Source organism: Polaromonas sp. AER18D-145 (genome assembly GCF_002379095.1).
Classification (GTDB): Bacteria; Pseudomonadota; Gammaproteobacteria; order Burkholderiales; family Burkholderiaceae_C; genus Polaromonas.
Window position 1 is genome coordinate 1 of sequence record NZ_NBZV01000027.1, and the last position, 53,796, is coordinate 53,796.

A 53,796-nucleotide genomic window follows, 5' to 3' on the forward strand; every position below is an offset into this window, starting at 1 on the left:
GGCCGCAGGGGTCTGTGGCGACAGGAAGACGTGGGGCGTCCGCATTGCGCTCAGAGGGCCAGTTTTTCCTTGAGGAAAGTGAAGGCGTCGGCAACGTCGATCTTGCTCGATGCGGCGTCGCGGCGGTGCTGGTATTCCAGCTGGCCGTCTTTCAGGCCGCGGTCGCCGATGGTGACGCGGTGCGGCACCCCGATGAGCTCCCAGTCGGCAAACATGGCACCGGGCCGCTCGCCCCGGTCGTCCAGGATCACGTCCACGCCGGCCGCGACCAGCTCGTCATGAAGCTTTTCCGCCGCCGCTTTCACCTCGGGAAAGCGGTCCGGGCTGATGGGGCAGAGCACCACGGTAAAGGGTGCAATCGCGTCCGGCCAGATGATGCCGCGCTCGTCATGGTTCTGCTCGATGGCGGCGGCCGGGAGGCGTGTGATGCCGATGCCGTAGCAGCCCATTTCGAGGAATTGCGGCTTGCCGTTTTCGTCGAGAAAGGTTGCGTTCATCGCCTGGCTGTATTTGGTGCCGAGGTAGAACACATGGCCGACTTCGATGCCGCGTTCAATCGCCAGCACGCCTTGGCCGTCGGGCGAGGCGTCACCGGCCACCACATTGCGGATGTCGGCGATCAGGTCGGGCTCGGGCAGGTCCCGGCCCCAGTTCACGCCGGTGATGTGGACGTCTGCTTCGTTGGCGCCGCAGATCCAGTCGCTCATCACCGCCACCTCCCGGTCGGCCACGATGTGGAGCGGCTTCTTCAAGCCAACCGGTCCGAGGTAACCCGGCTTGCAGCCAAAGTGCGCGTCAATCTCTTCCCCGGTGGCAAAACGGAAGCCTGCACTGAGTCCCGGCAACTTGCCAAGCTTGACCTCGTTCATGTCGTGGTCGCCGCGCAGCAGCAGCAGCCAGACCTGGGTCTTGACCACTTCATCGTAGTCGTTGAGTTCATCGGTGGCCAGCACCAGCGACTTGACGGTACGTGCCAGCGGCAGCCCCAGCAACTCGGCCACGTCGGCGCAGGTGGCCTTGCCCGGCGTGGGTGTCCGGGTCATGTCCTGCGCCGGATCGGGGCGCGCCGCCTGGGGTGCCAGCGCCTCGGCTTTTTCCATGTTGGCGGCGTACTCGCTCTCCGGGCAGTAGACGATGGCGTCTTCGCCGGTCGCGGCAATCACCTGGAACTCTTCACTGAGGTCGCCGCCAATCGCGCCGCTGTCGGCCGCGACGGCACGGTAGGTCAGGCCGAAGCGGTCAAAAATCCGGCGGTAGGCCTGCGCCATCACCTGGTAGCTGGCTTTGGCGGCAGTCTGGTCGCGGTCGAAGCTGTAGGCGTCCTTCATGATGAACTCACGCCCGCGCATCAGGCCAAAGCGCGGCCGGCGTTCGTCGCGGAATTTGGTCTGGATCTGGTACAGGTTTTTCGGCAGCTGCTTGTAGCTCTTGATGTCCTGGCGCATCACGTCGGTCACGACTTCCTCGCTGGTCGGCTGCACCACAAAGTCGCGGCCATGGCGGTCCTTGATGCGCAGCAGTTCCGGCCCCATGGAGGCAAACCGGCCGGTTTCCTGCCAAAGCTCGGCCGGCTGGATCACTGGCATGCTCATTTCAACGGCGCCGGCGCGGTTCATCTCCTCGCGCACGATGGCTTCCACCTTGCGGATGACGCGCAGGCCCATGGGCATGTAGTTGTAGATGCCGGCGCCCAGTTTCTTGATCATGCCGGCGCGCATCATCAGCTGGTGGCTCACCACCTCGGCGTCGGCGGGCGCTTCCTTGAGGGTGGAAATGAAGAACTGGGAGGCTTTCATGGACGGTTTTTCCGGGCTTCGTGAGGTTTTTGGGACTGCCGCCCCGGCGTGCGCTTGGCTCTGAGCATTCTGCTGTGCATAATGGACTCAGTTTAAAAAATTGAGGTTTGATTATGCTTGACCGGGACGGCTTTCGGCCCAACGTCGGCATCATCTTGCTCAACCAGAGAAGTCAGGTATTTTGGGGCAAGCGTATCCGTACCCACTCGTGGCAGTTTCCGCAGGGTGGCATTGATCGGGGCGAAAATCCCGAGCAGGCCATGTTCCGCGAACTGCACGAAGAAGTGGGGCTGATGCCGCAACATGTGCAGTTGCTTGCCCGGACCCGGGACTGGTTGCGCTATGAGGTGCCTGACCGGTTTATCCGCCGCGATGCGCGCGGACATTACAAAGGCCAGAAACAGATCTGGTTTCTCCTGCAACTGGTCGGTTACGACTGGGACCTGAACCTGCGCGCGACCGACCATCCGGAGTTCGACGCCTGGCGCTGGAACGACTACTGGGTCCCGCTGGACGTCGTCGTGGAATTCAAGCGAGGCGTCTATGAAATGGCGCTGACCGAACTGTCGCGTTTTGTACCGCGTTTTGACAACCGCTTCGAGCCGCGGCCCGACCACCGGAACCGCTATTTGCGTGGCGGCATGCGTCACCGCGATCCAGCCGATGCCGGTCCGGGCGATCCAGGGCTGCAGGGGCTACGCGGTGCCGGCTTGCCCGGCGCATCGTTCGAATTGCCTCCCGGCGCAACGTTCGAGCCCGATCCCCAAACCAGCTTCACGGCCGCTTCCAGAAAAGACAAGCATGACATTTAAATCCTGGGGGGCTGCATGTTTGCTGGGCCTTTCCCTAACGGCCTGGGCGCAGCCCCATGTCAATACCGATCCCCTCGATTGGAAAGAAGGCGAGGTGCCAGCGCCACCAGCTTTCGACACGCGAAAACTTCTGACTTTTGAAGTGGCGGGTTCCTCGCTGGTTTTTGGCGTGGATCCGGCCACCTTGCGCATATCGGACGACGGGATTGTCCGCTACGTGATGGTTGCCAGCAGTGCCAGTGGCGCGCGCAATGTGTTTTATGAAGGCCTGCGCTGCGTCAGCGGGGAGCTCAAGACCTATGCCCGCTACACCCCGGAAGGCGCCTGGGTCAAGGTGGAGCAGCCGCAGTGGCGCTCGCTTTTCGGCAGCCCATCGACGCGGCACGCGCTGCAACTGGCCAGGGCAGGGGCCTGCAACAACTCGGCGCCCCCGGCCTCGGTCGAGGAAATGGTCCGCCTGCTCAAAACCCAGGGGCTCAGGCCGTAAGCACCAGGTTGGTCCGGTGAATCATTTCGGCTTCACCGGTGTAACCAAGCAGCTTTTCAAATTCTGAAGAGGGTTTGCGGCATATCAGCCGGGCCTCCGCGCTGGAGTAGTTGGCCAGCCCCCGGGCGACTTCGGTGCCGTCGCCGTCGCGGATGGCAATCACATCCCCCCGGGAAAACTCGCCCTGCACGGTGGTCATGCCGATGGGCAGCAGGCTTTTGCCCTCGTCGCGCACCTTGACGGCCGCGCCAGCGTCTACTGTCACAGCACCACGCAGTTGCAGATGGTCGGCGATCCATTGCTTGCGGGCCTGGTTCTTCCCCGTCTGGGCAACAAGCAGCGTGCCGATGGCCTCGCCTTGCGTCAGGCGGATCAGGGCATTCGGTTCACGGCCCCAGGCAATCACGGTGGAGGCGCCGGAGCCAGCTGCACGTTTGGCCGCCAGGATTTTCGTGATCATGCCGCCCTTGCCGATGCTGGAGCCGGCGCCGCCCGCCATGGCTTCCAGCGCCGGGTCACCGGCATGGGCCTCATGGACAAACCGCGCCGAAGCATCCTTGCGCGGGTCGGCGGTGTACAGGCCCTTCTGGTCCGTCAGAATGACCAGCACGTCCGCATCCACCAGGTTGGCCACCAGCGCGCCCAGGGTATCGTTGTCGCCGAACTTGATCTCGTCGTTGACCACGGTGTCGTTTTCATTGATCACCGGCACCACACCGAGCTGCAGCAAGGTCAGCAGGGTGGAGCGGGCATTGAGATACCGCTCGCGATCGGCCAGGTCGGCATGGGTGAGCAGCACCTGCGCACTGCCGACGCCGTTTTCGCGCAGCTGGCTTTCGTAGACCTGCACCAGACCCATCTGGCCGACCGCGGCAGCGGCCTGCAGTTCATGGATGGCCTTGGGGCGCGTCGCCCAGCCCAGCCGTTTCATGCCCTCGGCGATGGCGCCGCTGCTGACCATGATGACTTCACGGCCGCTTTTGACCAGCACGGCGAGCTGCTGGCACCACTGCCCGATGGCCTGCGCATCCAGCCCCCGGCCTTCGTCGGTGACCAGGCTGGAGCCGACCTTGACGACGATGCGTCTGGCGTTGAGAAGGACGGTGGACGCTGTTTTTTCCTGCATGTTCAGGGTATTTTAGTGCTCCAGCCCAAGGTGGCTGGACGCGAGTAGCTACTGTTTATGTAGCACGGCAAAGGACGGCTGCGGGCGTTTCAGCCAGCCGCCGGTGGCTCTGCCGGCAACTCCGCAAAACGCGGGTCGACCTCTTCCGGCTCCTGCTCGCTTTTCTGCACCGACTTGACATGCTGGTAAATCGTCTTGACCAGCTGCTCGCAGCCTTCGCGCGTCAGGGCCGAGATCTCGAAGACCGGGCCCTTGAACTTGAAGCGCTTGACAAAGTCCTTGACCAGCGCGGCACGCTTGTCCGCATCCACCATGTCGAGCTTGTTGAGCACGAGCCAGCGCGGCTTGTCATACAGCGCCGCATCGTACTTTTTGAGCTCGCCGACAATCGCCTTGGCCTGAGCAACCGGGTCGACGCTGTCGTCAAACGGCGCCATGTCCACAATGTGCAGCAGCAGACGGGTGCGTTGCAGGTGGCGCAAAAACAGGTGGCCCAGGCCGGCGCCTTCGGACGCGCCCTCGATCAGGCCGGGCAGGTCGGCGACCACAAAACTCTGCTCCGGCCCCACACGTACCACGCCCAGGTTGGGGTGCAGGGTGGTAAAGGGGTAGTCGGCAATACGCGGTCTGGCGTTGGAGATGGCCGAAATGAAGGTGGACTTGCCGGCATTGGGCATGCCCAGTAGGCCGACGTCGGCCAGGACTTTCAATTCGAGCTTGAGGCTTTTGTGTTCACCGGGCCAGCCTGGCGTCTTGCTGCGTGGCGCGCGGTTGGTCGAACTCTTGAAGCGCAGGTTGCCGAAGCCGCCGTCGCCGCCCTTGGCGATCAGCACTTCCTCGCCGGGGACCAGCAGTTCATACAGAACCTCGCCGGTTTCGGCGTCGGTCAGGATGGTGCCCACCGGCATCTTGAGGATGATGTCGTCGCCCTTGGCGCCAAACATGTCCGAGCCCATGCCATGCTCGCCGTTGCGCGCATGGTGGCGGCGCGAAAACCGGAAATCCACCAAGGTGTTCAGGTTCACGTCCGCCAGGGCATACACATGCCCGCCGCGGCCGCCGTCACCCCCGTTGGGGCCACCGAACTCCTTGTACTTTTCATGGCGGAAGGAGACGCAGCCACTCCCGCCATCGCCAGCGGCGATGTCAATATAGGCTTCGTCGACAAATTTCATGATTTTGAAGGGGGGCCGGCAGCAGGGGCTGCCTGTATCCTGAAGATAGTTTACAAAGATTGGAAAACAAGAGGAGCCAAAACAAAAAAGCCCCGACCAAGCGGGGCTTCGATGCCATCGAAGTGATCAGCTTACGCTGGAGTCACGTTGACGGTGTGCTTGTTCAGCGAGCCCTTGACAGCAAACGATACTGAACCGTCCACCAGTGCAAACAGGGTGTGGTCCTTGCCGATGCCGACATTGACGCCCGGATGGAACTTGGTGCCACGCTGGCGCACGATGATGCTGCCTGCGTTGATCACTTCGCCGCCAAACTTCTTGACGCCCAACATCTTGGGCTTGGAATCGCGCCCGTTTCGCGTAGAGCCGCCGCCTTTTTTCTGTGCCATTTTTCAATACTCCTTGGTGCGTCGCTGCTTAACCGGCGATGGCGCCGATTTGCAGTTCCGTGAAGTTCTGACGGTGACCTTGACGTTTTTGGTAGTGCTTGCGACGACGCATTTTGAAAATGCGCACTTTGTCGCCCCTGCCGTGAGACAGGACAGTTACCGTAACAGTAGCGCCGGACACCAAGGGCGTACCAACCGTGATTGTGCTGCCGCTTCCGACAGCCAATACCTGGTCAATAACGATCTCTTGGCCTACGTCCGCAGCAATCTGTTCTACTTTAATTTTTTCACCAGTGGCAACTTTGTATTGTTTGCCGCCGGTTTTTATGACCGCGTACATGTGAGACCTCGTATGTGAGTTCTGCGGACGGATTTCCACAGAGCCCTAGATTCTAGCACGGCGCCATTATTTGTCGCAGGACCTTCGATTCGGCGCCGCTGGATGTGCCGGCTGGGGTGCTTGCTTTCTATAATTCCTGAAATCTCATGTCTGGACCGTTTTGTCTGTAAATTCTTCTAGCACCGCCGCCGCACTGGCCCTGATTGCCGACGACATGCAGGCCATGGACGCCGTGATTGCACGCCGCCTGAGCACCGAGGTGCCCTTGGTCAGCCAGGTATCGCAGTACATCATCGCCGCCGGTGGCAAGCGCCTGCGCCCTGCGCTGCTGCTGCTGATGTGCGGCGCTTTGGGTTATCGGGGCGAGCAGCGTTTCAATCTGGCCGCTGTGGTGGAATTCATACATACGGCGACCTTGCTCCATGATGATGTGGTGGACGAGTCCGCCCTGCGCCGGGGCCGGGCCACCGCCAATGCTGCATTTGGTAACCCGGCCAGTGTTCTGGTGGGGGATTTTCTGTATTCCAGGGCCTTCCAGATGATGGTCGATGCTGGCGACATGCGCATCATGCAAACCCTGGCCGAGGCGACCAACATCATTGCCGAAGGCGAAGTGCTGCAATTGATGAACATGCACGATGCCGGCCTGTCCGAAGAGGGCTATCTGCGCGTGATCCGCTCCAAAACCGCCAAGCTGTTCGAGGCGAGCGCCCGGCTGGCTGCATTGCTGGCGCAGGCACCGGCTGACATAGAGCTTGCCTGCGCCGATTACGGGCAGGCACTGGGAACCGCCTTCCAGGTGATTGACGATGTGCTGGACTATGACGGTGATGCCGAGGAAATGGGGAAAAACCTCGGGGACGACCTGCGCGAGGGCAAGGCGACCCTGCCGCTGATCATCGCCATGCAGCGCGGCACCGCGGATGAGCGGGCCACCATCCGGCGGGCCATCGAGACCGGCGGGACGGGGCAGCTGGCCGAGATCGTGGCCATTGTCCGAAAGACCGGTGCCCTGCAGGCGACCCGGGATGCCGCCGCGGTGGAGGCTCAACGCGCTGTCCAGGCACTCACGGCGCTTGGGGACAACCCCTACAGCGGGGCCTTGCTACAATTGGCTTCTCAGCTGCTGCAGCGTCGTTCCTGACGCCTGGTTCGGCACTTTTCGGGGTGTAGCTTAGCCTGGTAGAGCGCTACGTTCGGGACGTAGAGGCCGGAGGTTCGAATCCTCTCACCCCGACCATTCATGGTCCGCTCCCGCTCCTCCCCTATTCCGTCCGCGAATGTCTGATCTTTGCTTTGTTCCAACACAGGGTCAGAGGCAGAACGCTTTTAGATTTACACCACCAGATCTATCGGCGATGATGTCAATTTTGTCAATTCTGGCTGGATTCTAAAAACCATGGCAGCTGTCGATTCTGTAAGCAATGCACCCGCCGCGCTGGCATTGCCCGGCTTGGGCAGGGCGTTGGTCATTGCTGGCAAGCTGGGGCAGAAGGCCGCGGAGGACATCTTTCGCAAGGCCCAAAGCGGGCGTACCAGCTTTATTGCTGAATTGACGGGTTCCGGCGCGGTATCCCCGTCGGACCTCGCGCACACCATGTCCACCGCGTTTGCGGCCCCCCTTCTTGACCTGAACGCGATAGACACACAGCGCCTGCCCAAGGGTTTGCTGGACGCCAAAATCTGTCAGGCATACCGGATTGTGGTTCTCAGCAAGCGCAGCAACCGCCTGATCGTCGCGACGGCGGACCCGTCCGATCAGGAAGCTGCAGAAAAGATCAAGTTTTCCACCCAAATGGGGGTGGACTGGGTCATCGCCGAATACGACAAGCTGTCCAAGATGGTGGAGGCGTCTGCCACCACCGCGTCCGAAGCCATGGACAGCATCATTGGCGATGATTTTGAATTTGATGAATCCACCGCCGAGGCGGCCAGCGCGGACAGCAACGACACCGGAGTTTCGGAGGTTGAGGACGCGCCGGTCGTCAAGTTCCTGCACAAAATGCTGCTCGATGCATTCAGCATGCGGGCCTCGGATCTGCATTTCGAACCTTACGAGCACACCTACCGGGTGCGCTTCCGCATCGACGGCGAGTTGCGCGAGATTGCCTCGCCGCCTGTGGCCATCAAGGAGAAGCTGGCCTCGCGGATCAAGGTCATCTCGAAAATGGACATTTCGGAAAAGCGGGTTCCTCAAGACGGGAAGATGAAGCTGAAAATCGGCCCCGACCGCGTGATCGATTTCCGGGTCAGCACCCTGCCCACCATGTTCGGTGAAAAGATCGTGATCCGTATCCTGGATCCGAGCAGCGCCAAACTCGGCATTGATGCGCTGGGTTACGAGCCCATTGAAAAGGAGCGCCTGCTCAAGGCTGTGCAGCGTCCCTACGGCATGGTGCTGGTGACCGGTCCGACCGGCTCCGGCAAAACCGTGTCCTTGTACACCTGCCTGAATATCCTGAACAAGCCGGGCGTGAACATCGCCACGGCCGAGGACCCGGCCGAGATCAACCTGCCTGGCGTCAACCAGGTCAGCATGAACGACAAGGCTGGCCTGACATTTTCCGTGGCCCTGAAAGCCTTTTTGCGGCAGGATCCGGACATCATCATGGTCGGCGAGATCCGTGATCTGGAAACCGCCGAAATTTCCATCAAGGCGGCCCAGACCGGCCACCTGGTGCTGTCCACCCTGCATACCAACGATGCGCCGGCCACGTTGACGCGCCTGCGCAACATGGGCATTGCTCCCTTCAACATTGCCTCGAGCGTCATCCTGATCACGGCCCAGCGTCTGGCGCGGCGTCTTTGCCCGAACTGCAAGGCACCCGCCGATATTCCGCGCGAGACCTTGCTGGATGCGGGCTTCAAGGAAGAGGATGTGGATGGCACATGGACGCCTTACCGACCGGTCGGCTGCTCCTTGTGCAACAACGGTTACAAGGGCCGGGTCGGGGTTTACCAGGTCATGCCCATCACCGAGGAACTCCAGCGCATCATCCTGCGCGATGGCAGCGCGCTCGAAATCGCTGCGCAGGCAGAGAGCGAAGGTGTCAAAAGTCTGCGCGGAGCGGGTCTGCATAAAGTCAAACTCGGCATGACCTCGCTCGAGGAAGTCCTGGCCTGCACCAATGTGTAGGCACTTGCTGTTCAACAGGCTGGTCGGTCGCGTCGCTGGACATTTCGAGTCCCCATCATCACTTCCTTACTGAAGAAGGCACCATGGCAACTGCAGCATCCAGAGACATCAAGGAATTTGTCTTCGAGTGGGAAGGCAAGGATCGCAATGGCAAGCAGGTGCGGGGTGAAACCCGGGCTGTGGGGGAAAACCAGGTCAAGGCCTCCTTGCGCCGGCAGGGCGTACTGGCGACCAAGATCAAGAAGCGCAGCATGCGTTCGGGCAAGTCCATCAAGCCCCGGGATATCGCCATTTTCACGCGTCAGCTGGCCACCATGATGAAGGCCGGCGTTCCGCTGCTGCAGGCTTTCGACATTGTCGGGCGCGGCAACCCCAATGCCAGCGTGACCAAACTGCTCAATGATGTGCGCACCGATGTGGAAACCGGTACGTCCCTGAGTGCCGCCTTCCGCAAGTACCCGCTGTACTTCAATGCGCTGTATTGCAATCTGGTGGAAGCCGGCGAGGCGGCGGGTATTCTGGAGGCCTTGTTGGACCGCCTCGCGGTTTACATGGAAAAAACCGAGGCCATCAAGTCGAAAATCAAGTCGGCACTGATGTACCCGACCTCGGTGGTGGTGGTGGCGTTTGTGGTGGTCGCGGTGATCATGATTTTCGTGATCCCCGCGTTCAAGGAGGTGTTCTCCTCTTTCGGTGCGGATTTGCCGGCCCCGACGCTGTTTGTGATGGCGATCAGCGAGTTTTTTGTGGCTTACTGGTGGCTTATTTTTGGCAGCGTAGGCGGGGGAGTCTACTTTTTCATGCAGGCCTGGAAACGCAACGAAAAAGTGCAGCGATTCATGGACCGGCTCTTGCTGAAAGTGCCGGTGTTTGGCGCCCTGATTGAAAAGTCCTGCATCGCCCGCTGGACGCGCACGCTGTCGACCATGTTCGCCGCCGGCGTGCCGTTGGTGGAGGCACTGGACTCGGTCGGTGGCGCCTCCGGCAACTCCCTTTACGAGGACGCCACCCGGAAGATCCAGCAGGAAGTCTCGACGGGCACCAGCCTGACGGCGGCCATGGGCAACGTCAACCTGTTTCCGACCATGGTGCTGCAGATGTGCGCCATCGGCGAGGAGTCGGGTTCCGTGGATCACATGCTCGGAAAGGCGGCAGACTTTTATGAGGCCGAGGTGGATGAGATGGTGGCGGGCCTGTCCAGCCTGATGGAACCCATCATCATCGTGTTCCTTGGGGGCCTGATCGGCGGGATTGTGGTGTCCATGTACCTGCCGATCTTCAAACTGGGTCAAGTGGTCTGATGCCCGGGCTCGCGCTCGGTTTGCCGGCCGAATTCAATGCCGCGCTGGCCGGTATCCTGGGGCTGCTGGTCGGCAGTTTCCTCAATGTGGTCATTTACCGCTTGCCGAAAATGATGGAGCGGCAGTGGGCGGCGGAATGCGCCGAACTTGCCGGCAAGGTCGCAGACAGCGCCGAAAAATTCAATTTGATGGTGCCCCGTTCCCGCTGCTCAAGCTGCGGCCATGTGATTGCCTGGTACGAAAATATTCCCGTCCTGAGTTACCTTTTTCTGCGGGGGAAATGTTCTGTCTGTGGCACGAAATTCGGATGGCGCTATCCGCTGGTGGAGGCCGTCACGGGCGCCTTGTTCTTTTTTTGCGCCTGGCGCTGGGGCTTGACAGCCACCGGCTTGGCCTGGAGCGGTTTTGCCGCCACCTTGCTGGCACTGGCGCTGATTGACTGGGACACCACGCTGTTGCCGGACGACGTGACCCTGCCGCTGCTCTGGGCGGGGTTGATCGTCGCCGCGCTGGGCTGGAACCCGGCGGTGCAACTCATGGATGCCCTGTGGGGGACGGTGGCCGGATATCTGTCCTTGTGGCTGGTGTACTGGGCTTTCAAGCTGGTGACCGGCAAGGAAGGCATGGGTTACGGAGACTTCAAGCTTTTTGCGGCCCTGGGGGCCTGGTTCGGCTGGAGCGCGCTGGTGCCGATGATCTTGATGGCGTCGGTGATCGGTGCCCTGGTCGGCATCGCGTTGAAGTTCTCCAGCGGCTTGCGCGAAGGAGGGTATGTGCCCTTTGGTCCTTTCCTGGCAGGTGCGGGGCTGACGGCCATGGTGTTTGGTCCCCAGTCCATCCTGCGCTTCATCGGGTTGTAGCCTCGTGCGGGCGTTACGCGTGGGCTTGACGGGCGGCATTGGCAGCGGAAAAAGCACGGTTGCCGGAATGCTGGCCGACTGCGGTGCGGCGGTGATTGATTCCGACGCCATCGCGCGCCAGGTCACGGCGCCGGGGGGTGTTGCCATGGACAGGCTTGCCAGGCAATTTGGTGCCCGCTTCATCACGCCGGAAGGGGGCTTGAACCGCGACGCGATGCGCGAGCTGGTTTTTGCGGATGCCGGGGCAAAAAAACAGCTGGAAGCCATTGTGCATCCGCTGGTCGGCGAAGAAACCGCCCGCCAGGCAGCGCGAGCCGCCAGCGCCTGCATCGTGTTTGATGTTCCCCTGCTGGTCGAGTCAGGACGCTGGCGCCAGCGTGTGGACCAGGTGCTGGTGGTGGACTGCAGCGAGGCAACCCAGGTCAGCCGGGTGATGGCGCGCAACGGATGGACGCGTGAAGCGGTAGAACGTGTCATGGCCGGACAGGCCAGCCGCGACCAGCGGCTCGCCGCCGCCGACATCTGCATTTACAACGATGCGCCCCTGTCACTGGCCGCGCTGGCGGTGATGGTGCAGCAACTGTCGCAGCGCTTCGGGCTATGATGGACGGACAACCAACCCGCTGAAAAAGATATATCGCAGTGATCCTTTACGAGTATCCCTTCAACGAACGCATTCGTACCTATTTGCGACTTGAGCATCTGTTTCACCGCTTGGGTGAGCTGGCCGCGCGTGAACATCCGACCGACCACCATTACGCCATCACGACCATTTTCGAAATCATGGACGTGGCGGCCCGTGCCGACCTGAAGACCGATGTACTCAAGGACCTGGACCGGCAGAAACACACGCTCAACGGCTACCGCGGCAACCCGGCGATTTCCGAGGCGGTGCTGGATGAGGTCACCGGTCGGCTGGATGGGTGTTTTTCGGCCTTGAACAGCCTGCCCGGAAAAGCGGGGCAGTCCCTGACCGAAAACGACTGGCTGATGAGCATTCGCAGCCGCATCGGCATCCCCGGCGGAACCTGTGAATTCGATCTTCCCGCCTATTTCGCCTGGCAACACTTTGACGCACACCAGCGGCAGCGGGACTTGCAGCGCTGGATCGCCACGCTGGTGCCGCTGGCCGAGTCGGTCCGAATGTTGCTCAAGTTGCTGCGCGACTCCGGTCTGCCGCAAAAAGTCGTGGCGGCGGGCGGGCAGTACCAGCAAACCCTGCCGCAGGGACGTACCTTCCAGCTTCTGCGCCTGCTGATCGATCCGAGCCTGGGGCTGATTCCGGAGATCAGCGGCAACCGCCTGATGGTTTCCGTGCGCCTCATGCGCCATGAAAGTGACGACCGGCTGCACGCCTGCACCGACGACGCCGCGTTTGAACTGACGCTTTGTTCCTGAGACCGGCCTGTGGACGCAAGTCCTGACCCCTGATTTTCAGCTTGAATTCCCGATGATGAACCCAGACCAGCCCCCAACCAAAACAGTGGTCTGCCCCACCTGTGGCGGCCCCAGCATTTATGCGCAGGAAAACCGCTTCAGGCCTTTTTGCAGTGAGCGCTGCAAAAATATCGATCTGGGCGCCTGGGCCAGCGAGGGTTTTCGCATGCCGGCCGACGCACCGCCGGATGACCAGGTCTACGGCGACGCCCGATTGCAATAGGGCCTGTCATCGTGTAAAAACGGCAAGACGGCAAAACGGAAAAATGGCAGGCCGCCGGTCAACAGGGAGGAGCGGGACATGATTCAAACATCCTTGGCACGCCGCATGGCGGCCGTGTTGGCAGCGACCCTGCTGATTGGCTTTGCGGCTGGCCCCAGCCTGGCGGCCAGCAAGAAGGCCCAGAAAAAGGCCAGCGCCCCGCCGGGCAAAAGCGTCAAGTTCATGCCCGGCTCGCAGGAAACCGCCAGGGAGCGCTCTGCCAGGCTCAAGCGCGAATGCAAGGGCCGTGTCAACGCCGGGGCGTGTGAAGGTTATACCCAGTAAAGGCCGGCAGGCCTGAGGGTTCCACGACCTGCCGGTGACGGGCAGGCCTGCGGGAACGTCCTTACTCGGCGGGCGTGCCCAGCACCTGCTGCAACTCGCCGCTCTCGTACATCTCCATCATGATGTCCGAGCCGCCGACAAATTCGCCTTTCACATAAAGCTGGGGAATGGTCGGCCAGTTGCTGTATTCCTTGATGCCGTGGCGAATCTCTTCGTCCTCGAGCACATTCACGGTGGCGGGCTTGGTCACGCCGCAGGCTTTGAGCACCTGGATCGCGCGTCCGGAAAAACCGCACATGGGGAACTGGGCCGTGCCTTTCATGAAAAGCACAACCTCACTGGACTTGACGATCTGGTCAATGCGTTGCTGGGTATCGTTCATGAGGGGTCCTTTGGATGGGAGTGTTTGGCGGCCGAAGGAAAGCCGGCCTTTGCTTTACTCAAATAAATGGATGTCAGACGCGGTAAATCAATGGGTGATTATCCCGCCGTTTGGCTGTTGGTGGGCAGAACGGGGGCGGGCCGGCGCCCCCCCGAGCAGCGGGGTATGCCCGCCAGGTCGGCCCGGCTCTGCACGTCGGCAAAGCCCCGCTGCTGGAGCAGTTCGCACACCGCCCGGGCCTGGTCGTAGCCGTGCTCGAGCAGCAGCCAGCCTTGCGGCTGCAGGTGGGCCGGCGCCTGCTCGATGATGCGCCGAAGATCGTCCAGGCCGTCTTTCCCGGCCGTCAGTGCCTCCACGGGTTCATGGCGCAAGGCGGGCAAATGCGGATCGGCATCGGCCACATAGGGCGGATTGCTGACAATCAGGTGAAAGAGGCCGTTTACATTTTTGAACCAGTTGCTCTGCAGAAAATGGACCGGCAACTGGTGTTGTTGTGCGTTGGCAGCCGCGACCGCCAGCGCATCGCTGCTGGCATCGACCGCTGTGACGTCGAGCGCGGGCCGGGTTTTCTTCAGCGCCAGGGCAATCGCGCCGCTGCCGGTGCCCAGGTCGAGCACCCGGGCGGACGCCGGTATGCCCGCTTCTGCCAGTTGTTGCAGGGCCCATTCCACCAGGGTTTCCGTGTCCGGACGCGGCACCAGCACGCGGCCATCCACCTGCAGATCCAGGCCGAAGAACTCCTTGCTGCCGACCAGATAGGCCAGCGGCTCACCGGCGGCGCGGCGCAGGCTGAGTGTGTGGAAATACTGTGCTGCCTCTCCCGGCAAGGGAGTCGTGTCATGCGTGAGCAGCCAGGCGCGGTCCGCGCCGGGTTTGCCGAGTGCGTGCAGCAGCAGCAGCTGGGCGTCCAGCCGCTCCAGCCCGAGTGTCCGGGCGGCTGTCAATGCTTGCGCACAGGTGAGGGTGGTCACGGGGAGGGCGTCAGTCACGGTGAATTGCTATGAAAACAGGAGCTGATGGCGCTTGCCAATCAAAGGCTGGAGGCCAATTTGGCATTAAACACGCAGCCCTCAGCCGTTGGACGAGGTTTCCAGGTCCGCCAGCAGTTCGGCACCGCGGGCGACCTGCAGGGCGGTGACGACATCGTCCATGTCGCCTTCCATGATGGACAGCAGCTTGTACAGCGTCAGGTTGATGCGGTGGTCGGTCAGCCGCCCCTGCGGAAAGTTGTAGGTCCGTATCCGGTCGCTTCGATCACCACTTCCGATCAGGCCCTTGCGCATGGCCGCATCCTTGGCGGCGCGTTCGGAGCGGTCTTTTTCATGGATGCGGGCGGTCAGCACCTTCAGTGCCTGGGCCTTGTTGCCGTGCTGGCTGCGGCCCTCCTGGCACTCGGCCACGATGCCGGTCGGCAGGTGGGTGATGCGCACCGCCGAGTCAGTCTTGTTGATGTGCTGGCCGCCAGCACCACTGGCGCGGTAGGTGTCGATGCGCAGGTCGGCCGGGTTGATCTGGATGGCCACCGCCTCGTCGGGCTCGGGCAGCACCGCGACCGTGCAGGCGCTGGTGTGGATGCGCCCCTGGGTTTCGGTGGCCGGCACGCGCTGCACGCGGTGGCCGCCCGACTCGAAGCGCAGCTTGCCGTAAACGCCGACGCCCAGGGCATCGGGCGGGCCATCCAGGCGCAGCACCACTTCCTTGTAGCCGCCGAGCTCGCTGACCGACTCGCTGATGATCTCGACGGCCCAGCGCTTGCGCTCGGCGTAACGCGTGTACATGCGAAACAGGTCGGCCGCGAACAGTGCGGATTCATCGCCGCCGGCGCCGGCGCGGATTTCGATGAACGCCGGGCGCGCATCGTCCGGGTCCTTGGGGATCAGCATCAGCTGCAGGGCTTCGTCCAGGCGGGCGATGTCGGCCTGCGCGGCAGTGATCTCTTCTTCGGCCATGGCGGCCATCTCGGGGTCGTCCCTGGCTTCCGAGAGCATGGTCTGCGCGCTGGCCAGATCAGCCTCGCGCGCCGTCAGCTGCTGGTACTGCGTGACCACGATGCTGGCCTCGGCATGTTCGCGTGTCAGGTTGCGAAAACGCTCCATATTGCTGACCACGTCGGCGGCCGACAGCAGGGCGTCGAGCTCGTGCAGGCGGAAAATCTGGCGGTCAAGTGTCTGGCGGAGAAAGGGTTTCATTGAAAGGCCGGGAGCAAAAACGTTCAGGAGACAGGCGGCCGGTGACTCGGCCCCGCGTGCAGCCCGATGTACGGGCTGTGGTTCGCGCGATAGTGGCGCTAACGCTCTTTCTGTTCCCGGGGCAGGTTGCCGCGCAAAAACAGCCGGGAGACGGTTTGTGCCGTTGCTTCGCGGTTGTCCGCACTGCCGGCATGCAGCTCGGCAAGTGCGCCGTGCAGCATTTTCTGTGTCAGCCCGCGCGACAGCGCCTCGAGGACCGCATCCACGGGTTCACCTTTGGCCAGCAGTTTTTTGGCGCGGGCGATTTCCAGCGCACGCCATTCGTCGGTCTGGGCGTTGAGCTGCTGGATCAGCGGCACGGTGCGCCGCTGATCCAGCCAGTGCATGAAGTTCTGCACACCGGCGTCGATGATGACTTCGGCCTCGGCCACCGCTGCCTGCCGGCTGTCCTTGCCGGTCTGCACCACATGCGCCAGATCGTCGACGGTGTAGAGGTAGATGTCCGGCAGTTCCTTGACCTCCGGCTCGATGTCGCGCGGCACGGCCAGGTCCACCATGAACATCGGGCGGTGCTTGCGCAGCTTGACGGCGCGCTCGACCGCGCCAAGGCCGATGATGGGCAGGGTGCTGGCGGTGCAGCTGATCACCGCGTCGAACTCGTGCAGGCGGCTCGGCAGGTCGGCCAGGCGCATGACCTCGGCACCGAAGCGCCCGGCGAGTTTTTCGCCGCGCTCCAGGGTGCGGTTGGCCACGGTCATGGCCTTCGGGTTTTTGGCGGCAAAGTGGGTGGCGGCCAGGTCGATCATCTCGCCCGCGCCGACAAACAGCACCTTGATGTCGCTCAGATCCTCGAACAGCTGGCCGGCCAGGCGCACCGAGGCGGCCGCCAGGCTGATGCTGTGCGCGCCGATTTCAGTGCTGGTGCGGACTTCCTTGGCAACCGCGAACGAGCGCTGGAACAGCTGGTGCAGCGTCGTGCCCATGGCGCCGGCGTCTTCGGCGGCGCGCACCGCGTCCTTCATCTGGCCCAGGATTTGCGGTTCGCCCAAAACCATCGAATCGAGCCCGCTGGCGACGCGAAAGGCGTGGCGCGCGGCATGGTCGTTTTCCAGGGTGTAGGCGTGGGAGCGCAACAGGGCCGGCGAGACGCCGCCGTGGTGTGCCAGCCATTCGAGCGTGTGCTCGAGGTCGGACTTGTCACCGGCGCAATAGATCTCGGTGCGGTTGCAGGTGGACAGCAGCGTGGCTTCGGGCTGGCGCGCCAGCGACTCGCGCAAGCCCCTCAAGGTGGGCTCGATCTGGTCGATGGCGAACGCAAACCGGCCGCGCAAATCGAGCGGTGCGGTGGTATGGTTGATGCCCAAGGTCCAGACTGACATGGCCTGATTATAAAATTGAAGAGATGGCCAGACGCGGACATTCTTTCAATGCCCTTGATACAGGGCAAGCCCGGGTGCCGATGGCCCGCCTGCCTTTTCGAATGACTTCTTTCAATCCGCCACCGGCATGACTGCACTCAACCTGACCAACCAGCTGCTCAATTTCATGGCCCCGGCCGCTTTTGTGGCGCTGTTCGTGGTGCTGGTGGCCCGTGTCTTTGCCCGGTTTTTCAGATCAAAAAGGCCGCTACCTCTTTCTCCTGTTGTGCAGCTAGCTATTGTTTTTGTAGCATCTCTGGCCCTGCTGGTGGCCGGGCTGGTTATTTTTGGCCGCGACGGCAAGATGGCCAGTTATGCCTTGCTGGCCGTGGGCGCGGCGACCTGCCAGTGGGTGTTGCTGCGCGGCTGGAAGGCCTGAACGTCCGGCTCAGGCGTCGGGGGCGAACAGGTCGACCCGGTCGGTGATGATGCCGTCAGTGCCCAGGTCAAGCAGGCGCTGGGCCGCCCACTCGTCGTTGACGGTGTAACTCAGGCAGCGAAACCCGGCGCTTTTGGCCTGCAGCACGGTGGAGCTGTCCCACAGGGCCTGGTTGCAGACCAGCGCCGCGCAGTCCAGCGTCAGCGCTGTTTCCAGCCAGCCCTTCCACAAACTGTCGAGCAGCAGGCCACGCGGCAACTGCGGTTGCGCGGCTTTGGCGGCTTGCAGCGCCTCGGGCTGAAAAGAAGTCAGCAGCGGCGGGACGGCGGTGCCTTCCCAAAGGCGGGCCGCGGCGTTGGCCACCACCGTGCCCGTCCGGGCCTCGAGGCCGGGGGTGGGCTTGATCTCGATATTCAGGAAATACCCGTTGCGCAGGCAATAACGTGCCACGTTGTCCAGGCTGGCCAGCGGCTCGCCGGCATGGGCGCGCGAGTGCCAGCTGCCTGCGTCGAGCCGCGACAGCGCGCCCCAGGGCTGCTCGCCGCCGGTGCCCTGGCCGTTGGTCGTGCGTTCCAGCGTGGCGTCATGCATCAGGAAGGGTACGTCGTCGGCACTGAGCTTCACATCACATTCGAACATGCGGTAGCCGTGGCTGGCACCGAGCCGGAAGGCGGCCAGCGTGTTTTCCGGCGCCAGCTTGCCCGCACCGCGGTGGGCGATCCAGCGCGGATAGGGCCAGGGTGTCAAAGCCGTTTGCCCGTTTCGGCGTCAAACCAGTGCAGGCGGTCCACGCGGGGGGCCACATGGATGGTGGCGCCGATCTCGGGCGTGGCCTGGCTTTCATCGGTGCGGACAATCAGGAATTCGTCGCCGAAACGACAGTAAACCAGCCGCTCGGCACCCAGCATCTCCATCGTGTCGACCTGCACGGCCCAGCCGGCGGCACCGACCTGCAGGTGCTCAGGCCGGATGCCGAGGATGGTGCCGGGCCGGCCGCCGAAGTCGGCGTTGGGCGCGTGTTTGAGCAGGTTCATCGGTGGTGAGCCCATGAAGCTGGCGACAAAGGTGGTGGCCGGGCGGTTGTAAACCTCTTCGGGCGTACCGAACTGCTCCATGCGGCCGGCGTTCATGACGATCATGCGCTGCGCCAGCGTCATGGCCTCGACCTGGTCGTGGGTGACGAACAGCGAGGTGATGCCGAGTTCGCGGTGCAGCTTCTGGATCTCCAGCCGGGTTTGCACGCGCAGCTTGGCGTCCAGGTTGGACAGCGGCTCGTCGAACAAAAACACCTGCGGCTGGCGCACGATGGCGCGGCCCATGGCCACGCGCTGGCGCTGGCCGCCCGAAAGCTGGCGCGGCTTGCGGTCGAGCAGGTGGCCCAGCTCCAGGATGCCGGCGGCCTTGTCGACGCGCTGCTTGATCTCGGCAATCGGCATTTTCTTGATCTTCAGGCCGTAGGCCATGTTGTCGAACACGCTCATGTGCGGGTACAGCGCATAGTTCTGGAACACCATGGCGATGTCGCGTTCGGCCGGCTCCAGCTCGTTGACCACGCGCCCGCCGATGGAGATCTCGCCGCCGGAAATTTCTTCCAGGCCGGCCACCATGCGCAGCAGGGTGGACTTGCCGCAGCCCGACGGCCCGACGATGACGATGAACTCGTGGTCGGCTATTGTCGCGTTGACGCCGTGGATGACCTGCAGTTCCTGCTTGCCCTTGCCGTACTTCTTGACGACGTCCTTGAGTTGAATTGAAGCCATTATTTTTCCGTATCCACAAGACCCTTGACGAACCACTTCTGCATCAGCATCACGACGATGGCCGGCGGCAGCATGGCCAGGATGGCCGTCGCCATCACCACGTTCCATTCGATGTACACCTCGCCGAAGATCAGGCGCTTGATGCCCATCACGATGGGGTACATCCTTTCATCGGTGGTGACCAGCAGCGGCCACAGGTACTGGTTCCAGCCGTAGATGAACTGGATCACGAACAGCGCGGCGATCGAGGTTTTCGACAGCGGCAGCAACACGTCCTTGAAAAAGCGCATCGGGCCGGCGCCGTCCATGCGCGCGGCCTCCACCAGCTCATCGGGCACGGTCAGGAAAAACTGCCGGAACAGGAACGTGGCCGTGGCCGAGGCGATCAGTGGCACCGTCAGGCCCGCCATGCTGTTGAGCATGCCCAGGTTGGACACCACCTCGTAGGTCGGGCCGATGCGCACCTCGACCGGCAGCATCAGCGTGACGAAGACCATCCAGAACACCAGGTTCTTGAAGGGAAAGCGGAAGTACACGATGGCAAAGGCCGACAGCAGTGAAATCGCGATCTTGCCGATGGCGATGATCAGCGCGCTGGACAGGCTGATCAGCATCATCGGCCCGGCCGCACCGATGCTGGCGCCAGCTTCGGTCTTGCCACCGAACAGGGCCAGCCTGTAGCTTTCGATGAAGTTGTCGCCCGGCAGCAGCGAGATCGGGTTGCTGGTCATGATCTGCGCGGCGGTTTGCGTGGAACCGATGAATGTCACGTAGATCGGGAAAAACACGATCAGCACCCCGAGGATCAGGATCAGGTGCGAGAAGAAGTCGAGGATGGGGTTTTTCTGGATCATCGGTCAAGCCTCCGCAGGAGGGCCGCCCCAGGACAGGCTTGAGTCCCCTCGGGGGGCAGAAAACTGCACGAAGTGAGGAGTGTGGGGGCCATCAGTAATTCACCTTCTTCTCGACAAACTTGAACTGGATCACCGTCAGTGCAACAACGATCACCATCAGCACCACCGATTGCGCGGCAGAACCATTGATGTCGAGCGCCTTGAAGCCGTCGTAATAGACCTTGTAGACCAGGATGGAGGTGTCCTTGCCGGGCCCGCCGTGCGTGGCTGCATCAACGATGGCGAAGGTGTCGAAGAAGGCGTAGACGATGTTGATGACCAGCAGGAAGAAGGTGGTCGGTGACAGCAGCGGGAACACGATGCTCCAGAAACGTTTCCACGGGGATGCGCCGTCGATGGTTGCGGCCTCGATCAGCGAATGCGGAATCGACTGCAGGCCCGCCAGGAAGAACAGGAAGTTGTAGGAAATCTGCTTCCAGACGGCGGCCATGACAATCAGTGCCATCGCGTGGTTGCCGTTGAGCACATGGTCCCACTCGAAGCCGACTTCGCGCAGGGCATAGGCCAGCACGCCGTAGGGCGAGGCGAACATCATCAGCCAGAGCACGCCGGCCACGACGGGCGCGGTGGCATACGGCCAGATCAGCAGGGTCTTGTAGATGCCGGCGCCGCGCACGACGCGGTTGGCCATGACCGCCAGCAGCAGGGCGATGGTCAGTCCCGAGACCGCCACCAGGCCGGAGAAGATGGCGGTGGTGTAGAAGGACTCGAGGTAGGACGGATCGGCGAACAGGCGGCGGAAGTTTTCCAAGCCGACAAATTCGCTGGAGGAGCCGAAGGCATCTTCGAGCAGCAGGCTCTGGTAGAGCGCCTGACCGGCCGGCCAGAAAAAGAAAACCAGGATCACCGCCATCTGCGGTGCAATCAGCGCCCAGGGCAGCCAGACCGATTTGAAAAGAACCCGTTTTTCCATGAGATGCTATAAAAATAATAGCTGCCGAATCCCGTGATGCGGGGGGTCGGCAGCTATATTGGCTTGCAAAGGGCGGTGCGGACACCGCCCCGCCTGATCAGGACTTGTTGGCTTTCTGGAAGCGCTCGAGCTGCTCGTTGCCGCGCTTGACGGCCATGTCGAGCGCATCTTTCGGGGTTTTGCTGCCTTTCCAGACGCCTTCGAGTTCCTCGTCAATGATAGTGCGAATCTGCACGAAGTTGCCCAGACGCACGCCGCGCGACTTGTCCGTGGTTTTGCGGATCATCTGGGTGACCGACACATCGGTGCCCGGGTTTTTCTTGTAGAAGCCGGACTTGTCGGTCATCTCGAACGAAGCCTTGGTGACCGGCAGGTAGCCGGTACGCTGGTGGCTGGCCGCAGCCACTTCAGGCTTGGACAGGTAGTTGAAGAAGGAGGCGATGGCCTTGTATTCCTCGGGCTTCTTGCCGGACATGGCCCACAGGCTGGCGCCGCCGATCACGGTGTTCTGCGGTGCGCCCTGGACATCGGGGTAGTAGGGCAGGGTGCCGATGCCGTAACCGAACTTGCCGTTGCGCACCACGCTGCCGTAGAGCGCCGACGAGCCGGTCGCCATGGCGCATTCGCCCGAGACAAAGGTCGCGTCAGCCGCGTTGTTGCGGCCCTTGTAGACGAACAGGCCGGTTTTGGCCATGTTGGCCAGGTTCTCGATGTGGCGCACATGCAGCGGGGTGTTGAAGGCCAGACGTGTGTCCAGGCCGCCGAAACCGTTGTTCTTGGTTGCGTACAACACGTTGTGCCAGGCCGAGAAACTTTCCAGCTGCGTCCAGCTGATCCAGCTGGTGGTGAACGGACACTTGTGGCCGGAAGCCTTGAGCTTGGCGGCGGCCAGCGCCACTTCGGGCCAGGTGGTCGGTGGTTTCTCGGGGTCCAGGCCGGCGGCCTTGAACGCGTCCTTGTTGTAGTGGAAGACCGGGGTCGAGCTGTTGAAGGGGAAGCTCAGCATCTGGCCGTTGGGCGCCGTGTAGTAGCCGGCGACCGCCGGCACGTAGGCGCCCGGATCGAAAGGCAGGCCGGACTGCTTCATGACTTCGCCGACCGGCTTGATCGCGCCCTTGGAGGCCATCATGGTGGCGGTGCCGACCTCAAAGACCTGCAGGATGTGCGGTGCGTTGCCGGCACGGTAGGCGGCGATGGCGGCGGTCATGGACTCGTCGTAGCTGCCCTTGAAGGTCGGCGTGATCTTGTAGTCCTTCTGGCTGGCATTGAAGTCCTTGGCCAGGTCGTTGACCCACTCGCCGAGGGCGCCGCCCATGGAGTGCCACCACTGGACTTCGGTTTGTGCCTGGCTGGCAAGTGGAAGGCAAAAAGCGCAGGCAGCAAGGGCCGCCGCCGAAAAACGGTTCTTCATGAAAACTCCTGAGTTGGGGTAACGTTCAGTGTACGAACTGATTGTGACAAGTCATTTAAACGGCTCCATGGTGCCTTTAACAAGCGGGATTTCCATGAGGCCGGCGACGGTGTCAGGGTCTTGTTGCACTGCGGTAACATAGGCCCACAGCACGCAAGGCCGCTGAGCGCGGCGGAATTTCCCCCACGATGAACGCCCCCGACACCCTCCAAGACCTGAACGTTTTCGCTTCCGACGCGACACCCGACGCGGAGCATGGGCAAGCCCGCATCCGCGAGATTCCCTACAACTACACCTCGTTTTCCGACCGCGAAGTCGTGATCCGCCTGCTCGGCGAACGGGCCTGGGACCTGCTGAACCTGCTGCGCGACGAGCGCCGCACTGGCCGCTCGGCGCGCATGTTGTACGAGGTGCTGGGTGATGTCTGGGTGGTGCAGCGCAACCCCTATCTGCAGGATGACCTGCTGGACAATCCCAAGCGCCGCCGGATGCTGGTCGAGGCCCTGCAGCACCGTCTCTCCGAGGTCGAAAAACGTCGCACGCCCGAGGCGGACAGCCAGCGCGACGCCATCGTGGGCGAGTTGCTCGAAACCGCGCGCGCCGCAGTCAACCGTTTTTCCACCTCGTTCGAGGACATGGCCGAGCTGCGCCGTAAGACCGCGCGCCGGCTGGGCAAGTTCACGCTCAAGGACAACATCAAGTTCGACGGCCTGTCGCGTGTCTCGCATGTGACCGATGCCACCGACTGGCGCGTTGAATACCCGTTTGTGGTGTTGACGCCGGACACCGAAGTCGAGATGGCCGGCCTGGTCAAGGGCTGTATCGAACTCGGGCTGACCATCATTCCGCGCGGCGGCGGCACCGGCTACACCGGCGGCGCGATTCCGCTGAGCTGGAAGTCGGCCGTCATCAACACCGAAAAACTCGAGGCCATGACCGAGGTCGAGCAGGTGGCGCTGCCCGGGCTGGACCAGCCCGTGGCCACCGTCTGGACCGAAGCCGGTGTGGTCACGCAGCGCGTGGCCGATGCGGCCGAACGCGGTGGTTATGTCTTTGCGGTGGACCCGACCTCGGCCGAAGCCTCCTGCATAGGCGGCAACATCGCCATGAATGCGGGTGGCAAGAAGGCCGTGCTCTGGGGCACAGCGCTGGACAACCTCGCCTCCTGGCGCATGGTCACGCCCGAGGCGCAGTGGCTGGAAGTCACCCGCCTGAACCACAACCTCGGCAAGATCCACGACGCCGAGATGGCCAGCTTCGAGCTGAAATATTTCGAGGCCGACGGCAAGACGCCGGTGCGCACCGAGCGACTCGACATCCCCGGCAATACCTTCCGCAAGGAAGGCCTGGGCAAGGACGTGACCGACAAGTTCCTCAGCGGCCTGCCCGGCATCCAGAAAGAAGGCTGCGACGGCCTGATCACCAGCGCGCGCTGGATCGTGCACCGCATGCCGGCGCACACACGCACCGTCTGCCTGGAATTTTTCGGCAATGCCAGGGACGCGGTTCCCAGCATCGTCGAGATCAAGGACTTCATGTTCGCCGAGCAAAAGCGCGGCGGCGCCATCCTGGCCGGTTTGGAGCACCTGGACGACCGCTACCTGAAGGCGGTCGGTTATGCGACCAAGTCCAAGACCCATGGCGGCCTGCCCAAGATGGTGTTGTTCGGCGACATTGCCGGCGCCGACGCCGACGTGGTGGCGCGCGCGACCTCGGAAGTCGTGCGCATCGCCAATTCGCGCCGTGGCGAGGGTTTCATCGCCATCAGCCCGGACGCGCGCAAGAAATTCTGGCTGGACCGCAAGCGCACCGCCGCCATTTCGCGCCACACCAACGCCTTCAAGATCAACGAAGACGTGGTGATTCCGCTGCCGCGCATGGCCGAATACACCGATGGCATCGAACGCATCAACATCGAGCTGAGCCTGGCCAGCAAGGTCCGGCTGTGTGATGCGCTGGAGGCCTTTTTCCTCAAGGGCAAGCTCCCCCTGGGCAAGTCGGACGACGCCGGCGAGATCCCCTCGGCCGAGCTGCTGGAAGACCGCGTTGGCCAGGCCGTGGCGCTGATTGCCGATGTGCGCTCCTTGTGGTCGGGTTGGCTGCGTGATGTGGATGCGCTGTTTCCGCAACTGCAGGACCATTCGCTGCGTGCCAGCTGGAAAACCCAGCTGCGCGCGCCGCTGCAGGCGATTTTTTCGGGCGCGGCTTTTGCGCCCATCCTGGCGGAGTGCAGCGCCATCCACAAGCAGGTGCTCAAGGGCCGCGTCTGGGCCGCCCTGCACATGCATGCCGGCGACGGCAATGTGCACACCAACCTGCCGGTCAACAGCGACGACTACGAGATGCTGCAGACCGCGCATGAGGCGGTGGCCCGCATCATGGTGCTGGCGCGTTCGCTCGACGGCGTGATCTCCGGTGAACACGGCATTGGCATCACCAAGCTGGAGTTCCTGACCGACGCCGAGCTCCAGCCTTTTGCCGACTACAAGACCCGGGTCGATCCCGAAGGGCGCTTCAACAAGGGCAAGTTGCTACGAAATCAGGAGCAGATTGCGCCCGTGAATATTGGGCAAAAGGCCAAAAAGACTGATGACTCCGCGCCGGAGAGCCTGTTGGCAGACCTGACCAACGCCTACACGCCCAGCTTCGGCCTGATGGGCCACGAGTCGCTGATCATGCAGCAGTCCGACATCGGCGGGATCGCCGACAGTGTCAAGGACTGCCTGCGCTGCGGCAAATGCAAGCCGGTGTGCGCCACCCACGTGCCACGCGCCAACCTGCTGTACAGCCCGCGCAACAAGATCCTGGCGACCTCGCTGCTGGTCGAGGCCTTCCTCTACGAAGAGCAGACGCGGCGCGGCATCAGCATCAAGCACTGGGAGGAGTTCGAGGACGTGGCCGACCACTGCACCGTCTGCCACAAGTGCCTGAGCCCTTGCCCGGTGGACATCGACTTCGGCGAGGTGTCCATGAACATGCGCAACCTGCTGCGCAAGATGGGGCAGAAGTCCTTCCGTCCCGGCAATGCCGCCGCCATGTTCTTCCTCAACGCCACCAGCCCGCAGACCATCAAGTTCATGCGCAGCGCGATGGTGGACGTCGGCTTCAAGGCCCAGCGCGTGGCCAACGAGCTGCTCAAGCGCCTGGCGCGCAAACAGACGGCCAGGCCGCGGGCGACGGTCGGTGCGGCGCCGGTCAAGGAACAGGTGATCCACTTCATCAACAAGAAGATGCCGGGCGGCCTGCCCAAGAAAACCGCGCGCGCGTTGCTGGACATCGAGGACAAGGACTACGTCCCCATCATCCGCAATCCGGCCCGCACGACGGCTGAAACCGAGGCGGTGTTTTATTTCCCCGGTTGCGGCTCGGAGCGCCTGTTTTCGCAGGTCGGCCTCGCGACCCAGGCCATGCTCTGGCATGCCGGCGTGCAGACCGTGCTGCCGCCCGGTTACCTGTGCTGCGGTTACCCGCAGCGTGGCAGCGGCCAGTTCGACAAGGTCGAGAAAATCATCACCGACAACCGGGTGCTGTTCCACCGCGTGGCCAACACGCTGAACTACCTCGACATCAAGACCGTGGTGGTCAGTTGCGGCACCTGCTACGACCAGCTGCAGGGTTATGAGTTCGACAAGATTTTCCCGGGTTGCCGCATCATCGACATCCACGAGTACCTGCTGGAAAAGGGCATTACCCTGCGCACCGACCAGCCGGGCCAAGGCTACCTGTACCACGACCCCTGCCACAGCCCGATGAAGCTGCAGGAGCCGATGAAAACCGTCAAGGCGCTGCTCGGCGACCAGGTGCTCAAGTCCGAACGCTGCTGCGGCGAGTCCGGCACGCTGGGCGTGTCACGCCCCGATATCTCTACCCAGATCCGCTTTCGCAAGGAAGAAGAGCTGCGCAAGGACGAAGCCAAACTGCGCGCCAGCGGCGCCGTGGCCGACACCGGCAACGTCAAGATCCTGACCAGCTGCCCGAGCTGCCTGCAGGGGCTGACCCGGTACGGCGACGACCTGCAAAACGGCTTGCTCGAGGCCGACTACATCGTGGTGGAAATGGCCAACCAGATCCTCGGCAAGGAATGGCTGCCCGGCTATGTCGAGGCGGCCAACAACGGCGGCATCGAACGCGTGCTGGTCTGATTCACCGAAGGAAAAGTTCATGGCAGGCCTGACCCCCGACACCCCCACCCCCACCGCGCTGACCGTGCACGCCCAGTCGCGGGTGCTCGAGATTGCATTTTCGGACGGCACCGAGTTCAAGATTCCGTTCGAACTGATGCGTGTTTATTCGCCCTCGGCCGAAGTCCAGGGCCACGGCCCTGGCCAGGAAGTGCTGCAGACCGGCAAACGCGAGGTCACGGTGGTCGAACTCGAACCCATCGGCAACTATGCGGTCAAGCCGGTGTTTTCCGACGGCCATGAGAGCGGCATTTTTTCCTGGAACTACCTTTATTTCCTGGGCTCGGAGCAGGCGCGTTTGTGGACCGATTACCTGCAGCGCCTGGAGGCGGCCGGCATGCAGCGCGATGCGCCCATGGTCGCAGCGGGCGGCCATGCCTGCGGCAGCCATTGATGGTTGATGCGGGCAAACCCTCGTTCGCTATATTTTTCATAGCTGATGGCGCCCGGCGTTTGGGCGCAGCTGTTGTTTTTCAACATAAATCCGCGGCAATGCCCCAATCGGGGGCAGGGTTGTCGCTTGAATTGCTGGCATTCACCCCTAGCATTGACGTATGAGCAGTACCCATTTCGGATTTGAGTCGGTTGACGAAAAGGACAAGGCACGCCGAGTGCGTGGCGTGTTCGATTCCGTGGCGCCGAAATACGATGTGATGAACGACCTGATGTCCATGGGGCTGCACCGGGTCTGGAAGGCCTACACTGTGATGGTGGCCGATGTCCGGGAGGGCCAGTATGTGCTGGACATTGCCGGCGGCACCGGCGACCTGGCCCTGGCGTTCGCCCCCAAGGTCGGCAGCACCGGCTGCGTGGTGCACACCGATATCAATGAAGCCATGCTGCGCGAAGGCCGCAACCGCATGCTGGACGCTGGCAAGGTGTTGCCGACCACCGTCTGTGATGCCGAGCACCTGCCTTTTGCCGATGCCCGTTTCGACTTGGTGACGGTGGCCTTCGGTTTGCGCAACATGACGCACAAGGACGAGGCGCTCAAGGAGATGAACCGCGTGCTCAAGCCGGGCGGCAAGCTGCTGGTGCTGGAGTTCTCCAAAATTGCCAAGCCGCTGGAAAAGGCCTACGACTGGTATTCCTTCAAGGTCTTGCCCCGTTTGGGCAAGCTGGTGGCCAACGACGACTCGAGTTACCGCTACCTGGCGGAGTCCATCCGCATGCATCCGAGCCAGGAAGAGCTAAAGGCCCTGATGCACAAAGGTGGTTTCGGCCATGTGGACTATCACAACCTCACCGGCGGGGTAGTGGCATTGCATGTTGGAATCAAGTGTTGAAATATTTAATCAGAGGAGACGGTATGAAACTTTGGTCTGCGATTCTGGCGGCTGTCCTGGCCACCACCATGCTCCTGGCGTATGCGCCTGCGGAAGCCAAACGCATGGGCGGCGGCGGCTCCGTCGGACGGCAATCGTCCAACGTGACGCAGCGCCAGGCGACACCGCCGGCCGCGCCGGCCAACACCGGGGCCGCTGCAGCAGCGCCCAAGAAGCCCTGGGGCGCGATGCTGGGCGGGCTGGCCGCGGGTCTGGGTCTGGCCTGGCTGGCTTCCTCGCTCGGTCTGGGCGGCGCTTTTGGGCAGATCATCATGTTTGCCTTGCTCGCCATGCTGGTGATGGTGGCCGTCGGCTTCATCATGCGCAGGCTCAAGGCCAACAGCGGCCAGGGCGCGACGCCTTATGCCATGCAGGGAGCAGGTAATGCGGCCACGCCGCGCAACTACAGTCCCGAAAATGTCGGCAACGACGCGTCGGCCCGGCCTTGGGAGCGCGGCAGCATGGCGTTTGAGGCCAACAAGGCCGGCGCGGGCGCCGCTGCCGGCGGCTCGATGATCGGTTCCTCCCTCGGCGGGTCGCAGTCCTGGGGTGTCCCCGCCGGCTTTGATGCCGAAGGTTTCCTCAAGGCCTGCAAGGCCAACTTCGTGACCCTGCAGGACGCCTGGGACCGTTCCGATGTCAACAGCCTGCGCGCCATGATGACCGACGAGATGCTTGAGCAGATCAAGGCGCAGCTGGCCGACCGGGAATCGCACACCGGTGGCGTGGTCAACAAGACCGACGTGGTCATGCTCGATGCCCAGCTGCTGGGCATTGAAGAGCTCAGCGATGTCTACATGGCCAGCGTGGAGTTCTCCGGCATGATCCGGGAAGACGCTTCGGCGGGCCCCAGCCCTTTCCGCGAAGTCTGGAACATGACCAAGCCGCGCAACGGTGGTGGCTGGCTTGTCGCCGGCGTCCAAGCCTTGCAATAAGCTGCGAGCGCAAAGGACTGTCTTTACAAGCAGGGGCCGCGGAACCGGCTTCGCCGGGCCGCAGGCGCAGCGGCCCCCTCGGGGGGCAGGGAGCTACACGAAGTGAGCGACCGTGGGGGCCATATTTATGCTGCAAAATCGGGGACGTATGAATAACACGTCCCCTTTTTCTTTTTTGCAGTCCCTGGCCACCCGTTTTCAGCCCCCCGCCTGGGCGGTTGATGAAGGGCAGCAGAAGCTGGTGCTGTTGCTCAACCATGTCCTGATGCAGGAAAAGGAGGCGCAGAACCGTCTTTTGCGCAAAAAAGGCAGTGTGGTCCATGTCCGCTGGGGTGTGTTTGCGCTGGATTTGCTGATCACGCCCGCCGGGCTGGTGGACCGCGCGCCGGCCGCGACCAGGCCGGATCTGTTGCTGGCGGTGGCGGCAGAATCACCGGGCGTGGTGCTGCAGTCCGTGCTGGCAGGCAAAGCGCCGCCGGTCAAGATTGAGGGCGATGTGCAGCTGGCCGCCGAACTCGGCTGGCTGGCGGACAACCTGCGCTGGGATGTGGAGGAAGACCTTTCGCGCCTGATCGGTGACGTGCCGGCCCATACGCTGGCCAGCGCGGCGCGCCAGGGCGTGGCGGGCTTGCGGCAGTTTCTGGCCCAGGCACCGCGACCGTCTTCGTCCGCCTCACCGGTGCAGCCCGGTGTTTCGCCGGTGACGGAGCCTCCGAAAGCTCCCGCATGAGCCGCCTGTTCAGGGGCGTTTTCATTGTCTGGACGGTGCTGCGCTTCGGCCTCGACGAGCTGGTGCTTTCCAGTTTCAGCAGGCCCTGGGTAAGGAGGCTGACGCGTATTGTGTCGCTGGGCCGGAACCTGAAAGCGCCCCGCGGCGAGCGCCTGCGCGAAGCCCTTGAAAGCCTGGGACCGATTTTTGTCAAGTTCGGCCAGGTCATGTCGACCCGCCGCGACCTGCTGCCGCTGGACATCGCCAACGAACTGGCCCGGCTGCAGGACCGGGTCCCGCCGTTCGACTCGGATGTGGCCATTGCCATCATTGAAAAGGCCTTCGGCCGGCCCATCAACCAGATTTTTGCGACCTTCGAGCGCCAGCCTGTCGCCAGCGCCTCGATTGCGCAGGTTCACTTCGCCACGCTGCCCGGTGGCCGTGAGGTGGCGGTCAAGGTGCTGCGTCCCAACATGCTGCCCGCCATCGAAAAAGACCTGGCGCTGATGCACATGATGGCCGGCTGGGTCGAAGGCCTGTCGGCCGACGGCAAGCGCCTGAAGCCGCGTGAAGTGGTGGGCGAGTTCGACAAATACCTGCATGACGAGCTCGACCTGCTGCGCGAAGCCGCCAATGCGGCCCAGCTGCGCCGCAACATGCAGGACCTGAACCTGGTGCTGATTCCGGAAATGGTCTGGGATTTCTGCATGCCCGACGTGATGGTGATGCAGCGCATGGACGGCGTGCCCATCAGCCAGGTGCAGCGCCTGCGGGACGCCGGCGTGGACATGAAAAAGCTGGCGCGCGACGGCGTCACCATCTTTTTCACCCAGGTCTTCCGGGACGGTTTTTTTCATGCCGACATGCACCCCGGCAACATCCAGGTCAGCCTGGATCCCGCGACCTTCGGTCGCTACATCTCGCTGGACTTCGGCATCGTCGGCACGCTCACCGAGGTCGACAAGGAATACCTGGCACAGAATTTCAGCGCCTTTTTCCAGCGTGACTACAAACGGGTGGCCGAGCTGCACATCGAATCGGGCTGGGTGCCGCCGCAGACACGGGTCGATGAACTGGAGTCGGCCATACGCGCCTGCTGCGAACCCTATTTCGACCGGCCGCTCAAGGAAATCTCGCTCGGCACGGTGCTCATGCGCCTGTTCCAGACCTCGCGCCGTTTCCATGTGGAGATCCAGCCGCAACTGGTGCTGCTGCAAAAGACCTTGCTCAACATCGAAGGCCTGGGCCGGGAGCTGGACCCCGAGCTGGACCTGTGGAGCACGGCCAAGCCCTTTCTGGAGACCTGGATGCTGGAGCAGGTCGGGCCGGAAAAATTGCTGGAGCAACTCAAGGCCGAGGCGCCGACCTACGCCAAGCTGCTGCCCGGCCTGCCGCGCCTGTTGCAGCAATACCTCAAGGGCCAGAGCGGCGGAAACCGCCAGGAGCTTCAGGCGCTGCTGCAGGAGCAGCGGCGCACCAACAAGCTACTGCAAAGCCTGATTTATGGTGGTCTGGGTTTTGCTTTGGGCCTGCTGGCCATGCAAATTCTGCTGAGAATCCGGTTTTTTTGAGCCGGAAAATCTGGTGATAATCACGCATTCCTGAGGAGATCGCCATGCTCTTGACCCTGGTCTTTGTCTATCTTCTGATCACCATCATCATCGGCCTGTACGCCGCCCGGCGCGTTAAAAACACCGCCGACTACGCGATCGCGGGGCGCAACCTGCCGCTGATCATGATCGTGACCACCACGTTTGCGACCTGGTTCGGCTCGGAAACCGTGCTGGGCATTCCGGCGAAGTTCGTCAGCAGCGGCCTGAACGGCGTGGTGGAAGACCCCTTTGGCGCCGGCACCTGCCTGATCCTGGTGGGCCTGTTTTTTGCAGGCAAGCTCTACAAGATGTCCCTGCTGACCATCAGCGACTACTACCGCGAGCGCTACGGCCGCACCATCGAAGTGGTGTGCTCCATCATCATCATGATCAGCTACCTCGGCTGGGTGGCGGCCCAGATCACGGCGCTCGGGCTGGTGTTCAACCTCCTGTCGGGCGGCGCCATCAGCATGACGGCCGGCATGATCATTGGCACGGCCTCGGTGCTGGCCTACACCCTGTTCGGCGGCATGTGGTCGGTCGCGGTGACCGACTTCATCCAGATGATTGTGCTGGTCGCCGGCCTGGCCGTGCTGGCCATTTTTGCCGGCAACCTGGCCGGGGGCGCGGACAAGGTCGTGGCCCTGGCCACCAGCCAGGACCTGTTCAGGTTCTGGCCGGAACCAAACTTCAGGGACATGGTGTTTTTCTTTGCCGCGGCCATCACGATGATGTTTGGCTCGATTCCGCAGCAGGACGTGTTCCAGCGCGTGATGTCGGCGAACAGCCAGAGCGCGGCGACCAAGGGGCCGGTCATAGGCGGCATTTTCTACATCCTGTTTGCCTTCGTCCCAATGTTTCTCGTGGCCAGCGCGCTGCTCATCATGCCCGAGCAGACGGCCCTGCTGCTCAAGGAAGACCCGCAAAAAATCCTGCCGACACTGGTGCTCGAAAAAATGCCTTTCATCATGCAGGTGCTGTTTTTTGGCGCCTTGCTGTCGGCCATCAAGTCCACCGCGTCGGCGACCCTGCTGGCGCCCAGCGTGACCTTTGTGGAGAACATCTGGCGCCAGTTCAAACCGCGCATGAGCGACAAACATGAACTCAAACTGATGCGGACCACCGTGCTGGTCTTCAGCGCCCTGGTACTGAGCTACGCCATCTTCATGCAGGGAACCTCGATTTACGACATGGTGTCGGGCGCCTACCAGGTGCCCCTGGTCGGCGCTTTTGTCCCGCTGGTGTTTGGGCTGTACTGGAAAAAGGCCAGCACCCAGGGTGCCATTTTCTCGGTGGTCTGCGGCATCGCGGCCTGGCTGCTGTTTACCTTCAGTACCCTGGGGGAGCAATTCCCCGCCCAGTTGGCGGGTGTCCTGGCCGCCACGCTGGGCATGCTCGTGGGCTCCCTGACGCCGCAGACGATTGAGAACAGTCGCGGCAGCCATCACCGGCTGTCCACCGAAGGCTGACCGGCGCCACCAGGCGTGCCAGGCGCTTGCCCCGCGCGGTGTGGGGCGCCTGGGGCAACCGGAACCGCGCCGCAGCTGTGGCGCGGGCTCCGCACTTGGCCAATCCGGGGCCGGCTCCAGAAATCAGCAGCGCCTATAATTGAAGGTTTTGCATCCTGAGGGTCACTTCGGGACAGCACTCCCTCTGACAAAACCTCTGAAACCATGCCAATCTACGCTTACAAATGCGAGTCCTGCGGGCATACCAAGGACGTTTTGCAAAAAATGTCCGATGCCCCGCTGACCGACTGCCCCCAGTGCGGCGCGCCCGCGTTCAAGAAGCAGCTCACCGCGGCCGGCTTCCAGCTCAAGGGCTCGGGCTGGTACGTGACTGATTTTCGCGGCGGTGGCGGCGCCACCGCGGTTCCGCCCGCCAGCGGCGGCGAAGCCCCTGCTGCTGTTGCAGACAGCAAGCCTGCCGAGCCGGCAGGAAAAACTGCTCCTGCCCCTGCTGCCGCCCCCGCTCCCGCGCCGGCCCCTTCCGGCCCTGCCAAGGCGAGCTGATGGGCCCGATACGCCGATGGTTGCTGGCCGGGTTGCTGGTCCTGGTGCCGCTGGCGGTCACGGTCTGGCTGCTCAACTGGATCATCGGCACGCTGGACCAGACGCTGCAAATCCTTCCGGGAGACTGGCATCCGGACAAGTTGCTGGGTGTTCACATCCCGGGCTTCGGCGTCTTGCTGGCACTGGCCATCGTGCTGTCGATTGGCGCCATCGCCAGCAACTTCTTCGGAAGAATTTTAGTCAGCTGGTGGGATGCCCTGCTCAGCCGCATTCCCATCGTCCGGTCGATTTATTCCAGCGTCAAGCAGGTTTCCGACACCCTGTTCTCGGAAAACGGCAATGCATTTCGCAAGGCCTTGCTGGTGCAGTGGCCGCGCGAAGGCGTCTGGACCATCGCGTTCCAGACCGGCATACCGGGCGGCGATGTGGCCAACCACCTGCAGGGTGACTACCTGAGCGTGTATGTTCCGACGACCCCCAACCCCACTGGCGGCTATTTCATCATGCTGCCCAAGGCCGACTGCATTGAACTCAAAATGAGTGTGGACGAAGCCTTGACCTATGTGATTTCCATGGGTGTGGTGGTGCCCGGCAGCGCCGCCAGCTACAAGCCCAAGTAAACAAGTACCAGCCCCTCGGCGCGCAAGCGCTCTCAAGCAAAGCGATTTATCTATGACTTCCCAAATGCGTTCCCACTATTGCGGTCTGGTGACCGAGGCCCTGATGGGCCAAACTGTGAGCCTGTGCGGCTGGGTCAATCGCCGGCGCGACCACGGCGGCGTGATTTTCATCGACCTGCGCGACCGCGAGGGGTATGTGCAGGTGGTGTGTGATCCGGACCGCGCCGACATGTTCAAGACGGCCGAAGGTGTGCGCAATGAGTTTTGCGTGCAGATCAAGGGCCTGGTGCGCGCCCGCCCGGACGGCACGGTCAACGACGCGCTGAAAAGCGGCAAGATTGAAGTGTTGTGCCACGAGCTGACCGTGCTCAACCCCAGCGTGACGCCGCCGTTCCAGCTCGATGACGACAACCTGTCAGAGACAACGCGCCTCACGCACCGCGTGCTGGACCTGCGCCGCCCCTACATGCAGAACAACCTGATGCTGCGTTACCGCGTGGCCATGGAAACGCGCAAGTTCCTCGACGCCAACGGCTTCATCGACATCGAAACGCCAATGCTGACCAAGAGCACGCCGGAAGGCGCGCGCGACTACCTGGTGCCCAGCCGTGTCAACGAAGGCATGTTTTTTGCACTGCCGCAAAGCCCGCAGCTCTTCAAGCAGCTGCTGATGGTGGCCGGCTTCGACCGCTACTACCAGATCACCAAGTGCTTCCGCGACGAAGACCTGCGTGCCGACCGCCAGCCCGAATTCACGCAGATCGATATCGAGACGTCCTTCATGGGCGAGCAGGACATCCGCGACATGTTCCAGGGCATGATCAGCAATATCTTCAAGACCGTGCTGGCCACCGACCTCGGCGAGTTTCCGGTCATGGCCTATGCCGACGCCATGCACCGCTTCGGCTCCGACAAGCCCGACCTGCGCATCAACCTGGAGTTCACCGAGCTGACCGATGTGATGGCCGATGTGGACTTCAAGGTCTTTAGCGCGCCGGCCACGACACCGGGCGGCCGCGTGGTGGCCCTGCGCGTGCCGGGCGGCTCCGAGATGAGCCGCGGCGAGATCGACGGCTACACCGAGTTTGTCAAGATTTACGGCGCCAAGGGCCTGGCGTGGATCAAGGTCAACGACGTCACCAAGGGCCGCGACGGCCTGCAAAGCCCCATCGTCAAGAACATCCATGACGCCGCGGTGGCCGAGATCCTCAAGCGCACCGGTGCGCAAAACGGTGACATCCTTTTCTTCGGCGCCGACAAGGCCAAGGTGGTCAACGACAGCATAGGCGCCTTGCGCCTGAAGGTCGGCCTGAGCGCCTTCGGCAAGAAGACCGGCATCTTCACGGCCGGCTGGAAGCCGCTGTGGGTGGTGGACTTTCCGATGTTCGAATTCGACGAGGAAGGCCAGCGCTGGAGCGCTGTGCACCACCCCTTCACGGCGCCCAAGGACGGCCATGAAGACTGGATGGACACCGATCCCGGCAAATGTATCGCCAAGGCCTACGACATGGTGCTCAATGGTTGGGAGCTCGGCGGCGGCTCGGTGCGTATTCACCGCGCCGAGGTGCAGAGCAAGGTCTTCAATGCGCTGAAAATCGGGCCCGAGGAAGCGCAGGAGAAGTTCGGCTTCCTGCTCGACGCGCTGCAGTACGGCGCGCCGCCGCACGGTGGCCTGGCGTTTGGCCTGGACCGCATTGTGACCATGATGACGGGCGCCGAGTCCATCCGCGACGTGATTGCCTTCCCCAAGACCCAGCGCGCGCAGTGCCTGCTCACGCACGCACCCAGCCCGGTCGACGAGAAGCAGCTGCGCGAGCTGCACATCCGCCTGCGCAATCCGCAACCGGCCTGAACGGACAGGCCTGCATGACAGGCTTTATCAAGAGCGGCCGGCGGCTGGAAAAGATCGGGGGATAGCGTGCAAAGCTTCAAGATTCCCGAGTCGGTGCTGGTGGTCATTCATACGCCGCAGCTGGAGGTGTTGCTGATCGAGCGTGCCGACCAGCCCGGGTTCTGGCAAAGTGTCACCGGCTCCATGGACCGCCTGGATGAGCCCCTGGCGCTGACCGCCGCGCGCGAAGTGATGGAGGAAACCGGCATTTCAGCGCGGCCGGAAGATTTTCGTGACTGGGCGCTGGCCAATGTCTATGAGATCTACCCGGTCTGGCGACATCGCTACGCGCCTGGCGTCACGCACAACACCGAACATGTCTTCAGCCTGTGTGTGCCGCCGGGCACAGCCGTCACGCTCAGCCCCCGCGAACACAGCGCCTGGCAGTGGCTGCCCTACCGGGAAGCGGCGGACCGGTGCTTTTCCCCCTCGAATGCCGAGGCCGTGCTGATGCTGCCAAAATTTGCCGCTTGACCCGGACCATGGCCGGCCTGAACCCGACGCCGGCCCGACAATCCCCACCCGAGATCATGGCCCCGCTTTCTTCCCCATCCCTATCCCCCGCGCCCGCGCTGCAATTGCTGCAGGGCGGGCAGGCGCTGTTCCCGGCGCTGGTGCAGGCGATCGACGCGGCCACGGCCTGGGTGCAGCTGGAAACCTATATTTTCGACGTCCACGGGCAGGGTGCGGACGTCGCCGAGGCGCTGGTGCGCGCGGCGCGGCGCGGTGTGCTGGTTCAGGTGCTGGTCGACGGCGTCGGCACCGACCGCCTCTCCCCTGAATGGCAGGAGAAGTTCGACCAGGCCGGGGTGCAATGGCGTTTTTACGCGCCGCTGGGTCACGGCCGGTTTGCTGCGCTGGGGCTGCTGGTTCCCGAACGGTGGCGCCGCCTGCACCGCAAGCTGTGTGTGGTCGATGAGCACATCGTGTTTTGCGGCGGCATCAATATTCTGGACGATTTTTACGACCCCAACCACGGGCCGCTGACGGAGCCGCGTTTCGACTTTGCCGTGGCGGTCACCGGGCCGCTGGCGGTGGAAGCCTCCGACGCCATGGCGCTGCTCTGGTGGCGTGTGGAGGCCGGCTACAGCGCACGGCAGCGCCACCTGCTCGCCGCCTGGGAGGCTGTCAAGGCGGCCGGTTACGGTGGTCGGTCCAATGGGCTGGGTCACGGCGCGCCCCTTCGTACGGCGCGTGGGCGCAGCGACACCGCCGGCCTGCTGCTGCGTGACAACCTGCTCAATCGCAGCACCATCGAACGCGCATACCGCAAGGCCATTGGCCAGGCGCGGGACGAGATCATCATTGCCAATGCCTATTTCGTGCCGGGCGGGAAGTTGCGCCGGGCCCTGATCCGGGCTTCCAGGCGCGGCGTCAGGGTCAGCCTTCTGCTGCAGGGCCGGTACGAATACTTCATGCAATACCATGCGGCGCGGCCGGTGTACGGCGCGCTGCTGGCGGCGGGTGCGGAGATCCATGAATACGACGCCGGCTTCCTGCACGCCAAGGTGGCGGTGATCGACGGGCGCTGGGCCACCGTCGGCTCGTCCAACCTCGATCCCCTGAGCCTGCTGCTGGCGCACGAGGCCAACGTGGTGGTGCAGGACCCCGGTTTTGCGCAGGCCTTGCGTGAGCGCCTCGTTCTGGCCATGACGGCCGGCGGCGTGCGGCTGGATCCGGACATTTACAGCCGCCGACCCTGGCGTCAGCGGGTGCTGGACTACATCGCCTACGCCCTGATGCGCCTGGCCCTGCTGATTGCCGGCCAGCGTTATTGAGCCCGTGCCGATTCCCTGCAGACGGGGTTCATCCCCGGCAGGCACTGAAAATGCTCCTTAATTCATAGCTGTCGGAGCACGTGTACAAAGGGCTGGAGGCCTAAAACCCTTGCAAAAAAGGGGCATGGCTGTTTTGAGGCAGACTGGTAACATCTGACCATGCTTATGAAATCCAATACGCCTGATTCCCCCGCCCTTCTTGACGAAGGCACGCCGGTCTCCGTCAAGATCCGCGAACGCCTCGCCCTGGCGAAAAAACGCTTCTATGCCAACGACAACATTGCCGCCTTCATCGAGCCGGGCGAACTGGAGAAGCTGTTGGACGAGGTGGAAGGCAAGATGCAGGGCGTGCTGGACAGCCTGGTGATCGACACCGAGCGCGACCACAACACCAACAACACCGCGCGCCGCGTGGCCAAGATGTACCTCAACGAGGTGTTCAAGGGCCGTTATGTGGCCGGTCCCACCGTCACCGAATTTCCCAATGCCGAGCACCTCAACGAGCTGATCATTGTCGGTCCGATCACGGTGCGCAGCGCCTGCTCGCACCACTTCTGCCCGGTGATCGGCCAGCTCTGGATAGGCGTGATGCCCAACGAACACACCAATGTCATCGGCCTGTCCAAATACGCGCGCCTGGCGGAGTGGATCATGGGCCGCCCGCAGATCCAGGAAGAAGCGGTGGTCCAGCTGGCCGACCTGATCCAGGAAAAAACCCGGCCTGACGGCCTGGCTATCGTCATGGAGGCCAGCCACTACTGCATGGGCTGGCGCGGTGTGAAGGACCTGGACAGCAAGATGATCAATTCCGTCATGCGCGGGGTGTTCCTCAAGGACCCGAACCTGCGCCGCGAATTTTTGTCGCTCATCCCGAAAAAGAGCAGCTAGGGCCTGCCCGCACTATGTATGCAAGATGCGTTGCGAGTCAAAAAGGTCATGCGCGAGGCGCAAAATGCAGCCGGGCTGGAGCCCGGCAAGGCTTTGCAACGCTGCGCATGGCCTTTTTGACTCGCAACCCGGAGGGAACGTGGTTAAAACAGCGCCACTCGTTGTTGCACTCCTAGCCCAGCCGCCCAGGCTGAGCGTCGTCGCGCGCCTAGATTGGCGCTGTTTTAATCACGTTCGCACTTGCATACATAGTGCGGACAGGCCCTAAGGACCCACGATGTTGGTACGCCTTCTTTACGCCAGCCGCTCGGTCAACCCCGGCTCCAGCGATCTCACCGAATCCATCCTTGCGCAGTCGCGCAGCCACAACCCGGCCATGGGCATCACCGGCATCCTCTGCTACGGCGGCGGCATTTTCCTGCAGGCCCTCGAAGGCGGGCGCATGCAGGTCAGCGATCTGTATGGCCACATCCAGAGGGACCCGCGCCATAAAGACGTGGTGCTGCTGCATTACGAGGAAATCTCCGAGCGGCGTTTTGGCGGCTGGACCATGGGCCAGGTCAATGTCGAGCGCATCAACGCCTCCATCCTGCTCAAATACTCCGAGAAGGCCGAGCTCGACCCTTACTCGGTGTCGGGCAAGGTGTCGCTGGCCTTGCTGGAAGACCTGATGGCCACCGCCTCCATCTGCGGCAAGGTCTGAGTCCTGCTGGCCAGGCAGATGCGCGGGCGCACGGCGTTCGGGTGCGCTGCCCGCCGCTTGCGCCATGCCGCTGTCCGCTTTTGCCCTGGTCCTGCTTGCCGGCCTGATTCACGCCAGCTGGAACATTGCGGCCAAAAAAGCCGGCGGCGACGCCCGTTTCGCCTTTTTCACCAGCGTGACATTGATGCTGGTCTGGGCACCGGTCGGCGCGTGGGCCGCCTGGGGGGTGATTCCTGGCTGGGGCTGGCGCGAATGGGCCTTCATCGCCGTCAGCGGTGTGTTGCACGTGCTGTATTACATGATCCTGCTGCGCGGCTACCGCAAGGCCGACCTGACGGTGGTCTACCCGCTGGCGCGCGGCTCCGGGCCGCTGCTGTCCTCGCTGGTGGCCATCACGCTGCTGGGCGAGCAGATCTCGGCGATGGGGCTGGCGGGCATTGCCGGCGTGGTGGCCGGCGTGTTCCTGATTGCCGGCGGCCCCGGCCTGCTGCGCGCCGCGCACGACCCGGCCCAGCGTCGCCGCGTGCACAAGGGCATGCTGTACGGCCTGCTCACCGGGGCTTTCATCGCCAGCTACACCGTGGTGGACGGTTATGCGGTCAAGTTCATGCTGATGTCGCCCATCCTGCTCGACTACCTGGGCAACTTCGTGCGGCTGGCGCTGCTGGCGCCGGTGGTGTTGCGCGACAGGCCGGCGGCGGCGCGGCTGTGGCGCCAGCAATGGAAGTACGCGCTGCTGGTCGGCGCCATCAGCCCTGTCTCCTACGTGCTGGTCCTGTATGCGATGCAGGTGGCGCCGCTGTCGCATGTGGCGCCGGCGCGCGAAGTCTCCATGCTGTTCGCCGCGCTGATCGGCGGGCATTTGCTCGGCGAGGGCGACCGCCTGCAACGCCTGCTGGGCGCCGGCCTGATTGCTGCGGGCGTGACCGCGCTGGCCCTGGGCTGAACGGAAGCGGCCCATGACCCCAACCCTGCCCCTGCTGATCGGCTGCGATTTTTCCAGCAGCCCGACGCGCCGCAAACCCATCGTCCTGGCCAGTGGATCATTGTCCAGCGGGCGCGTATTGCTGGGGGGCCTGGAACGCATCGCGTCGCTGGAAGCCTTCGGGGACTGGCTGAGCCAGCCGCGTGCGTGGCTGGGCGCTTTTGACTTCCCGTTCGGCCTGCCGCGCGAGCTGGTCGAGCACCTCGGCTGGCCAGGCCTCTGGACGGCGCTGATGGCCCACTACGCCAGCCTCAGCCGGGAAGAGATCCGGCAGACGTTTGCGGCTTTCTGCGCGGCGCGCCCGGTGGGCGGCAAGTTTGCGCACCGCGCCACCGACATTCCGGCCGGCTCCAGCCCGTCCATGAAATGGATCAATCCACCGGTGGCGTTCATGCTGCACGCGGGTGTGCCGCGGCTGCTGGCAGCCGGCGTTCACCTGCCGGGCCTGCACGAGGGCGACCTGTCGCGCGTCGCGCTCGAAGCCTACCCGGGGCTGCTCGCGCGCGAGGTGCTGGGGCGGCGCTCCTACAAAAGCGACGACCGGCTCAAGCAGACGCCGGACCGGCTGATTGCGCGCAAGGACCTGATCACCGCGCTGGAGATGGGCCAGACCCGGCTGGGCCTGCGCCTGAAGCTCAGCCATGCGCAGCGTGACACCCTGGTCGACGACGCCAGCGGCGACGCCCTGGATGCAGCGCTCTGCCTGGTGCAGGCCGCATGGGCACAGGCACAACATGCGCAGGGCGCAGCGAATTACGGCCTGCCCAGCGATGTCGATCCGCTTGAGGGCTGGATCGTTACTGCATGACCATGACCATGACCGCGTTCAAAATCGCTATATTTTTGATAGCTGTCAGCGTCCATTCCGCCTGGGCAGAAGGCATGAAAGTCACACATATCACCGACGGAGACACGTTGTGGGTCCGGCCCGCCGGAGGCGGCAGGCCGGTCAAGCTGCGCCTGGCCGGCATCGATGCGCCCGAGATCTGCCAGGCCGGCGGCCGTGCCGCGCGTGTCGCCCTGGCCAGCCGCGTGGCGCGCCGCACGGTGGTCGTGACGACGCACCATCATGACGACTATGGCCGCGCCGTGGCAACCGTGCATCTGGACGGAGAAGACATGGCCGGCTGGATGGTCGCGCAAGGCCATGCCTGGTCGTACCGGTATGGGCGTGAGGACGGGCCCTACCTGGGGTTGCAGAGGCAGGCCCGGTCGGCGCGGCGTGGCCTGTTTGCCGATCCGCAGGCGCTGCCGCCCCGCCTTTTCCGCAAGCGGCACGGCTCCTGCCACCCTTGAGGCGCCGGTGCGCGGGGACTGCCTGCCGTCCTACAAAAAATTCCGCAGGCGCTGACGATCTGCCCAAACCAGCTTGCCTACAGTGGGGGTGTGCTCGCCATTCAGGCGGGCCGCATCCCATTTTCAAAGGAAGAAACACCATGAACAAGCATCAAGTCGAAGGCCGTGTGGACCAGGCTGCGGGCAAAGCCAAGGAAGTGGCTGGTCGCGTGGTTGGCAATGAAAAGCTGGAGGCTGAAGGACTGGCGGACCAGGCCAAGGGCAAAACCCAGGCGGGTTACGGTGACGCCAAGGAAAACGTCAAGGACAAGCCCAAAAACTGATCGACAAGATCTGAGCGTTGCGAATTTCATCTCAACAAAGGAGAGCACCATGAACCCAACCCCTCTTCAAGCGCGGCGACCACTTCTGGCGCTGGCGTGTTCCGTCGCCGTCCTGCTGGCACTGACGGCCTGCAACAAAGCGGATGACGGCAAGACCGTTGGCCAGTCGATCGATTCCGGCATCGCCAAAACCGAGAAGGCTGCCAAGGACGCCGGCAACACCGTGAAAGAAGCGTCCAAGGACGCGCAAGCCACCGGTAGCCAGGCCAGCACCACCATGGGTGAAAAAATAGACGACGTCACCATCACGGCGACAGTCTCCACCGGGCTGGCCAAGGACCCGGATCTGAGCGCCATCAAGATCAATGTCGACACCAAGGATGGCGTGGTCACGCTGAACGGTCCGGCGCCCAGCGCGGCAGCCAAAGACAAGGCCACCGACATCGCCAAGCAGGTCAAGGGCGTGACCTCGGTCAACAACCAGCTGGTGGTCAAACCCGGTTAATTCACTTTTACGTTCAAGCCGGTCACTGGCACGCGCCTTCGGGTGGCGTACCAGTGACTTTTTTTATGGGCATGGGCCGAGGGCGCAGGGCCATGGTTCTTTCGGACTCAGACAGAGTCCAGGTGGTAGCGGTGGTAGCGCATCGTGCATCGACCGGCAAAAAGCAAAGCGGGGTCCGGTTGCAGACAACCGGACCCCGCTTGACAGGCTGGCAGGGCCAGCCCGTGTCACCCCATCGGGGCTAGTTCAAGGACGAACGACGATGTCGTTGCGCACAGCGCGGACGTTCTTGGTGTTGCGTGCAATGGTTTCAGCCTGGGCTTTTTCGGCAGCCGATTTGGCAAAGCCAGACAGCTGCACCGTGCCGTTCAGCGTTTCGACGCTGATGGAGGTGGCGGCAACCGTCTTGTCTGCTGCGAACTTGGCCTTCACGGCTGTGGTGATGGCTGCGTCGTCGACGTAAGAGCCGGCAGTTTCCTGACCGCGGGTCACGGCGCAACCAGCGCTGATGATGGTGATGCCAGCCAGGGCGGCGAATGCAATTGCGCGAGCGTATTTCATGGGTTTTCCTTGAAGTTTATAAATATGTTTTGGTGCGGAGAGTTGAGAAGCTGGCCGACTGACGGCACCACGCCAGTCGGTTTGCGAATGGAATTCATCGAAAGCGGTCGTTCCGGGTGCCGGAAGCCAGCAGGGAACTGGCCAGGCCGGCAACCTCGGATGACTTCAGCGCCGCGAAAACGAGGCCGGTCAACGATATCAGGCGCCAGGGCCGGAGAAACATGGCCGCCGCGCCTAGGCCCGCAGAAATGGCCAGCAGCTTCACAGGCTGCTCTTGGGCAAAACGCTGCATCCTCGGTTGGGCAAAATCCAGAGCCAGGCTGGCCGGGTGGGTTTGCCACCAGGACATGGCCGTCTGTTTGACGAGTGACCAGGTGCTGGCCGACGCGTCAATCTCGTCCGGGCTGCCGCCGTGCTCAACCGCCGTGGCAGTGTCATGCCCCATCTGGCGAACAATCGCCTGCCGGCTGTTGTCCAGGCGTTGGCGGGGAGAAAGCGCGGTGTTGTCGTTCATCATCGGGGTCAGGCTGCTGCGCGCAGTGCCTGCGCATCGCGGTCCAGCTGGGCCTTGAGTTCTTCAAAAGGGGTAGCGGCCAGGGGCTGCCGCGCCTTGCCGTAGGCGACGAGCAACAGCAGCAGCATGGCCGCCGGAATGGCAACCAGCACCCAGTGAAACTGGTTCAGCAAAATACCGAGCATCAGGGCCACACCCGCCAGTGTCAAAAACACGCCGGCACACAGCATGACCAGGCCCCACGCCAGTCCGCGCTGAAGCAGCTCCGACCCAGCTTCCGAAGCTTCCTCGTGGACCAGGGCGCCATAGGCCGACAGGTGATCGACCACCAGGTCGGGGCGTCTGACAAGAATGGAAAACAGCGGGTGCAGCATGGGCGCTCAGTAACTGGGCAAAGGAAGCGAAACGGCGGAAATCAGCGCTTGTCGCGATGCACGGTCGAGGCCACCAGCAAGGCCACGGCTGCGCCGACTGCGGCGGCGATCAGGATGGACTTCACGGGCTCATTGGACACATAACGCGTCGTCGCGTCTGCATAGCGGTGCATGGAGCGCTGTGCGCGGTCGCTGGCCTCCGAGGCCATGTCCAGGCTCTGGCGCGCCAGCTTCTGCGCCTGGGTGGCCAGCTTGTCGACCAACGGGTCGATGCTGCCGCGCAAATGGCGCACCTTGTCCTCGGCGCGGTCCAGTGTGTCGTTGGCCAGGCTGCGGGTGCTGTCCATGGCTCTCTCGGCTCCGGTCAGCATCTGCTCGGACAGATGACGCGTGCCCGACAGGGTGTCTTGGTCAGGAGAATGGCTGGAGAGTGGGTTTTTCATGGGGTCCTTGGGAAATGGAAGGAAAAGGCAGGCACCAGCCCGATGTGCGCTGGAGCCGGAGGATGGCGGGGAGTCACTTTCTTTTCATCAGGCCGACCACGAAGCTGATCACAGCCATGATGGCAAAGATGAAAAAGAGGATCTTGGCAATCTCGACGGCGCCAGCGGCAATGCCCCCGAAACCGAACACGGCTGCGATCAGGGCGATCACGAGGAAAACAACGGAATAGTGCAGCATGTCGATCTCCTTGCAGGGGCGCGCCCCTTGATGTGCGTGGCGCTCGCAGTTGAAACACCTGTAGCAAGGTTAAACGTCGAAGTACCGCGTGTTCATCGGTGAGTGCCGGCTGCCCTTGTCGGTTGGCATGAACACGCCGTGTAGGACGCAGCCGATAGGCGCTTGCTGCGCAGGCGGCCAGGGCCAGGGGCCGGCGCTGCGGTGGTGGTCGCCCTGGCCCAGCTGGCGGGTGCGCCTGCGCTTAAAGCGTTTTGGGCAACACGGCGGAGATGCGGGTGCCTTGACCGGGACTGGAGACCACGGTCAGGCGTCCGCCTGCCGCTTCGACCCGGTGGCGCATGCCGGCCAGTCCGTGGCTCGATCCCTTGATCTGCGCGGTGTCGAAGCCGGTGCCGTCGTCCCGGACCTCGACCGTGATGTAGCCGTCAAAATCATGCAGGCTGATTTCTGCCTGTTTCGCTTCGGCGTATTTGCTTATGTTGGTCAGCGACTCCTGCACCAGCCGGTAGACCGTGAGCTGTGCCGAGCCGCCGAGCTCCACCGTCTCCAGGTCGGTGATGATGCTCAGGCCGGACCGGTCTTCGAATTCGCGCGCCAAAATTTCGAGGGATGCGACCAGCCCCAGGTGTGACAGCGACGAGGGCCGCAAGTCCTCCACAATGCGGCGCTTGAGCGCAATGCCGCTGTTGAGTGTCTCGATTAGGTGCTGCATGCGTTCTGCGGCTTCCGGTGAAATGACACCGAGCCGCGATTTGATGCGCGCCACATCAAGCTTGGCCGCCGTCAGCAGGGCGCCCAGTTCGTCGTGCAACTCACGTGCCAGGTGGCCGCGTTCGTCTTCCCGCACCTGTTGCAGGTGGGTGGCCAGTTCGGCCAGGGTGGCCGTGCGGTCGCGCACTTCCTTGTCCAGTTGGTCGCGTTCGCGCTGCAGGGCTTCCTGTTCGCGCCTGCCGGCATCCAGCAGGGCCCGGGTCTGCCGCAGATACATGTAAAACGCCAGCAGCCCGGCCAGCGCGATCAAGGCAATGCCGATGCGCGACAACTGCAGCGACCGGGTGATCTGGGCCTGGGCCGTGCGCATCTTGCTGTTGTTGGCGTGGACCAGCTTGATGATCTGGCTGCGGATGGCATTCATCTGGTCCATGCCCACGTCGGTGGTCAGCACAAACTTCCAGGCTTCTTCATTGCCCTGCTTGCGCATGCGTACGCTCAGGTCCATCTCCGCCAGCTTGCGCGATACGCTGCGCGACAGCAGTGCGAACTCCGCCAGCTCCGCCGGGTAGGCGGTGTAGTGCCGGCGCAGGGTGTCCAGGGTCTGGTTGAGGTCGGCGGTTGCCGCGTCGTAAGGTTCCAGGTATTTGGGGTCCCCGGTCAGCAGATAGCCGCGCTGTCCGGTCTCGGCATCGAGCATCTGCTGCAGCAGCAGGTTGACGGCTCCGCGTGTGGCCTGCGACTCCTCAATGCGGGTAGCGGCCTCGGTGGACAGGCGAAAACCGGCCTCGTTGATGAAAATCAGAACGACCGCTGCCAGCACCGCCAGCGGCAGGCTGATTGCCATTTTGGGGATTGCAAACCATCTCATCCTGATCTCCGTTCGGCATGGATCAATAATTCGTGAATAATCGCTACTGAAGACAGAAGCCCGCAATTGCGCGAGGCTGTGTTGCTGCATTGTGCCGTTTGGCGATGCCAGCCTAACCAAGAGGACATGAAATGATCAAAATTGGAATTGTGGATGACCATGCCATCGTGCGCTCCGGGCTCAAGCAGTTCTTCTCGGATCAGGTCGATTTCAGGGTCGTGGGTGAAGCCGCCAGTGGCCGCGAGGCCATTGACCTGGTTCGAAATGTCGAGCTGGACATTCTGGTCATGGACCTGTCCATGCCCGGCCAGAGCGGCATTGACGCCCTGGCCATGATCCGCGCCAAGGCGCCCGATGTCGGCATCCTGATTCTCAGCGGGTACCCCGAAGAGCACTACGCGGTCAACCTGATTCGCCAGGGCGCCAGCGGCTACCTGAACAAGGAGTGTGATCCGATGGAGATCGTCAATGCGATCCGCGTCATCTCGCTCGGAAAACGCTACATCACCCCGGCAGTGGCCGAGTTGCTCGCGCAGCAGCTGAACCGGAAAAACGACGCCACGCCTCACGAGCAGCTCTCCGAGCGCGAGTTCCAGGTGTTCCTCAAGCTCGCCAAGGGCGAAACCGCGGGCGACATTGCCAAGGCGCTGTCCTTGAGTGTCAAAACGGTCAGCACCTACCGGACCCGCGTGATGGAAAAAATGAGCCTGGCGTCCAACAGCGACCTGACGTATTACGCGCTCAAGAACAAGCTGATTGACTGAGACCCTGCCGACTGCCGCCCGCCCTATTTCTGGGGCTGGCTGGCATTGATGGACCGACACTGCTCGATGCAGTAGTCGACCAGCGCGTCTATCTCGTTGGATTTGTCGAAGACCGCGTCCACGCCGAGCTGGGCGCAGCGCTTGCGGATGTCGGCCGTCGCGTAATTGCTCAGCACGATTACTTTTTGATGCACCTGGCGGTTGCGGCAGGCTTCGAGAACGCCCAGTCCGCTCCCCTGTTTGAGAAACAGGTCCACGATCGCCAAGTCCCATTGCTGACCGTTCGCCAGCAGCCAGGCCTTGCCTTCATTTTCTGTCTCCGCCGTGCCGACTGCGTCAATACCGGCCAGCTCTTCCAGCGTAGCCATGAGATTGTCACGGATGGTGGCGTTATCTTCGACGATATAAGTTTTTAGTCCCACTGAGCTTCAATCCCGGTCTGCCATCCCTGACCGCAGCATTTTTTCAAACGGTTACAGCGACCCTTGGCCGGGTACACATTTACCTGTTAACTAATGTATCTATATTTTTTAAGCCATTTTGACAGGGTGGGAGTGGTTGGCTTGTAGGATGTTTCCTACTCATGGGTTGTAGGCAGGCACTGACAGTCATCGATGGCTGTTACCCACGGTGCACCAGCGGTTACCGGCAGATACTTCACTGTCAGTTGATTTCCCCTTCGCTTTCAACAGCGCGGTGCCAACCACTTGCAGGTGTCGGGCCTCTCCCGGTCTTCCAATTCAAGAATCGCAGGCCGCCCCCATGACCCGTGTCGCCACCTTCCTCTCCCGCCTTCGCGTCCTCCCTATGTGGGGTCGGCTTGTGGCGGGGGCGGCGCTGGTGCTGGCGGTCCTGATTCTGGTGATCGTGTTTTTTCCGTGGGATTGGTTGCGCGGGCCGGTGAACCGCTACGTCAGTGACCAGACCGGGCGCCGGTTCGAAATCACCCGGCGGCTGGACGTGCAGCTGGGACGCCGCATCACGGTCAAAGCCGATGGCATCACCTTCGCCAACCCCGACTGGGCACGCGACCCTTACCTGGTCAAGGCCGATTCCGCCGAGTTCGATATCCTGTTCTGGCCCCTGCTGCGCGGCCAGGTCGAGCTCCCGCGCGTCAGCCTGAGCCAGCCGGTGCTGGGGTTGCAGATCCAGCCGGATGGCCGGCGCACCTGGGCGTTGGGAAAGGACACTTCCGATGCCGGTACCGTGCCACTTGTGGGCCAGTTGCTGGTGGACAAGGGCGTGCTCAACTACCTGGCCGAAGCGCAGGGGGCCGACATCAAGACCGAGTTCGGCATGACCGCAGCGAGTGAGGCTGAAGCCGGAGCAGCGGCGGCGGCCCGGGACATGCCGCTGAGCTACAAGGCGCGCGGCACCTGGAAAAAAGAGGCCTTCTCGGCCCAGGGGCGCACCGGCAGTGTGCTCCAGCTCAGCGACACCCAGGTCAATCCGTTTCCGATCGAAATCAATGCCAGCGCAGGCCGAACCACGCTGCAGGCCAGCGGCAGCATCGGCAATCTGGCGTCGCTCGACGGCCTGGACGCCAATTTCGACCTCAAGGGCCGCACGCTGGCCGACCTCTACAACCTGCTCGGCGTCGTTTTGCCGGATACCCCCACCTACGCCCTGCGCGGCCACCTTGGCAAGCAGGGGGCCGTCTGGAAGGTGGCAGCCATCCAGGGGCGTCTGGGTAAATCGGACCTGTCGGGCGATCTCGCCTATGACCGCTCGGGCCCGCTGGCCCTGCTGTCGGGCAAGGTGCAGTCCAGGTCGCTCGATTTCGAGGACCTTGGCCCGCTGATTGGTGTGCCGACAGGTGCTTCAGGCACAACGACCAAAACCGTTGCCAAAGACAAACCTTCCTCGGCCGCCAAGCAGGTGCAGGCGGCCGGCAAAGTGTTGCCGACGGCGACACTGGACTTCGAGCGGCTCAAAACCATGAATGCCGACGTCAGCTACAAGGTGGTGGATGTCAAGAACGCCGGCGCCTTTCCGCTGGACCGCTTTGACGCGCGCATTCTCCTGAAGGACGGTGTGCTGCAGCTCGATCCGCTGGACATGGGGGTGGCCGGTGGCCGGCTTGCCGGCCTGATCCGCATCGACGCCAACAGCAAGCCCGCCTTGGTGCAGGCCAGACTTGAAGCCCGCACGCTGCAGCTGAACCAGCTGTTTCCGCGCATCGAACGCACCGAAGGCAGCCTGGGCAAGCTCAACGGCCGGATCGACCTGGCCGGCCGGGGCCGCTCCGGCGCCCAGGTTCTCGGCTCGTCGTCCGGAAGCGTGGCCCTGCTGATGGGCCGGGGCCAGGTCAGCAACATCCTGCTCGAGTTCATGGGGCTGGACGGCGGCGAGATCATCAAGTTTCTGGCCAGCGGCGACCGCAACGTCACCCTGCGCTGTGCTGCCGCGGCGTTTGATGTCAAGCAGGGCCTGATGACCAGCCGGGCCATTCTGCTGGACACAACCGACACGCTGGTCAACGGCACGGGCCAGATCAGCCTGGCCAATGAAACGCTGGACCTGGTGCTGTACCCGCAGCCCAAGGACCAGAGCATCCTGAGCCTGCGCTCACCCTTGAGAATCACCGGCACATTTGCCAGACCGGCGGTCGGCCCCGACAAGGCGGCGCTGGCGGGCCGGGCCGGCATTGCGCTGCTGCTCGGCGCGATCAATCCATTGCTTGCGCTGGCCGCGACGGTGGAAACCGGGCCGGGTAAAGATGCCGATTGCGAGCGGGTGCTGGCGGTGGCCAGCCCGGTGAAGCCGCCGGACAAGCCCGCCGCCGCCAGCCCGACGGCCAAATAAGCCGCGGTGCCTCAGGGGCGCGTGGCGTGCCCGGTGTTCAGGCCGGCAGGCTGCCGCACACCGGACAGGAGGGATGGCGTGCGACCCGCACGTGATGCCAGTCCATGTTGCGTGCGTCGAGCATCAACAGGCGCCCCGTGAGCGCCTCGCCGATGCCGCACAGCAGCTTGAGCGCTTCGGCCGCCTGGACGGTCCCGACAATGCCCACCAGCGGGGCAAACACGCCCATGGTGGCGCACTGGGCCTCCTGCACCGTCTCCGTCGGCGGAAAGATACAGGCATAACAGGGTGAGGTGCTCTGGCGCGGATCGTAGACCGTCACCTGGCCGTCGAAGCGGATGGCCGCACCGGATACCAGCGGTTTGCGGTGTTTCACGCAGGCTCGGTTGATCATCTGGCGCGTGGCAAAGTTGTCGGTGCAGTCCAGCACCACGTCGGCCTGCTGGACCTGTTCGTCGAGCACGGCAGCGTCGGCGCGCGTGGTGACGGCAAGGACCTCGACGTCCGGATTGATGGCGGCGACGGCCTGTTGCACGGAGTGCGCCTTGTACTGGCCGACACGTGCCAGCGTGTGGGCGATTTGTCGCTGCAGGTTGGTGGCGTCGACCCGGTCGTCATCCACCACGGTGATGCGCCCGACCCCGGCGCTGCCCAGGTAAAGCGCGACGGGCGAGCCCAGGCCGCCTGCGCCCACGATGAGCGCACGCGACGACAGCAGGGTGTTCTGGCCTTCCACGCCCAGTTCGTCGAGCAGGATGTGGCGGGAATAACGCAGCAGCTGGGTGTCGTTCATGGGCGGACGTGACCCGGGCAGTGCGGGGCAACCAGGCGGCCGGCCCATCCGGACCAGCATCCTGGCGGGCAGACGCGGTCAGTTTTCCTTTTTCTCTTCCTTGCGCTCGACCATGGTCTTGCTGATCATCACTGGCCGGCCCTTGAGCTGGTTGATGGCCTGCGCGAGCTGGAAGTCCTTGTCGCTGCCGAACTCGGGCGGGCGGCGCTGCTCGGGGCTTTTCCTGGATTCTTCTTCCAGACGCTTGAGGGCTTCCTCGCGGGCTTTTTCACGGCCCGGGTCTTTCACTTCGGCACCCTGGCCGCTGGCCAGGTGTTTTTCCAGGTCGGCTTCGCGCGTGCGCAGGGCCGCAAACGGGCTGCCTTCCAGCGTTTCGTCCACCATCACGTCGGGCACGATGCCCTTGGCCTGGATCGACTTGCCGCTGGGCGTGAAATACCGCGCGGTGGTCAGCTTCAGGCCGGTGTCGGGACCCAGGGGCCGGACGGTCTGCACCGAACCCTTGCCGAAGGTCTGGTTGCCCATGATGGTGGCGCGTTTGTAGTCCTGCAGCGCGCCGGCAACGATTTCGCTGGCCGATGCCGAGCCTTCGTTGACCAGCACCACCAGCGGCACGTTCTTCACGGCTGCGGGCAGGCGCTTGAGCGGATCGGCGGCATTGCGGCGCTGGTAAAACTCGGGCGAGGCCTTGTAGGTGAATTTGCTTTCAGCCAGTTGCCCGTTGGTCGACACCACGGTGACGTTCTCCGGCAGGAAGGCGGCGGACACCGCGACGGCCGCGTCCAGCAGGCCGCCCGGGTCGTTGCGCAGGTCCAGCACCAGCCCCTTGAGGTTGGGTTCCTGTTTGTAGATCTGTTCGAGCTTGGCGACAAAATCATCGACCGTGCGTTCCTGGAACTGGCTCAGGCGGATCCACGCGTAACCGGGCTCGATCACCTTGCTGCGCACCGACTGCGTGCGGATTTCCTCGCGCGTGATGGTCACCGGGAAAGTGCGGTTTTCATCCTTGCGGAAGATCATCAGTGTGACCTTGGTCCGGGGTTCGCCGCGCATCTTCTTGACGGCTTCGTTCAGGCTCAGGCCCTTGACCGCGGTGTCGTCGATTTTGGTGATCAGGTCATTGGTCTTGAGGCCGGCGCGGTCGGCGGGGGAACCTTCGATCGGCGAAACCACCTTGACCAGCCCGTCTTCCTGCGAGATCTCGATGCCGACGCCGACGAAGCGGCCGCTGGTGCCCTCCCGGAATTCCTTGAAGGACTTCTTGTCGAAATAAACCGAATGCGGGTCCAGGCTGGCAACCATGCCCGAGATCGCGTCGGTGATGAGTTTTTTCTCGTCAACAGGCTCCACATAGTCGGTTTTGACCATGCCGAAAACGGCGGCCAGCTGCTGCAGTTCTTCCAGTGGCAGAGGCGAGAGTCCGCCCCGCGCAACCGCCTGCAATTGCACGGTGGTCAGCGCACCGGCGACCGCGCCGATGGAAATCCAGCCTGCTATCTTGAGTTTCTGACCCATAAACACCTTCATTCGCCCCGGTTTAGGGGCAGTTGTCACAGAATTTGAAACAATATACACCTTGGAGAAAGGCCCTGGCCAACAGTTCCCGCAGCCGGGGCTGCCTCTGGCGCCAGCGTGCAGAAATGTTTCAAAAGCGGGCCACCTTTACCTCCCCTTGACACAGGAGCGCCGGCAGGGCGCCGTCAGCGGTCCGGGGCTCAGGCCTTGCCTTGGGCGGCGACCGCCGCCTCGGCTTTGGCAACGGCCTCGCTGTCGCCCAGGTAGTAGTGGCACAGCGGTTTGAGATTGGCGTCGAGCTCGTACACCAGCGGAATGCCGTTGGGAATGTTCAGCCCGACGATGTCCTTGTCGGCAATGTTGTCGAGGTATTTCACCAGCGCGCGTATCGAGTTGCCGTGTGCCGCGACCACAATGCGTTTGCCGGCCTGGATGGCGGGCGCCATGGATTCGTTCCAGAAGGGCAGCACCCGGGCCACCGTGTCTTTCAGGCATTCGGTCAGCGGCACCTCGCCGGGTTTCAATCTGGCGTAGCGCGGGTCATCGCGTTCGCAGCGCGGGTCGTTGGGCTCCAGTGGCGGCGGTGGCGTGTCGTAGCTGCGGCGCCAGATCAGAACCTGCTCGTCGCCATATTTTTTGGCGGTCTCCGACTTGTTCAGGCCCTGCAGGGCGCCGTAGTGGCGCTCGTTGAGGCGCCAGCTGTGAACCACCGGTAACCAGGTGCGGTCCATCTCGTCGAGCGTGTGCCACAGGGTGCGCGTGGCGCGTTTGAGCACGCTGGTGTAGGCCAGGTCAAAGTCGTAACCCTCCTTTTTGAGCAGCCGGCCGGCGTTGACGGCCTGCTGCACGCCGGTGGCGGTCAGGTCCACATCGGTCCAGCCGGTGAAGCGGTTGTCCAGGTTCCAGGTTGATTCGCCGTGGCGGATGAGCACAAGTTTGTACATGGTGTGAGGCAGCTTCGTGAGGTTGGAAAAGGGGAGGTCCCCGGCTGGGCGTCCGGGGCGAAAAAGGTGTCCAAAAGGGCGGGCAAAGACTGCGGCAGGTGTCGGGGAAAGCCGGCAGCGCTCCCTGCATTCTAAAATCACTCCTTAATTGCAAAACCCAAGAAGGACTTACAGTGAAATTTCTCATCGACAACTGGATGCTGATCGCCATTGCGCTGGCATCCGGCGGCATGCTGCTCTGGCCCCTGATCTCCAGCGGCATGGCGGCCGGTTCGCTCAGCGCCGCCGGCGCCGTGCAGCTGATCAATCGCGACAAGGCCGTGGTCATCGATGTCTGTGAGGCGACGGAATTTGCCGCGGGCCACGTGGTCGGCGCCAAGAACCTGCCGCTTGGACAATTCGAGGAAAAACTGCCGGCCACCGTGAAAAACAAGGCGCTCCCCCTGATCCTGGTGTGCGCCTCCGGCGCGCGCGCCAACCGGGCGCTGGCCATCGCCAAAAAGCTCGGCTACGAGCAGGCCCAATGCCTGTCGGGCGGGCTGAAATCGTGGAAAGAGGCTAACCTCCCCATCGAGAAGGCCTGACAACCTGCCGCTGCCCGTTGACCCGACCCGGAGATTTCGATGTCCCCTGTGAAGATATACCTGACCGCCTCCTGCCCCTATTGCATTCAGGCCAAGCAGTTGCTCAAGCAGCGCGGTGTGGCCGAGATCGAGGAAATCCGCGTCGACCTGCAGCCGGACGAGCG

58 protein-coding genes and 1 tRNA gene (1 of these 59 only partly in view) are annotated in these 53,796 nt (G+C 63.0%); 35 read left to right on the forward strand and 24 right to left on the reverse strand.

The genetic code is table 11. The annotated features are described in order from the left end of the window. Positions 1–50 precede the first annotated feature (50 nt). The gene (locus B7G52_RS14025) at positions 51–1,796 is read right to left on the reverse strand and encodes a proline--tRNA ligase (RefSeq protein ID WP_096698180.1); all 1,746 of its coding nucleotides are present in this window, start codon (positions 1,794–1,796) and stop codon (positions 51–53) included. A 113-nt stretch (positions 1,797–1,909) separates the two neighbouring features. Between B7G52_RS14025 and B7G52_RS14030 the strand changes: the two genes are divergently transcribed. Further along, a complete protein-coding gene (locus B7G52_RS14030) occupies positions 1,910–2,608 on the forward strand; it encodes an RNA pyrophosphohydrolase (RefSeq protein WP_096698181.1) in 699 nt (232 codons plus the stop codon). Next, a complete protein-coding gene (locus B7G52_RS14035; protein WP_096698182.1) occupies positions 2,598–3,095 on the forward strand; it encodes a CNP1-like family protein in 498 nt (165 codons plus the stop codon). The genes B7G52_RS14030 and B7G52_RS14035 overlap by 11 nt, the downstream gene beginning before the upstream one ends. Here B7G52_RS14035 and proB read toward each other — a convergent pair. The 4 genes from proB to rplU all read right to left on the reverse strand — a co-directional run bounded on the left by proB (position 3,085) and on the right by rplU (position 6,125). Further along, positions 3,085–4,221: a glutamate 5-kinase gene (gene proB, locus B7G52_RS14040; RefSeq protein ID WP_096698183.1), complete on the reverse strand. Its 1,137-nt coding sequence runs from the start codon at positions 4,219–4,221 to the stop codon at positions 3,085–3,087. The two genes, B7G52_RS14035 and proB, sit on opposite strands and share 11 nt — an antisense overlap. Positions 4,222–4,310: 89 nt before the next feature. Then, the gene (gene cgtA, locus B7G52_RS14045; protein WP_096698184.1) at positions 4,311–5,396 is read right to left on the reverse strand and encodes an Obg family GTPase CgtA; all 1,086 of its coding nucleotides are present in this window, start codon (positions 5,394–5,396) and stop codon (positions 4,311–4,313) included. A gap of 131 nt (positions 5,397–5,527) precedes the next feature. Continuing rightward, the gene (gene rpmA, locus B7G52_RS14050; RefSeq protein WP_096698185.1) at positions 5,528–5,785 is read right to left on the reverse strand and encodes a 50S ribosomal protein L27; all 258 of its coding nucleotides are present in this window, start codon (positions 5,783–5,785) and stop codon (positions 5,528–5,530) included. 28 nt (positions 5,786–5,813) lie between these two features. Continuing rightward, positions 5,814–6,125 (reverse strand): 50S ribosomal protein L21, encoded by a 312-nt coding sequence (gene rplU / locus B7G52_RS14055; RefSeq protein ID WP_096667182.1) that lies wholly within the window; start codon positions 6,123–6,125, stop codon positions 5,814–5,816. Between the two features lie 160 nt (positions 6,126–6,285). Here rplU and B7G52_RS14060 point away from each other — a divergent pair, with 160 nt between their 5' ends. The 9 genes from B7G52_RS14060 to B7G52_RS14100 all read left to right on the forward strand — a co-directional run bounded on the left by B7G52_RS14060 (position 6,286) and on the right by B7G52_RS14100 (position 13,406). After that, positions 6,286–7,269 carry a polyprenyl synthetase family protein gene (locus B7G52_RS14060; RefSeq protein WP_096698186.1) on the forward strand — a complete coding sequence of 328 codons (984 nt, stop codon included), beginning with the start codon at positions 6,286–6,288 and terminating at the stop codon, positions 7,267–7,269. 19 nt (positions 7,270–7,288) lie between these two features. Next, a tRNA-Pro gene (locus B7G52_RS14065) sits at positions 7,289–7,365 on the forward strand. Between the two features lie 159 nt (positions 7,366–7,524). After that, entirely contained in the window at positions 7,525–9,261 is a 1,737-nt protein-coding gene (gene pilB, locus B7G52_RS14070; RefSeq protein ID WP_096698187.1) for a type IV-A pilus assembly ATPase PilB, read from the forward strand. Between the two features lie 83 nt (positions 9,262–9,344). Continuing rightward, positions 9,345–10,562 (forward strand): type II secretion system F family protein, encoded by a 1,218-nt coding sequence (locus B7G52_RS14075; RefSeq protein WP_096698188.1) that lies wholly within the window; start codon positions 9,345–9,347, stop codon positions 10,560–10,562. Then, positions 10,562–11,422: an A24 family peptidase gene (locus B7G52_RS14080; RefSeq protein ID WP_096698189.1), complete on the forward strand. Its 861-nt coding sequence runs from the start codon at positions 10,562–10,564 to the stop codon at positions 11,420–11,422. The genes B7G52_RS14075 and B7G52_RS14080 overlap by 1 nt, the downstream gene beginning before the upstream one ends. Before the next feature lie 19 nt (positions 11,423–11,441). Next, positions 11,442–12,026, forward strand: a complete 585-nt coding sequence (gene coaE, locus B7G52_RS14085) for a dephospho-CoA kinase (protein WP_256387729.1) — start codon at positions 11,442–11,444, stop codon at positions 12,024–12,026. Between the two features lie 38 nt (positions 12,027–12,064). Continuing rightward, entirely contained in the window at positions 12,065–12,820 is a 756-nt protein-coding gene (gene zapD, locus B7G52_RS14090) for a cell division protein ZapD (RefSeq protein WP_096698191.1), read from the forward strand. Positions 12,821–12,872: 52 nt separating this feature from the next. After that, positions 12,873–13,082, forward strand: a complete 210-nt coding sequence (locus tag B7G52_RS14095; RefSeq protein WP_096698192.1) for a DNA gyrase inhibitor YacG — start codon at positions 12,873–12,875, stop codon at positions 13,080–13,082. Positions 13,083–13,160: 78 nt separating this feature from the next. Next, complete coding sequence (locus tag B7G52_RS14100) at positions 13,161–13,406, forward strand: hypothetical protein (RefSeq protein WP_141397469.1); 246 nt, start codon at positions 13,161–13,163, stop codon at positions 13,404–13,406. A 61-nt stretch (positions 13,407–13,467) separates the two neighbouring features. On the opposite strand, the gene grxD is transcribed toward B7G52_RS14100, so the two are convergent. The 4 genes from grxD to hemA all read right to left on the reverse strand — a co-directional run bounded on the left by grxD (position 13,468) and on the right by hemA (position 17,356). Further along, the gene (gene grxD / locus B7G52_RS14105) at positions 13,468–13,788 is read right to left on the reverse strand and encodes a Grx4 family monothiol glutaredoxin (protein ID WP_096667198.1); all 321 of its coding nucleotides are present in this window, start codon (positions 13,786–13,788) and stop codon (positions 13,468–13,470) included. A gap of 98 nt (positions 13,789–13,886) precedes the next feature. Continuing rightward, the gene (gene prmC, locus B7G52_RS14110; protein WP_240523457.1) at positions 13,887–14,777 is read right to left on the reverse strand and encodes a peptide chain release factor N(5)-glutamine methyltransferase; all 891 of its coding nucleotides are present in this window, start codon (positions 14,775–14,777) and stop codon (positions 13,887–13,889) included. Between the two features lie 81 nt (positions 14,778–14,858). Continuing rightward, positions 14,859–15,977 (reverse strand): peptide chain release factor 1, encoded by a 1,119-nt coding sequence (prfA, locus tag B7G52_RS14115; RefSeq protein ID WP_096698195.1) that lies wholly within the window; start codon positions 15,975–15,977, stop codon positions 14,859–14,861. Positions 15,978–16,075: 98 nt separating this feature from the next. After that, entirely contained in the window at positions 16,076–17,356 is a 1,281-nt protein-coding gene (gene hemA / locus B7G52_RS14120; RefSeq protein WP_096698196.1) for a glutamyl-tRNA reductase, read from the reverse strand. A gap of 127 nt (positions 17,357–17,483) precedes the next feature. Between hemA and B7G52_RS14125 the strand changes: the two genes are divergently transcribed. Next, complete coding sequence (locus B7G52_RS14125) at positions 17,484–17,774, forward strand: hypothetical protein (protein ID WP_096698197.1); 291 nt, start codon at positions 17,484–17,486, stop codon at positions 17,772–17,774. A gap of 9 nt (positions 17,775–17,783) precedes the next feature. Here B7G52_RS14125 and ugpQ read toward each other — a convergent pair whose 3' ends face one another. From ugpQ to ugpB, 5 genes are all read right to left on the reverse strand, one after another. Beyond that, positions 17,784–18,521 carry a glycerophosphodiester phosphodiesterase gene (gene ugpQ, locus B7G52_RS14130; RefSeq protein ID WP_096698198.1) on the reverse strand — a complete coding sequence of 246 codons (738 nt, stop codon included), beginning with the start codon at positions 18,519–18,521 and terminating at the stop codon, positions 17,784–17,786. Further along, entirely contained in the window at positions 18,518–19,534 is a 1,017-nt protein-coding gene (locus B7G52_RS14135) for a sn-glycerol-3-phosphate import ATP-binding protein UgpC (protein ID WP_096698199.1), read from the reverse strand. Before B7G52_RS14135 ends, ugpQ begins: the two co-directional genes overlap by 4 nt. Further along, positions 19,534–20,388, reverse strand: a complete 855-nt coding sequence (ugpE, locus tag B7G52_RS14140) for a sn-glycerol-3-phosphate ABC transporter permease UgpE (RefSeq protein ID WP_096698200.1) — start codon at positions 20,386–20,388, stop codon at positions 19,534–19,536. The genes B7G52_RS14135 and ugpE overlap by 1 nt, the downstream gene beginning before the upstream one ends. A 91-nt stretch (positions 20,389–20,479) precedes the next feature. Continuing rightward, the gene (ugpA, locus tag B7G52_RS14145; RefSeq protein ID WP_096698201.1) at positions 20,480–21,361 is read right to left on the reverse strand and encodes a sn-glycerol-3-phosphate ABC transporter permease UgpA; all 882 of its coding nucleotides are present in this window, start codon (positions 21,359–21,361) and stop codon (positions 20,480–20,482) included. A 97-nt stretch (positions 21,362–21,458) separates the two neighbouring features. Next, entirely contained in the window at positions 21,459–22,772 is a 1,314-nt protein-coding gene (gene ugpB / locus B7G52_RS14150; RefSeq protein ID WP_096698202.1) for a sn-glycerol-3-phosphate ABC transporter substrate-binding protein UgpB, read from the reverse strand. A 188-nt stretch (positions 22,773–22,960) separates the two neighbouring features. Here ugpB and B7G52_RS14155 point away from each other — a divergent pair, with 188 nt between their 5' ends. From B7G52_RS14155 to B7G52_RS14245, 19 genes are all read left to right on the forward strand, one after another. Continuing rightward, the gene (locus B7G52_RS14155; RefSeq protein ID WP_240523458.1) at positions 22,961–26,914 is read left to right on the forward strand and encodes a DUF3683 domain-containing protein; all 3,954 of its coding nucleotides are present in this window, start codon (positions 22,961–22,963) and stop codon (positions 26,912–26,914) included. A 19-nt stretch (positions 26,915–26,933) separates the two neighbouring features. Then, positions 26,934–27,347, forward strand: coding sequence for a gamma-butyrobetaine hydroxylase-like domain-containing protein (locus B7G52_RS14160; protein ID WP_096698203.1), 414 nt, complete (start codon positions 26,934–26,936; stop codon positions 27,345–27,347). Positions 27,348–27,507: 160 nt separating this feature from the next. Continuing rightward, on the forward strand, positions 27,508–28,239 hold the full coding sequence (gene ubiE, locus B7G52_RS14165; protein WP_096698204.1) for a bifunctional demethylmenaquinone methyltransferase/2-methoxy-6-polyprenyl-1,4-benzoquinol methylase UbiE: 732 nt from the start codon (positions 27,508–27,510) through the stop codon (positions 28,237–28,239). 23 nt (positions 28,240–28,262) lie between these two features. Next, positions 28,263–29,213 (forward strand): Tim44 domain-containing protein, encoded by a 951-nt coding sequence (locus tag B7G52_RS14170; RefSeq protein ID WP_096698205.1) that lies wholly within the window; start codon positions 28,263–28,265, stop codon positions 29,211–29,213. A 148-nt stretch (positions 29,214–29,361) separates the two neighbouring features. Further along, positions 29,362–29,943: a hypothetical protein gene (locus tag B7G52_RS14175; RefSeq protein WP_096698206.1), complete on the forward strand. Its 582-nt coding sequence runs from the start codon at positions 29,362–29,364 to the stop codon at positions 29,941–29,943. Beyond that, on the forward strand, positions 29,940–31,493 hold the full coding sequence (gene ubiB, locus B7G52_RS14180) for a ubiquinone biosynthesis regulatory protein kinase UbiB (protein WP_096698207.1): 1,554 nt from the start codon (positions 29,940–29,942) through the stop codon (positions 31,491–31,493). The genes B7G52_RS14175 and ubiB overlap by 4 nt, the downstream gene beginning before the upstream one ends. Positions 31,494–31,537: 44 nt before the next feature. After that, a complete protein-coding gene (locus tag B7G52_RS14185; RefSeq protein WP_096698208.1) occupies positions 31,538–32,983 on the forward strand; it encodes a sodium:solute symporter family protein in 1,446 nt (481 codons plus the stop codon). A 204-nt stretch (positions 32,984–33,187) separates the two neighbouring features. After that, a complete protein-coding gene (locus B7G52_RS14190; protein ID WP_096698209.1) occupies positions 33,188–33,526 on the forward strand; it encodes an FmdB family zinc ribbon protein in 339 nt (112 codons plus the stop codon). Further along, positions 33,526–34,146, forward strand: coding sequence for a DUF502 domain-containing protein (locus tag B7G52_RS14195; RefSeq protein ID WP_096698210.1), 621 nt, complete (start codon positions 33,526–33,528; stop codon positions 34,144–34,146). Before B7G52_RS14190 ends, B7G52_RS14195 begins: the two co-directional genes overlap by 1 nt. Positions 34,147–34,210: 64 nt before the next feature. Continuing rightward, positions 34,211–35,998 (forward strand): aspartate--tRNA ligase, encoded by a 1,788-nt coding sequence (aspS, locus tag B7G52_RS14200; protein ID WP_240523459.1) that lies wholly within the window; start codon positions 34,211–34,213, stop codon positions 35,996–35,998. 66 nt (positions 35,999–36,064) lie between these two features. After that, positions 36,065–36,511 carry a dihydroneopterin triphosphate diphosphatase gene (nudB, locus tag B7G52_RS14205; RefSeq protein ID WP_096698212.1) on the forward strand — a complete coding sequence of 149 codons (447 nt, stop codon included), beginning with the start codon at positions 36,065–36,067 and terminating at the stop codon, positions 36,509–36,511. Between the two features lie 56 nt (positions 36,512–36,567). Beyond that, entirely contained in the window at positions 36,568–37,815 is a 1,248-nt protein-coding gene (gene clsB, locus B7G52_RS14210; RefSeq protein ID WP_096698213.1) for a cardiolipin synthase ClsB, read from the forward strand. A 159-nt stretch (positions 37,816–37,974) separates the two neighbouring features. After that, positions 37,975–38,703, forward strand: a complete 729-nt coding sequence (folE, locus tag B7G52_RS14215; RefSeq protein ID WP_096698214.1) for a GTP cyclohydrolase I — start codon at positions 37,975–37,977, stop codon at positions 38,701–38,703. A gap of 277 nt (positions 38,704–38,980) precedes the next feature. Then, positions 38,981–39,406 (forward strand): BLUF domain-containing protein, encoded by a 426-nt coding sequence (locus B7G52_RS14220; RefSeq protein ID WP_096698215.1) that lies wholly within the window; start codon positions 38,981–38,983, stop codon positions 39,404–39,406. Between the two features lie 64 nt (positions 39,407–39,470). Then, positions 39,471–40,352: a DMT family transporter gene (locus B7G52_RS14225; RefSeq protein WP_096698216.1), complete on the forward strand. Its 882-nt coding sequence runs from the start codon at positions 39,471–39,473 to the stop codon at positions 40,350–40,352. 13 nt (positions 40,353–40,365) lie between these two features. Further along, positions 40,366–41,199, forward strand: coding sequence for a DUF429 domain-containing protein (locus B7G52_RS14230; protein WP_096698217.1), 834 nt, complete (start codon positions 40,366–40,368; stop codon positions 41,197–41,199). Positions 41,200–41,273: 74 nt separating this feature from the next. Further along, positions 41,274–41,687 (forward strand): thermonuclease family protein, encoded by a 414-nt coding sequence (locus B7G52_RS14235; RefSeq protein ID WP_170954772.1) that lies wholly within the window; start codon positions 41,274–41,276, stop codon positions 41,685–41,687. A 140-nt stretch (positions 41,688–41,827) separates the two neighbouring features. Then, positions 41,828–42,010 (forward strand): CsbD family protein, encoded by a 183-nt coding sequence (locus tag B7G52_RS14240; protein ID WP_096698219.1) that lies wholly within the window; start codon positions 41,828–41,830, stop codon positions 42,008–42,010. Between the two features lie 49 nt (positions 42,011–42,059). Continuing rightward, positions 42,060–42,515, forward strand: a complete 456-nt coding sequence (locus B7G52_RS14245; protein ID WP_096698220.1) for a BON domain-containing protein — start codon at positions 42,060–42,062, stop codon at positions 42,513–42,515. Positions 42,516–42,761: 246 nt separating this feature from the next. On the opposite strand, the gene B7G52_RS14250 is transcribed toward B7G52_RS14245, so the two are convergent. The 6 genes from B7G52_RS14250 to B7G52_RS14275 form a co-directional block, all read right to left on the reverse strand. Continuing rightward, positions 42,762–43,076, reverse strand: a complete 315-nt coding sequence (locus B7G52_RS14250; protein ID WP_096698221.1) for a BON domain-containing protein — start codon at positions 43,074–43,076, stop codon at positions 42,762–42,764. A gap of 94 nt (positions 43,077–43,170) precedes the next feature. Beyond that, positions 43,171–43,593 carry a hypothetical protein gene (locus tag B7G52_RS14255; RefSeq protein ID WP_096698222.1) on the reverse strand — a complete coding sequence of 141 codons (423 nt, stop codon included), beginning with the start codon at positions 43,591–43,593 and terminating at the stop codon, positions 43,171–43,173. Positions 43,594–43,598: 5 nt separating this feature from the next. Next, the gene (locus B7G52_RS14260) at positions 43,599–43,964 is read right to left on the reverse strand and encodes a phage holin family protein (RefSeq protein ID WP_096698223.1); all 366 of its coding nucleotides are present in this window, start codon (positions 43,962–43,964) and stop codon (positions 43,599–43,601) included. 41 nt (positions 43,965–44,005) lie between these two features. Then, a complete protein-coding gene (locus B7G52_RS14265; protein ID WP_240523460.1) occupies positions 44,006–44,407 on the reverse strand; it encodes a hypothetical protein in 402 nt (133 codons plus the stop codon). 73 nt (positions 44,408–44,480) lie between these two features. Continuing rightward, positions 44,481–44,645 carry a DUF1328 domain-containing protein gene (locus B7G52_RS14270; protein ID WP_096667256.1) on the reverse strand — a complete coding sequence of 55 codons (165 nt, stop codon included), beginning with the start codon at positions 44,643–44,645 and terminating at the stop codon, positions 44,481–44,483. Positions 44,646–44,886: 241 nt separating this feature from the next. Beyond that, on the reverse strand, positions 44,887–46,227 hold the full coding sequence (locus B7G52_RS14275; RefSeq protein ID WP_096698224.1) for a CHASE3 domain-containing protein: 1,341 nt from the start codon (positions 46,225–46,227) through the stop codon (positions 44,887–44,889). Between the two features lie 131 nt (positions 46,228–46,358). Between B7G52_RS14275 and B7G52_RS14280 the strand changes: the two genes are divergently transcribed. Then, complete coding sequence (locus tag B7G52_RS14280) at positions 46,359–46,991, forward strand: response regulator transcription factor (protein WP_096698225.1); 633 nt, start codon at positions 46,359–46,361, stop codon at positions 46,989–46,991. A gap of 23 nt (positions 46,992–47,014) precedes the next feature. Here the strand turns inward: B7G52_RS14280 and B7G52_RS14285 are convergent, their stop codons facing one another. Beyond that, a complete protein-coding gene (locus tag B7G52_RS14285; protein WP_096698226.1) occupies positions 47,015–47,413 on the reverse strand; it encodes a response regulator transcription factor in 399 nt (132 codons plus the stop codon). 385 nt (positions 47,414–47,798) lie between these two features. Here B7G52_RS14285 and B7G52_RS14290 point away from each other — a divergent pair, with 385 nt between their 5' ends. Next, positions 47,799–49,796: an AsmA family protein gene (locus tag B7G52_RS14290; protein ID WP_240523462.1), complete on the forward strand. Its 1,998-nt coding sequence runs from the start codon at positions 47,799–47,801 to the stop codon at positions 49,794–49,796. Positions 49,797–49,833: 37 nt separating this feature from the next. On the opposite strand, the gene B7G52_RS14295 is transcribed toward B7G52_RS14290, so the two are convergent. The 3 genes from B7G52_RS14295 to gpmA form a co-directional block, all read right to left on the reverse strand. Next, positions 49,834–50,589, reverse strand: a complete 756-nt coding sequence (locus tag B7G52_RS14295; RefSeq protein ID WP_096698228.1) for a HesA/MoeB/ThiF family protein — start codon at positions 50,587–50,589, stop codon at positions 49,834–49,836. 78 nt (positions 50,590–50,667) lie between these two features. After that, positions 50,668–52,104, reverse strand: coding sequence for a S41 family peptidase (locus tag B7G52_RS14300; RefSeq protein ID WP_096698245.1), 1,437 nt, complete (start codon positions 52,102–52,104; stop codon positions 50,668–50,670). A gap of 200 nt (positions 52,105–52,304) precedes the next feature. After that, complete coding sequence (gpmA, locus tag B7G52_RS14305) at positions 52,305–53,048, reverse strand: 2,3-diphosphoglycerate-dependent phosphoglycerate mutase (RefSeq protein WP_096698229.1); 744 nt, start codon at positions 53,046–53,048, stop codon at positions 52,305–52,307. A 173-nt stretch (positions 53,049–53,221) separates the two neighbouring features. Here gpmA and B7G52_RS14310 point away from each other — a divergent pair, with 173 nt between their 5' ends. Next, positions 53,222–53,632, forward strand: a complete 411-nt coding sequence (locus B7G52_RS14310; RefSeq protein WP_096698230.1) for a rhodanese-like domain-containing protein — start codon at positions 53,222–53,224, stop codon at positions 53,630–53,632. Positions 53,633–53,671: 39 nt separating this feature from the next. Beyond that, a protein-coding gene (grxC, locus tag B7G52_RS14315) for a glutaredoxin 3 (RefSeq protein WP_096698231.1) crosses the window boundary here: on the forward strand, positions 53,672–53,796 show its 5' end (the start). It continues 133 nt past the right edge of the window; 125 of the gene's 258 nt are visible here — the first part of the coding sequence; the start codon lies at positions 53,672–53,674; its stop codon lies beyond the right edge, outside the window.

Excerpts from the sequence above, each read along its gene's own strand:
- grxD (WP_096667198.1), bottom strand. The coding sequence starts at position 13,788 with ATGAACGATACCCAGCAACGCATTGACCAGATCGTCAAGTCCAGTGAG.
- B7G52_RS14025 (WP_096698180.1), bottom strand. The coding sequence starts at position 1,796 with ATGAAAGCCTCCCAGTTCTTCATTTCCACCCTCAAGGAAGCGCCCGCC.
- ugpA (WP_096698201.1), bottom strand. The coding sequence starts at position 21,361 with ATGGAAAAACGGGTTCTTTTCAAATCGGTCTGGCTGCCCTGGGCGCTG.
- B7G52_RS14185 (WP_096698208.1), top strand. The coding sequence starts at position 31,538 with ATGCTCTTGACCCTGGTCTTTGTCTATCTTCTGATCACCATCATCATC.
- B7G52_RS14240 (WP_096698219.1), top strand. The coding sequence starts at position 41,828 with ATGAACAAGCATCAAGTCGAAGGCCGTGTGGACCAGGCTGCGGGCAAA.
- B7G52_RS14295 (WP_096698228.1), bottom strand. The coding sequence starts at position 50,589 with ATGAACGACACCCAGCTGCTGCGTTATTCCCGCCACATCCTGCTCGAC.
- B7G52_RS14290 (WP_240523462.1), top strand. The coding sequence starts at position 47,799 with ATGTGGGGTCGGCTTGTGGCGGGGGCGGCGCTGGTGCTGGCGGTCCTG.
- rplU (WP_096667182.1), bottom strand. The coding sequence starts at position 6,125 with ATGTACGCGGTCATAAAAACCGGCGGCAAACAATACAAAGTTGCCACT.
- folE (WP_096698214.1), top strand. The coding sequence starts at position 37,975 with ATGCTTATGAAATCCAATACGCCTGATTCCCCCGCCCTTCTTGACGAA.
- B7G52_RS14170 (WP_096698205.1), top strand. The coding sequence starts at position 28,263 with ATGAAACTTTGGTCTGCGATTCTGGCGGCTGTCCTGGCCACCACCATG.
- B7G52_RS14135 (WP_096698199.1), bottom strand. The coding sequence starts at position 19,534 with ATGGCTTCAATTCAACTCAAGGACGTCGTCAAGAAGTACGGCAAGGGC.
- B7G52_RS14175 (WP_096698206.1), top strand. The coding sequence starts at position 29,362 with ATGAATAACACGTCCCCTTTTTCTTTTTTGCAGTCCCTGGCCACCCGT.
- pilB (WP_096698187.1), top strand. The coding sequence starts at position 7,525 with ATGGCAGCTGTCGATTCTGTAAGCAATGCACCCGCCGCGCTGGCATTG.
- prfA (WP_096698195.1), bottom strand. The coding sequence starts at position 15,977 with ATGAAACCCTTTCTCCGCCAGACACTTGACCGCCAGATTTTCCGCCTG.
- B7G52_RS14275 (WP_096698224.1), bottom strand. The coding sequence starts at position 46,227 with ATGAGATGGTTTGCAATCCCCAAAATGGCAATCAGCCTGCCGCTGGCG.
- B7G52_RS14030 (WP_096698181.1), top strand. The coding sequence starts at position 1,910 with ATGCTTGACCGGGACGGCTTTCGGCCCAACGTCGGCATCATCTTGCTC.
- ubiB (WP_096698207.1), top strand. The coding sequence starts at position 29,940 with ATGAGCCGCCTGTTCAGGGGCGTTTTCATTGTCTGGACGGTGCTGCGC.
- B7G52_RS14245 (WP_096698220.1), top strand. The coding sequence starts at position 42,060 with ATGAACCCAACCCCTCTTCAAGCGCGGCGACCACTTCTGGCGCTGGCG.
- proB (WP_096698183.1), bottom strand. The coding sequence starts at position 4,221 with ATGCAGGAAAAAACAGCGTCCACCGTCCTTCTCAACGCCAGACGCATC.
- B7G52_RS14100 (WP_141397469.1), top strand. The coding sequence starts at position 13,161 with ATGATTCAAACATCCTTGGCACGCCGCATGGCGGCCGTGTTGGCAGCG.
- ugpB (WP_096698202.1), bottom strand. The coding sequence starts at position 22,772 with ATGAAGAACCGTTTTTCGGCGGCGGCCCTTGCTGCCTGCGCTTTTTGC.
- B7G52_RS14230 (WP_096698217.1), top strand. The coding sequence starts at position 40,366 with ATGACCCCAACCCTGCCCCTGCTGATCGGCTGCGATTTTTCCAGCAGC.
- B7G52_RS14160 (WP_096698203.1), top strand. The coding sequence starts at position 26,934 with ATGGCAGGCCTGACCCCCGACACCCCCACCCCCACCGCGCTGACCGTG.
- ubiE (WP_096698204.1), top strand. The coding sequence starts at position 27,508 with ATGAGCAGTACCCATTTCGGATTTGAGTCGGTTGACGAAAAGGACAAG.
- B7G52_RS14260 (WP_096698223.1), bottom strand. The coding sequence starts at position 43,964 with ATGCTGCACCCGCTGTTTTCCATTCTTGTCAGACGCCCCGACCTGGTG.
- B7G52_RS14220 (WP_096698215.1), top strand. The coding sequence starts at position 38,981 with ATGTTGGTACGCCTTCTTTACGCCAGCCGCTCGGTCAACCCCGGCTCC.
- B7G52_RS14125 (WP_096698197.1), top strand. The coding sequence starts at position 17,484 with ATGACTGCACTCAACCTGACCAACCAGCTGCTCAATTTCATGGCCCCG.
- B7G52_RS14190 (WP_096698209.1), top strand. The coding sequence starts at position 33,188 with ATGCCAATCTACGCTTACAAATGCGAGTCCTGCGGGCATACCAAGGAC.
- rpmA (WP_096698185.1), bottom strand. The coding sequence starts at position 5,785 with ATGGCACAGAAAAAAGGCGGCGGCTCTACGCGAAACGGGCGCGATTCC.
- B7G52_RS14300 (WP_096698245.1), bottom strand. The coding sequence starts at position 52,104 with ATGGGTCAGAAACTCAAGATAGCAGGCTGGATTTCCATCGGCGCGGTC.
- ugpE (WP_096698200.1), bottom strand. The coding sequence starts at position 20,388 with ATGATCCAGAAAAACCCCATCCTCGACTTCTTCTCGCACCTGATCCTG.
- B7G52_RS14235 (WP_170954772.1), top strand. The coding sequence starts at position 41,274 with ATGAAAGTCACACATATCACCGACGGAGACACGTTGTGGGTCCGGCCC.
- B7G52_RS14265 (WP_240523460.1), bottom strand. The coding sequence starts at position 44,407 with ATGAAAAACCCACTCTCCAGCCATTCTCCTGACCAAGACACCCTGTCG.
- B7G52_RS14155 (WP_240523458.1), top strand. The coding sequence starts at position 22,961 with ATGAACGCCCCCGACACCCTCCAAGACCTGAACGTTTTCGCTTCCGAC.
- B7G52_RS14280 (WP_096698225.1), top strand. The coding sequence starts at position 46,359 with ATGATCAAAATTGGAATTGTGGATGACCATGCCATCGTGCGCTCCGGG.
- cgtA (WP_096698184.1), bottom strand. The coding sequence starts at position 5,396 with ATGAAATTTGTCGACGAAGCCTATATTGACATCGCCGCTGGCGATGGC.
- gpmA (WP_096698229.1), bottom strand. The coding sequence starts at position 53,048 with ATGTACAAACTTGTGCTCATCCGCCACGGCGAATCAACCTGGAACCTG.
- aspS (WP_240523459.1), top strand. The coding sequence starts at position 34,211 with ATGCGTTCCCACTATTGCGGTCTGGTGACCGAGGCCCTGATGGGCCAA.
- B7G52_RS14255 (WP_096698222.1), bottom strand. The coding sequence starts at position 43,593 with ATGATGAACGACAACACCGCGCTTTCTCCCCGCCAACGCCTGGACAAC.
- B7G52_RS14080 (WP_096698189.1), top strand. The coding sequence starts at position 10,562 with ATGCCCGGGCTCGCGCTCGGTTTGCCGGCCGAATTCAATGCCGCGCTG.
- clsB (WP_096698213.1), top strand. The coding sequence starts at position 36,568 with ATGGCCCCGCTTTCTTCCCCATCCCTATCCCCCGCGCCCGCGCTGCAA.
- hemA (WP_096698196.1), bottom strand. The coding sequence starts at position 17,356 with ATGTCAGTCTGGACCTTGGGCATCAACCATACCACCGCACCGCTCGAT.
- B7G52_RS14075 (WP_096698188.1), top strand. The coding sequence starts at position 9,345 with ATGGCAACTGCAGCATCCAGAGACATCAAGGAATTTGTCTTCGAGTGG.
- B7G52_RS14270 (WP_096667256.1), bottom strand. The coding sequence starts at position 44,645 with ATGCTGCACTATTCCGTTGTTTTCCTCGTGATCGCCCTGATCGCAGCC.
- B7G52_RS14195 (WP_096698210.1), top strand. The coding sequence starts at position 33,526 with ATGGGCCCGATACGCCGATGGTTGCTGGCCGGGTTGCTGGTCCTGGTG.
- B7G52_RS14035 (WP_096698182.1), top strand. The coding sequence starts at position 2,598 with ATGACATTTAAATCCTGGGGGGCTGCATGTTTGCTGGGCCTTTCCCTA.
- B7G52_RS14250 (WP_096698221.1), bottom strand. The coding sequence starts at position 43,076 with ATGAAATACGCTCGCGCAATTGCATTCGCCGCCCTGGCTGGCATCACC.
- B7G52_RS14095 (WP_096698192.1), top strand. The coding sequence starts at position 12,873 with ATGATGAACCCAGACCAGCCCCCAACCAAAACAGTGGTCTGCCCCACC.
- B7G52_RS14225 (WP_096698216.1), top strand. The coding sequence starts at position 39,471 with ATGCCGCTGTCCGCTTTTGCCCTGGTCCTGCTTGCCGGCCTGATTCAC.